This is a genomic window from Aquimarina agarilytica ZC1 (genome assembly GCF_000255455.1).
Taxonomy (GTDB): domain Bacteria; phylum Bacteroidota; class Bacteroidia; order Flavobacteriales; family Flavobacteriaceae; genus Aquimarina; species Aquimarina agarilytica.
On the sequence record NZ_JH621270.1, the window covers coordinates 1 to 50483 of the forward strand.

Consider the following 50483-nt stretch of genomic DNA (forward strand, 5'->3'; position numbering starts at 1 on the left):
TTAGAGTAGATGATTTTGGCATCCTTAAATATACGAAATATTTATATTAAAAGCGTATTACAGATATCCAAAATTCAACAAAATAAGCTTCAATAAATCCCCTGAAAACAGTGAAAAATATATTTTTTATTAAAAAAAATTCACTAAAAATTAATCCTTATAATAGATATCAATTATTTTCTGATCATTTTAAAAGCTTCCTATCTTTTTAATTTCGATTGAAACTACCTTAAAAAACACAGTCATACTTCTAGGATTTACCCAATATTTAATTCCTATTTGATTTAATTGTGACACATAATAATGAGTAACTTCCATGAACCTTAAAATTTTATCCCTTATCAATTTTTTGGTTATAAATACACCAGTAGGCATTGGCTATCCCAAAAATTTATGAGCACTTAAACACATACTATCCTCGCCATCGGAAAATTCGAAAGGAATTCGCGGTTCAAATGTGTTGTTTGTACACAGTAATTACAATCTTCCAAAGGTCTCCGGTACTATCAATTGAAAAATTTAAAAAAGAATATAATACAGAAAATACACTACCATTAAAATCCACACTCCATTTATACATTTCTATTGACTCTTCTTAATTGTAAAATATCAATCATACATAAAAAGTAACTATAGAGTTCCTTTAACTATTATTGTTCACTATTCATAATTAAAATAAAGTAAATACCAAGTGGTAGGGTAAAATTTGTGTAATGCGTATTAATTATTGAAATACAACTTAAAAACAAATCAAATGAAAACACTATTCTATTTGCCTATTACTTTTATTTCGCTCTTTTTAACTAATAAAATTAGTGCGCAAAACACCAATGCTAGTGTGCATAATGAAGCTGAGCTAGTCGGAAGTCAATCAAACAATACATTAAATACTGCCGAAATTATCCCTGGTTTTAGTCGTTCTGAAAAAAAAGTACGCTCAATTAAATTAGTGGCTAAAAATAGTAAAGTGGTTGCCAAAGAATTACCAATAACTCAACTAGGTTCTTTTGCAGAAACTCCGCTTGATATCGCTAAAAACGATCCTATAAAATTAGCATTAGATACCAGTAAGGACACAAAATTTATTCTTACCGGAAATTTAGGAGATGGCGTAAAAGATGTATTTAGTACCGAGTCTCATGATGAAGATATTTACAATGTTGATTTAAAAGTTGGTCAAACCATTAAAGTTAAAATTATCTTTAATGAACCATCCAAAAAACCTATAACTAAATTAGAGTTATTAGATAGTCGCCTATTAATACCATCATCTAATGTAATTAATCCTACAGCTCCTACCACCGGAGATCCAACTCCTATTACTATTCTTGATCCTACAGCTCCTATCTCTGGAGATCCAACGCCTATTACTATTCTTGACCCTGCAGCTCCTACCACAGCAGATCCAACTCCTATTACTATTCTTGACCCTGCAACTCCTACCACAGCAGATCCAACTCCTATTACTATTCTTGACCCCACAGCTCCTATCACTGGAGATCCAACGCCCATTACAATTATTGACCCTGTAGCTCCTATCACCGGAGATCCAACTCCAGCAGAAGTTCAAGATGAACTATCTAGTATTTTAGAGCAAGAATTGTTTGTTTTAAAGAACGGTACTTACAGTATAAAAATAGTTGATCTGAACCAATTTGTAAGATCTAAAATTATTGATATTGAATTCGTTACTAATGAAACTTTAAAAGAACTAATACGTACAGAAGGAGGAGGAGATTATACATTAGAAATTGAAATTTTTGATATTAGAGATGAAGACTTTTACGAAGTAGAATTGAAAGCAGGTGATCTTTTAGGCCTATCTGCCAGTGGTAATCTTAGAACGATATCACTAATTTCGGATACCAACGAAACCATATACAAAATACCCAACAATAATTTAGCTCAGCTTTTACCTAAATCATCCCCTTTACCAAAAAGTGGAAATAAAACATTTTATGTAACAATTAGTAAAACCGGAACCTATTTTTTAAGGTTTAACGGAATTGTTAGTGATTATGATGCAGAACTAATGGTTACCCGTTACAATTTAGAACTTAATCCGGATCAAAAACAAATTGTCTATTTAAATTTTGCTGGACATGAAACAACTTTTGGAGAATTCAAAAAAAATAAGAGAGAAGATGAAAATCCAAACAAGATAATTACCATAAAACCAATGGAAGATTTTTTAACCCAATATGGTATTGAAAAAACTACTTTTAACAGAACAAAAGTAGCTTCACAAATAACTGAGGTGGTAAGAGAAAACCTTGAAAGCTTGCTAAAATCCAATAGAAATCCTAATTCAAAATACATACTAGTAAGCAACTATGGTAGTCCCTATTTAGCAAAAAGGATACCTGCATTATTAAAACATTTTAATCTAGCGTACAGCACTTTGCATGTAGGTGGAGATATTCAAGGTATATCTGTAAGTAGAGGAATTGCGGGTAGTATCGATTTTGGAAATTTTCTTATAAATGATGATGCGATCATTGCATTTGATAGTTATACAGGTACTATTGATTTTGAAGGGGACCAACAAAGTCTACTGGGTGATAGCTTTAATTTAAATTCAATACTCTTGGCCAAAGGCACTGACTTTTTTGATCTTTTAGCTGAAGCTTTAGGTAACATTACTACTCATGAATTTGGTCATTTACTTGGTGCTCTACACACCGAACCGTTGAATAAAACCATTTCATTAATGGATAGTGGAGGTACCGGTCTTTTTCGTCGTGTAGGACTAAGCAACAAAACAGATCTATTTGATAAACATACTTCCGATGCCGATTTTGCAGATGATAATTATGACGAAAATGAAAACCTTTTTGCTAAAGATTTAATTAGTAATGTAAATGATCAACTGACCTATGCCTTGCAATTTAACCCAAAATACGGCTATGGTTATAAAAACTTAAACGAAACTAATGTTGAAGAATTGGCTTTAAAAGACCTAGAACAACGTACATTATTTGAATTAGAAAATTCCACATTAGTAAATAATGCAAGCCTAACACCTAGTTTTATTACTAACGGTAACACTGCAAATTTAGCTATTGTAGTAGCTAAAGAATCACATGTCAACATCACCATGTATGATACAAATGGGAAACTAATTAACGTTTTTTATGATGATTTACTACATGCCAATGAGCACAAAACTATTGAAATAGACACCCATAATTTAAATGTTTCTGGCAACTCAATGTATTTATTACATATTGATTATGGTTACACTAAAGAAACTTTAAAATTAATGGTGAAATAATCATCCTTTAATTTTTTAGCCATTAAACAACCCCAACCTATTTAAATTAAATAGGTTGGGGTTGTTTTTTTAAAGAATTGGCCCATTCACACATTGAATTTTTTCGTCCAAAATAACATCTTTTATAAAGGCATCAATATGTTGTTTGGTAACATTAGGCATACATATAATATGGGTAATGCCTGCTACTGTGGCTAATTGCCATTTCTTTTTCAGTTCCATTGAAACCGCCCTAAAAAACACCGTAATACCCCCAGGATTCACCCAACATTCAATTCCAATTTCATTTAATTGTTTTACACAATAATTAGTAACTTCCAAACAACCTAAATAACGATTTTTAAGGCCTTCAACACCCATTTTTTTTATAGTATACCATAAAAACAAAGGAGTATGCCCATTTCTAGAACCTGTTACCGTAGAGTCATAAGAGTCAATTACCTCCATAGGTCTTAAGGTTTTGTTTCGAATCGATTTTTTTGTAATAAATACACCAGCTGGCATTGGGGATCCCAAAAATTTGTGAGCACTTAAACAAATACTATCTATACCATCGGAAAAATCAAAAGGAATTCGGGGTTCAATAAACGCCCCATAGCTTCCCGATAAAGCGCCGTCAATATGAATATAAGTAGTTGTTACCCCACATTTTTGTATCACTTTTTTAACTTTTTCAACATTGTCCTTTGCCTCGGTCATTGTACTTCCAAAATTCAAACTAAAAATGGCTGGATAATCTTTATTTGCAGCCAATTTGATTTCCAAATCTTGATAGTCCATTTCTCCATAAAAATCAGTCGCTATCTCACTTGATTTCATATTTAGTATATCAATACTTTTGGGCACGCTATAATGTGCTGCATCGGCATAATATACTACTCCATTAGGATATAATTTTCGTGCTGTATGAAGTCCACACAAATTATTTTCGGAACCTCCATTAGTTATATACCCCCAATAATCATTAGGATCGGCATTAAAAAGTGATGCAAAAAAACCAATGACTTCCTTTTCCAAATTGGTGGTTTGTACACGGTAATTACAATCTTCGAACGGATCTCCAATATTGTTTATCGAAAATTTTAAAAAAGAATACAACTCAGAAAAATCAAAATCACTTGAAATAGGATAACCCAAAACTTTATCTCTATAATTATTTAATTGGTCATTTAAAACACGTAATTGTTGGTCGTACATTGTTAAAGTTAAGTTTTCCATAAGGATAAGTTTTAAGTTTCTTAAATTTAACCTAGAATAGAATATTATTTTGTTTATATAGCTAATTCAAAAAATAAAACTATTTAAACATCTTAAAGCAACTATATATTTTGATTTAAAATAATCTCAAACGATTTCAAAGAATAAAACAATGGATTCAATTGACTTAAAAATTATAACAGCCTTAAAAAAAAATGCGAAACAGAACACAAAAGAGATCGCTAATCAAGTTGGCCTATCCGTTTCGCCTACTTTTCAGCGCATAAAAAAGCTAGAAAAACAGAAAATTATAAGAGGATATGTTGCAATAGTTGATCAAAAAAAGTTAGGCAATGGTATTATTGCTTTTTGTCAAATTAGTATAGCCAAACATTCCAAAAAAACAATTGATCGCTTTAAAGCCGAAATTGATAAAATTAATGAGGTCTTAGAATGCAATCATGTTTCGGGTAATTTCGATTTTTTACTTAAAATAGCCGTTACCGACATGGATCATTATCATAAAATTGTTGTTGAAAAAATAACCTTAATTGCAGGCGTTTCAAATATTAAAAGCAATTTTATTATTGAAAAAAGTAAAAATGAATACCTGAAATAAAAAAGGCTCGATTCTTTATTGAATCGAGCCTTTGTATATAAAATAAACTATGTATTAGTTGTTCAAAGCTTCTGCTCCACCAACAATTTCTAAGATTTCGTTAGTAATTGCTGCTTGACGCGCTTTGTTGTATGATAATTTAAGCGAATCTCTTAATTCTGTTGCGTTATCTGTTGCCTTATGCATTGCTGTCATACGAGCTCCATGTTCAGACGCTACAGAGTCTCTTAATGCCTTAAAAAACTGAACTTTTAATGACTTAGGTATTAATTGCTCAACAATTTCTTCTTTTGATGGCTCAAAAACATAATCAGCCACACTTGCATCTTCTCCTTCAATTTCTTGAATGGGTAAAAACTGCTCTCTTGCCACATTTTGTGTTGCTGCATTTACAAATTGATTGTATACTAAAACAATTTTATCATAAGTTCCTGCAACAAATATATCCATCAAATTTTGAGAAATCACCGTAACATTATCAAATGTTAACTCATCAAAAATAGCATTGTTGTTTTCAATTACCGAAAACTCTTTTGAAAGGATATCATTGGCTTTTTTACCAATAGTTAGCACATCAACTTTTTTACCTGCGTAAGTTTCGTTAATTAGCCCCTTAGTCGCCTTAACAATATTAGAATTAAATGCACCTGCTAAACCTCTGTTTGATGAAATTGCTACAAGTAATACATTCTCAACCTCACGTTGCTCACTGTAAGGACTTCCTTGTTCTCCTTCTAACGAAGCACTTAAGCTTTGTAGTAATTCGGTTAACTTTTCCGAATAAGGACGCATCGCTTGTATCGCATCTTGTGCTTTACTCAACTTAGCAGCCGATACCATTTTCATGGCACTGGTAATTTGCATCGTTGACGATACTGACTTTATTCTATTTCTAAGTTCTTTTAAATTTGCCATTTTTATTTTAAGTACTGAGTATTGAGATATCAGCATACAGACTTCACAACACTTATCGATTTTAAAAAATACATAGTATTAAAAATCTAAATTCTTAATACTATGTACTCAATACTATTTATGCGAATTTCTTCGAAATCTCTTTAGCTGACTCAACTAACACATCAATTACTTCATCAGTTAATTTTCCTTTTTTCAAAGTATCTAATGAGTCTCTGTGCTTAGCGTTTAAGTATTCAATGTAATCTTGCTCGAATTCTTTTACTTTTTCAACAGGAACATCCCTTAATAAGTTTTTAGAACCTGCATAAACAATAGCAATTTGATCTTCTACTGTATAAGGATCATTTTGCGCTTGTTTCAAAATTTCAACGTTACGCTTTCCTTTTTCAATTACATTTAATGTAGCTGCATCAAGGTCCGAACCAAATTTAGCAAAAGCTTCTAATTCACGGAACTGAGCTTGATCAAGCTTTAATGTACCCGCTACCTTTTTCATTGATTTAATTTGAGCTGATCCTCCCACACGAGATACCGAAATACCTACGTTAATTGCTGGACGTACACCCGAGTTAAATAAATCTGAAGTTAAGAATATTTGCCCATCGGTAATCGAAATTACGTTTGTTGGAATATATGCCGAAACATCACCTGCTTGTGTTTCAATAATTGGTAAAGCAGTAAGTGACCCTCCGCCTTTTACTTTTCCTTTTAATGAATCTGGTAAGTCATTCATGTTTGCAGCAATAGCATCATCATTAATTACCTTAGCAGAACGCTCTAATAAACGAGAGTGTAAGTAAAAAACATCACCTGGATACGCCTCACGTCCTGGTGGACGACGTAATAACAAAGATACCTCACGGTAAGCTACGGCTTGCTTTGATAAATCATCAAATACAATTAAAGCTGGTCTACCAGTATCACGGAAATATTCCCCAATTGCTGCACCAGCAAACGGAGCATATACTTGCATTGGAGCAGGATCGGATGCATTAGCAGCAACAATAGTTGTATACGCTAAAGCTCCTTTATCTTCTAATACTTTTGCAATATTTGCAACCGTAGACGCTTTCTGTCCGATAGCAACATATATACAATATACAGGCTCACCTGCATCGTAAAATTCTTTTTGATTCAGAATGGTATCAATACAAACTGTTGTTTTACCAGTTTGACGGTCACCAATAACCAATTCACGTTGTCCACGACCTACGGGTACCATGGCGTCAATTGATTTAATTCCTGTTTGTAATGGTTCAGTTACCGGCTGACGAAAAACTACTCCAGGCGCTTTACGCTCTAAAGGCATTTCAAAAGTTTCCCCTTCGATAGGTCCTTTTCCATCAATTGGATTTCCTAAGGTATCAACTACACGTCCAACGATACCTTCACCAACATTAATTGATGCAATACGCTCTGTTCGTTTAACCGTATCTCCTTCTTTCACTCCTGTAGAAGGCCCTAATAATACTACACCAACGTTGTCTACCTCAAGGTTTAATACGATTCCTTCTAGTCCGCTATCAAAAGCAACTAATTCCCCGTATTGCGCGTTAGACAAACCGTATACACGAGCAATACCATCACCCACTTGTAATACGGTACCTACTTCATTAAGTGAAGCCGTAGCTTCGAAGCTTGATAATTGTTGCTTTAAAATTGCTGATACTTCAGCAGGATTTACTTCAGCCATTACTAATTTGTTTTAAACTTTCATTTCCACGAAGGTGGAAATCTTTTATTATTAATTTCCCTTTTTCAAGGAAAAAAATTAATCCTATTTATTGAGATTTCCGCAAATGCGGAAATGAATTTAATCTTATTATAATTTACTCAACGTAAGAGGTATCATTAAAAGACCTCTTTAAACCAGCCAACTGACCAGCTACACTTGCATTATATTCTAAATCACCTATACGTAGCACAAAACCACCAATAATTGTTTCGTCTACAATACTTTCAAGTGCCGCATCTTTCCCTGTTAACTCTTTTACTTTAGCTAAAGTTTCTTTTTCTAAAGCTTCAGTTAATGGGACAGCTGTAGTTACTACTGCAACTTGCGATCCTTTATCTTGCTCATATAAAGCAATAAAGCTAAGCGCTACATCTGCCAATTTTTGAACACGCTTATTATCTATTAAAACATCAAATAAACCCTGTGTTATAGTGTTTGATTTTGCAAATACTGCTTTTAAAGCAGATTTTTTAATTTCAGGTTTAACCAATGGGCTTTCTAACATATCGCGTAAGTCCTTACTTTCGGCAACAGTTTCTTTAATGGTTTGCATATCTGCAAATACAGCATCAGAAACATTTTGTTGTTTTGCTAGGTCTAAAATCGCTTTTGCGTATCGTACGGCTGCTCTACTCATGCTAAAATTAGTTTAAAGTTACCTCTTTAAGTAAAGAAGATACCAATTCTAATTGTTTATTTTTATCAGCTAATTCGTTTTTAACTACTTTTTCAGCAATTTCTACCGATATACCTGCTACTTGATTCTTTAAATCTGCTACTGCAGCTTTCTTTTCTGCCTTAATAGCTTCTTGTGCTTGTTTGATTACTTTATCAGCTTCAGCTTGTGCTTCTTCTTTTGCCGATGCAATCATAGATGCTTTTAATTCACGTGCTTCTTTTAACATTCCATCACGTTCAGCACGCGCTTCATTTAAAATACGTTCGTTATCTGCTTGTAAATTTTGCAATTCCTTTTTTGCATTTTCGGCTGCATCCAAAGCACTTTGGATACCATCTTCACGGTCATTAAGACTGTCTAAAATTGGCTTCCATGCAAATTTTCTCATTAATAAAATTAATATTAATAAGATTACCGCTTGCATTACAAACAAGCCTGGTGAAAAGTCATTTAATAAATTCATATTCTAAAAAAATAAAACTTATAATTTTGTTCAATTACTTTAAAACATTTTCCTGTAACCAACCGTTACAGGAAATATGTTTGTTCTTTTGGGTTACGCTCCTAAGATTAATGCACCGAATGCAAGACCTTCTAAAAGTGCTCCAATAATAATCATTGCAGTTTGGATTTTACCAGCTGCTTCAGGTTGGCGTGCGATAGCTTCCATTGCTGAACCACCGATTTTACCTAATCCTAATCCACCTCCGATTACGATTAATCCTGCTCCTACTAAATTTGGAATAGTCATACTAAAATAATTTATAAATAATTAAACAAATTCTTGATTCTAAACTACTGCGTTATCTTCTGCTCCGTGTCCATCTGCATCATGTGCATGATCGTGATCATGTTCCTCTACTGCCATACCAATGAACAATGACGATAACATAGTAAAAATAAATGCTTGTAAAAACGCTACTAACAATTCAATTAATGAAATGAATAATGTTAATAAAGTGGATACTCCAAAACCACCTGCAACACCAAGCGTTTCTCTAGCCGTATATGCTACAGCAATTAATCCCATTACTACAGCATGACCTGCAGTAATATTGGCAAACAAACGTATTAATAACGAGAAAGGCTTTGTGAACATTCCTAAAATCTCAATAGGCATTAATACTATTTTCATTGGAACTGGTACTCCCGGCATCCAAAAAATATGCTTCCAATAATCTTTATTTGCTGTAAATGTAGTAATCAGAAAAGTAAAAATTGCCAAACATACTGTTACTGCAATATTCCCTGTTACGTTAAACCCTAGTGGGGTTAATCCTAATAAGTTTAGAATCCAGATAAAAAAGAATACCGTTAAAAGGAATCCCATATATTTTCTGTATTTCTTTTCTCCTATATTTGGACGTGCAATTTCATCACGCACATAAATTACTAAAGGCTCTAATACTCTAGAAAAACCAGTTGGTATTGGCCCTTTTTTATAGCCTTTTGCCAAACTACTAAAGCCTAAAAGCATTAGTAAACCAGCAATTAACATACCTAACACACTTTTGGTAATTGAAAAATCCCATACTTTGTGTGCGTTAGTTGCATGGTGTTTATCATCAAACTGCACAGCACTTGCATTGGCATCTAATTCGTATATTTTACTGTGAATTTTAGCAAATTTAGCTCCTTTTTTACTCACTAAAACATGACCGTCATCATTGTGATGAAATTCAGAAGACATGAAAGTTACTAAACCTTTACTCGACCAAACAATTACAGGTAATGAAAAACCTATATGTTTACGCTCTCCATGACTATCGGTGTATGAAAACAAAGAGAAATCATGAGAATCTGCTAAGTGATGCTCTTTATAGGCATCAATTTTCGACTTGGTATCGATAAGATTACTACCTGAACCCGTTGAACTATGATGTCCATGTCCATCATTATGCTGAGCGGATGGGGCATTGTTTTCAACATTTGAAAACATTCCTGTGCTTACTAAAGAAAAAACAAGTGTAAACAAACACTTACTAAGTTGTTGTGCAATCATATACTTAATGCTAATACAATATGAGCTCTAAATTTGGCTGCAAAATTACATTTTTAATTGATAATTCACACTAAGAATGCGTTTTTTTTCGAATAAGTTAATTTTTTGCGTTTTTTATGAGAATAATTCTTTGAGAAAAGAACCACTAATGAGAATTACTAATTTTTTTTATGTTCGCTACCACACTACAGTTTTTCACAAAATTATGTTAAGTCGCTTTATTTAAAAAAAAACGATGGTCTATTCGCTAAACTATCTTGGATGAATATGATCTATTTTACAAACTATCCTTAACTATACCGCAGCATAAAACCCCAAAAATAATTGCCTTGGTTATCATTTTTTTTTAAATAAACCATTATGGACTGAAAGTACCATAGCTTCGGTTATGACTAAAAGTCACTATCTTTTTAAACATCCATTTTTGCGCTTAGCAATTAGCAATAAAAATTTGATAAATATATAAAAAGCTAACTACCAAGAGCTCTTTGTACTATTTTTAGAAGCTGAAAGCGAGATACACTAAAGTGTATAGTTTTAACTATTTTTGAGACCAATAAATAAGATTTGACATTCAAATTTAGGATGTATAATATCCCTTAATTTTTGTCTGAAGGTGTATTTTTAGTTGGCGTTATGTTAATCACTGGTATAATTTTAACCAAAAGAAACACTAAGTAGATAAGGTAAAAAGCTAATAACACATATTTGATTTTAGGTTCAGCTTTAATTTCTACACTATAGGCATTAATTAAAATGGCTAAAAAAATCATTTTTAATAGCAAAAAACCTAAAACACCAAAACCCACTACCGAAAAAAAGTGTTTTGCCACAAATTGAGTCACTAAAAAAATAACTATTGAAAAACCGCCTAATAATAAATGCTGTAAGGCCACGGGAACATTATTTGAAAGCCCCATGTAAGGAAGCAATACAAAATTATGAATAACAAATAATACTACAGTTAGTATTACAAAATGAATAACTCCTTTTGATATTTCCACTTTAAAATGTGCTATATGGTTTGCTTATTTTTGAACTGACTAACTTCAAAAATCTAAAGATTTTTTATGCTCAAGCAAATTTACTTAGAAAATTTGATTACTTGAACAATGACTCCAACTACGGCTATAAAAACTGCACCTAAGGTAACCCAAGTTTCATAAAATGGTTCTGTAAAATTGTTTTTAACGTCCAGCCAGATACCTAACTGAGAACCTCCATAAATAAGTGCCCCCATCTGAAGTCCAATACCGGTGAATACCGCAAAATTTTTAAGCGGACTTTTCGCCATTTGATTTTTTGTTCAATGACTTTACATGGCCTTTCATAGAACATGATGCATTGAATGTTGCTCCTGGTTCCACGGAAAGTTTTCCGATGATAACTTCTCCTTCAATATATGCAGTTGACTTCAACGAAAGTGTTTCTGTGATATTTAATTTTCCTGAAAATTTACCTTCAAAATCAGCATTTGTACATTCCAGTGTACCGTTAATACTTCCTGTACGTCCTACGACTACACGTCCTTCTGTTTTAACATTACCCTCAATTGTTCCTTCGATTCTAAAACCTCCTTTGGATATAACATCACCAATGATCTTTGTTCCTTCCGAAATTTTATTTTGATTTTTAGAGTAATCTATGGTCTCTTTTGATTTTTTATTATCTGAAAACATGACTTGGGGTGTATTTCAATTAATTAGTATATAGAATCTTTTACTTTTAAATAATCGCTGTATTTTTTTTGCGATTGTATCACTCGATAATTATCTGTGGTAACAAACAATCCATCACGATCAACTTCAACTCCCCCATCTTCGGTATCCCTTAAAATACTATTCATTGCACGTGCTTGGCGTTTTCCCTTTAAACCATGTACAACAACAAAAATGGTATCTTTTGAATAAAAATCTACAGAAGTTTTCAAGTAATTAAAATTACGATTTTTAATTAGAGTATCCAACTCTGTTTTAAAATTCAATGCATTTTCATTCTGTAATTGCTGATAATCATACACTAATTTATATCTTTTTATTCCCGAAGTATCTTGTGTAAATGTTAAATTCTCAAGATATGGCACAGTACTTTCTATTAATGTTTGTGCTTTTTGACCTTCTTCTGCCTGTGGGTATGTAATGGCTAAATAATTTAAAAGCTCCCTCATTTTTGAAGCTCCATGGATTTTACCTAAGGTTAGTGCTTTTAATAGTTGAAATTTGGCAACCACTGGATCGCCATCATACTGTGTTATTCGTTTTTCTAACTTGTCCAGCACACTGTAATATTCTTGCTTTTCATAAAGCTTGTATATTTTTGTGTATATATCTTCGGGCGTAGACCCATCCGTTTCTGCCTTTTTAAAAGGATCTTTTACTATAGCCGCATATCGTGATTTGGGATGGTTCTTTAAAATATCCTGACGCATTTGCTCTTCCCTAAACGTATTGCCATTTGCTTGATAAATTTTATACAAATTATATTTTGATGGCATTATGTAACGCTCCTCTGGATTATTGGCTAATAAGGCTTCAAATTTATCAACGGCCTTGTCATAAGCTTTTAATTGCTCTTTGTATACCGTTCCTAAGTTAAAATAGGCTTCGTTAATTGAAAGTCCCAAACTATCGAGCACTTTTTTGTCTGTTGGAATTTTATCGGCATATTGAATAGGATCAAAAATTGGATCCTTTTCAATATCATAATCATCATCAATTTCCTCAATGGCTTCGGCAGCTTGAGCGAATTGATTTAAACTTGAAATTTTCCAATTATCAACTAGTTCTCTTTTTCCAAAAATATCCTCGAACTGCAATTTCCCATTGGCTAATGTAATGGGGTTATAAAAATAAAATTTTTGTTCTTCCGTTGAATTTGCAACTCTGGAGCGTGCTGCTATGGTCGGATTGTTTTGTAATGAGCGTGCCTTTAATGATTTCTGGCGCTTTAATTCTCCTTTTTTTATTTCGCGTAAGCTATCGGTGTATTTTTTATAATAACTTAATTGTTCCTCTCGCGGTAATGCTGCTATTTTTAAAATACTATCATTGGTACGCACTATACCCTCGTATAAAATAACGTCATCCAAATTATCACGTTTCTTTTTAATTACACGGTATCGCTTGCTGTTTTCATCCAATAATGTAAGGGTACTATCCATATAATTCCCCGCTATTTCAAACAAACCTTTATCAAACTTCATACGTCCTAAAGTTTCATAATTTAGTGAGCGTAAGTAATTATCTTGGGTTCCTGTTGCTAAGGATTTTTTGTAATATTCTTCGGCTATATCCAAGGAGTCTGCTCCAAAAAAGTAAATGGCTTTTTCGTAATATATTTTATCTAAAAATGGTCGATTTTCCCAGTTTTTCTCAAGTTTGGTTAAAATATTTAAAAAGGCCACTTGATCATCAGATTCGATTTCTAAGTTTCTGGCTTTAGCCAAATACGCATTAATTAAATATTCTCTGGGTACTCTTCGATTGAGTTTAATTATTTTGTCAAATTCAAAATTAGCACTATCACGTTCACGCACTCTGTTGTATAGTTGACCTAAAATGTATCGGTAACGCCCTTTTTCTTCATTAATTTTGGTGTTTTCGGAAGCCACTTTCATAGGAGCAATTGCACTATCCTTATGCTTCAAATTAACATAGGCTTGAGCCAGCATGGCAGAAGCGTCGGCCAATTCCTGATCGGTCATTTCTATTTTTTCACTATACAAAAGTCTTTTTAAACTCCGTATAGCTCCTTCGTTATTATCCAAACGAATATGTGTTTTTGCCTTCCAAACGCGAGCATTATTAATGCTATTACAGGTTGGATATTTGTATAAAATATAGTTAAAGGCTTCAAGGGCTTGAATAAATCGCTGATTAAAATAGCGCGCTTTTCCCAAAAGCATAAAAGCTTCGTCAATTTGCGAATTACGTTCCCTATCCTTAATATTCATGGAATGTTTTTGAATGGCCTTAGCTGCTTTTTCTTCGGCACGATCAAAAGATGGATTGGATACCTCACTCTGAAGCGCTACTTCTTCTCTAATTTCCAAACGCTCAATAGGTAGCTGCTTCCAATAATTATCCTGATAAGATTCCACTAAAGCATTTTTCCCTTCAATAAAAGAAACATCACCATTGTAAAGGGTATTGTATTTTGTGGTAAGGGCATGCCAATTTCGGTTAATAAATTTGTCCTTTTTCCTAGAACAACTTATTACTAGCAAAATAACTAAACCGACAAGCAATAAATGAGATGGATGCTGTTTTTTCAATCTAAAAAATTTAATACTTAAATAACTAAAATAGGCATCATTTAGTATGTAATTAAAGGCGCAAAATACGTCTAAAACATAAAATTACGTTAGTTTTTTAAAAAAAGACACCAAATTATATCATAAAATTAAAAATAAGCACTTGATTTTATGGTTCGATTAATGGCATAGATTATTGCTTTTACTATTTTTGCACCACCAAATTTTCTCTCGATTAATTTCTTGAGCGATTAAAAACAACATATGTCACAATTTGTAACACTTACAATTAAAAAGGTAATTCAAGAAACACCATCAGCTGTTTCTTTGGTTTTTGAAGTTCCTGCTAAAATTAGAAGTGATTTTCATTTTATTCCTGGTCAATTTATTACACTTAAAGCTAAAGTAAATGGTCAAGAAGTTCGAAGAGCTTACTCACTAAGTAGCAGCCCCAATGATCCTGATATAAAAGTGAGTGTTAAAAAAATTGCCGACGGTACGTTTTCTATTTATGCCAATGAAAATCTAAAAGCTGGAGATCAACTTGAGGTAATGGTTCCTGAAGGGAAATTTAAATTGCAACCTCAGCCCAATAAAAATTTAAATTATATGGCTTTTGCAGCCGGAAGTGGTATCACTCCAATCATGTCTATGATTAAAACGGTACTTACTGAAGAGCGTAATAGCAAATTTGTATTAATTTATGGAAATAAGTCCTCAACCGAGACTATGTTTTTTAAAGAATTATTACAATTACAATCTATTTACCCTAATCGTTTATTTTTAGAATTTATATATAGCCGCGAAAATACAGATGGCGCACGCTTTGGACGTATTGATAAAAGCACCGTTAATTTTGCCGTAAAAAATAAGTTTAAAGACATTTCATTTAATGATTTTTACCTTTGTGGACCTGAAGCTATGATTACTACCGTTAAGGAAGTATTGGCCGAAAATAATGTATCAAATGAAGCTATTCACTTTGAACTTTTTACGGCCACTGAAACTGCTAAAGCTACCAATTCTGGTGAAACAATTATTCATGTAGTGTTGGATGATGAGCAAGCACAGATTAAGGCAGATAAATCAATAACATTATTAGACAATGTATTGAAAGCTGATATGGATGCTCCCTATTCCTGTAAAGGAGGGGTATGCTGCTCTTGTATTTGCCGTGTTGTAGAAGGAGAAGCTAATATGCCTGTCAATAATTTGTTAACTGATGCTGAAGTTGCTGAAGGTTTAGTACTTGCTTGTCAAGCCTATGCTATAAGTGATAGCGTTAAAATTGATTTTGATGATGCTTAAACGCTGAAAGTTTTTTAGTGTGCACCTAATAAATTAGTCCACTTAAATAAATATGTCTTTAAAATAGACATTTACAAGCAATTATTTTGCTAATTAAACGTTGGACTATTTCATATTAATTTCCCCCGAAATATTGAATAAATCTATTTATGATCAAAGCCATTATCATAGCTATTTTATGGAGCTTATCTCCTTTTGGAGAAGCTAAAGTTGGCATTCCTTATGGTATGCTTAACAATGTGAATATTTACATTGTTTTTGCCGTATGCTTTATAGCTAATGTATTAGTGTTTCCTATAATGATGTTTTTTTTAGAACATATTAATAGACATCTTTTAAAATGGACTCCCTATAAAAAATCGGCACTTTTTGTTGCTCGTAGAGCCAAAACAGGTTCTGGTGCGCAAATAAAAAAATACGGTTTTTGGGGACTTATCCTATTTGTTATGATTCCTTTACCCGGAACTGGAGTTTATGCTGGTAGTATTGCTTCGTATATTTTTAAAATTGAGAAAAAGAAAGCTTTTTTGGGTAATGTTATCGGTATTTTCTTTTCTTCAGTAATTGTATGGGCAGCTACTTTGGCATCCATGCAGGGCTTGGGGTAAAACAAGTCCTAACAATAAATTAACTTGTTAAAAACCATAATGATTACCCCCTATTATTCCTTAAATAAAAAGCATAGCTTTTCCAAAGCACATAGGCACTAATGCAACAAATTACTATAGCCCACATCCAATAAAAACCAAATAAATTAGTGGCTATAACTTGTGTGTCCGAAGTCATGGTTTGTCCAAATCGCTCAAAAGTACCTGTAAACAGATAGTTTAATTGCAAATAGGTACTAAAAGTACATTGGATGCCTAAAAACAACAACACCCATTTTGCTATTGCTTTGTTTTTCAAAGAAGATAATAACGTTAATACCGCAGCAATTAATGATAATACTGTGGCCCCTATTAAGGAGCGCACCCAAATTAATATAGAAGCCACCATGAGTACAATAAGTGCTCGTAAAATCCAAACTGACCAATTGGCCCTAGCTGCACCCATAATCAAAATAGCACCAAAAATACAAGGCCCTAAAAGTCCCCCTGCAGCCACCGAAGCTCTAGCAATTGCATACGGTATCCATCCATGGGTTGAAAGTGATGTAAAGGCTACTCCTCCTCCATTTTCATAAATCTCTAAATGGCTAAAATGACCTCCTAATGCTACGGCTGTTAATCCATGACCCATTTCGTGAAACCAAGTACCTAATAATATAAAAGGATATCGTATTGGACCTAATAATGGCGTTTGCCATATCATAAACACAACAAATGCAATAACGAAAATAGACCAGTTTCTTTGTTTGGTTGGCATTTTTTAACATCAGTTTATAAAAAAACCTCAACTAAAAAGTGAGGTTTTTATCCTGATCAAAAATAAGGTATTCTAGTTAAAATAGGCTTTATAGAATTTCCAAATTAGTATTTAATCTATTGATTATTTATTATGCGCAATTACTTGTTTGTGGAAACAGTTCAAAAAAGACCACTTTATTTTCGGAAAGAAAGTGAGATAGGTTGTTTTTACTTCCTAGCAAACTCAGCTTTTCTATAATATTTCGACGGTGCGCATCAATAGTACGTTTACTATTGCATAGTGTTTCGGCAATCTCATTAGTGGTTTTACCCATTATTATTAATTCAGATACTTTAAGCTCTTTAAATGTTAGTGATTTAAAACCTTTAACTACGGTATCTTTATCAAACAGTGAGCTTTTTTTGAATTCTTTATGGAATTCTTTACTTATGTATGGATCCTTTTTGTACATATTTAAAATACAGTCCACAATTTCTTGTTTTTTTGAATTTAAATATAAAAAACCACGCACGCCTTTGGCATAATAGGCATCGTAATCATCTTCGGTTATTGAACTGGATACTAAAACAATATTTGTTTCTTTTGAGTTTCTGTAAACGTAATCAACAATTTGATTTGCTAATTCTTTATCAATATTATCCAAATTAATAACTGAAAGATCTGGTCTGTATGAATCTAATAATTGAGTGCATTGTTTATAATCTTTATCGCTTCCAATTATAAAATCAATGCAACAATAGTTAGTTGCGATTTGTTCAAATCCTACTTGGGTCATTTCGCAATTGTCTAAATGTAAAATCTTGTAAGTCATTTTAATACTGTTTAAGGGGGTTCATATATAAAACGATTCAAGCCAAAAATACCCTACTCAAAATAGTTTTTTCATACAAAAAAATATTTTTACAATTTTTAACACTTTCATTTTTATTATCCTTTTTTTAAAACAAAATTTTTGTCTTTACTACAGTTTTGTTATGAATTTAAGGCTATTACATGGTATAAATTATTAATTATTGTAACATTGATTTTAAAATTATTAACCGATTTATTTTTTTCTAAATTCATTAAAAAAACGATAAATGAGTCTATTTTATAGACTAAAAAACGTTATAAAAAATAATATGTAAGTAAAAACAAGCATTTTATTAAACTTATAAACAATGCTTCTTTTTAATAAAAAAACACAAACAGAATAGCGTTAAAATATTTATTTTCAGATAATTATTTGTTTACACTTTATATTAATGCTTAGTATTCGAAATCATTGTAGTTAATTTCTCCAAAAAAAGAGCAAATCCTAATTTTAGGTTAAAAAAATGTCTAAAACTATGTAGGGTATTTAAAAATACGGGCTGTTGATACAATTTTATAGCAATAATACTTGAGTTTGAATTTTTAAAACGCTCCGTTTATGTACTGGTCAAAAATTAGTAGCCATACTAGTATATGAATAGCCTGTGAAAACCATAATAAAAAGGTTCCCTTTTGTTAACCTATGATATCAATAATACGCTCTAAAACTGTTTCTGGTAGTATACTCTGCATTACATTTTCATAGCCATCGGGCACTTTATTTCCGTAAATTGAAGTTGGTATTTTATCATACACTACCAAATCTGGTAATATATTATTTGCTTCGGGTTGCGCAAAAGGAGCAAAACCTGCATATGGATGTGTGACTCCCCAAATAGTAACTACGGGGATTCCATACATGGCAGCTAAATGACCATTTCCACTATCCATGGATAACATTACATCCAAGTTAGAAATTAAATCCAACTCTTGCCTTATTGTAAGTTCCCCAGCTACACAGGCAACGTGTTTAAATTTTTGAGCTGTATTTTGGAGTAATTGTGTTTCTTTTTTGCCTCCACCAAATAGCAAAATACGGTATTCGTTTTTTTTATTTAACTCATCTATTATTTGTAGCATTAAGTCATAGCTATATTCCTTACCTTCATGTTGTGCAAAAGGGGCTATTCCTATCCATTTTTTGGTATTAATTCCCGCTAGTTGATTGGTTGGCGTATCTAAACTTTCCCTAACTAATATGTCTTCTGCCGAAAGGCTAAAAGAAAAACCTAGGGATTCAAAAACATTCACATAACGTTGGTGTGTTGTTGTTAAGGCTTTAAAAACTTTATTTTTCCAACTAGTTAGTGCTTTTTTTTCATCACGCCCTTTATCAATTTGTTCAAAAGGGATCTTTGAAAATTTAAAAAATTGCTTGAGTATATTAGATCGCAGTACATTATGTAAATCTGCTACAGCATCAATACCTTCTTTTTTTAGCTCACTATATAATTTTCTTAAACCGAAAACTCCTTTATGTTCTCCGTTAAGGGCTATCACTTTAACCGATACGTTAGGTAATTGTGTAAAAAAAGGAGTAAAAAAAGCGCGAGTAAGCACTGTGACTTTTGTATTTGGATAAGCCTTTGTAAGTGCTTTTAATACGGGTACCGTCATTGCCACATCACCCATAGCAGATAAACGAATTACAAGGATGTGTGCTTTTGATGTTGACATTACTCGTTTAAAATTGACGCATTCGTATTAAAAAACAATTCCCTCATAAAGATTAACGAGGGATTGTTTTATTATTCAATTCATTTTGACTTATTCTATTTCCTAAAAACTGTAGAAGGCTATAAAAATTTGAATTTATTTCTGCCCTCTTAGTACAGGGTTCAATTCGTCATCATTATACATTTTCATTTGCTTGTATACTTTCATGAATTTATTACCGGATTCAATATCACCTAACAATTGTTCTATTGCAGTTGATAGGTCCACGCGCTGTTCTAATAAAACATCAAGTTTTGTTTGGCAAGCAGCTCGGTGCGCATCTGTGGCATCGGTACGCGTAGCCTCCTCGGTCATGTGGTATATTTTTAAAGCCAAAATAGATAGACGATCAAATGCCCATGCAGGACTTTCAGAATTTATAGTGGCATTATCTTTCACAGAAACGGCTTCGTATAAATCTAAAAAATACCCATCCAAATATTCTACCATATCAGTTCTATCCTGATTTGATGCATCAATTTGGCGCTTTAATGTTAATGCTGCCACTGGGTCAATTTGTGGATCGCGAATAATATCTTCATAATGCCATTGTACGGTATCAATCCAACATTTGCGATATAATAAGTGTGAAAATAGATCATCTTCACTTTTATAAGGGTTTTCAAAAGCTTGATCAACACTATCTAACACATGGTATTTAGCAATCACTTCCTGAAATATGGTATTCGCCGTTTTAGTAATCATATTCTTGATTCTTGTTATTACAACACAAAGATATTGTTTTTACCTATATGTTACTATTTTGATAGTTCTTCGACAACTTTTAAAAAAGTAAATACATTTTTACAATGGTTACTTGTTCATACGTCCAGTGTTTTATATTTTTGCTCATAAATTAGGTTAGATACCTTAATACTACTTATTATGAAAAAGTTTTTCGAAGGATTTCAATTTTTTATGGAAGAAGTTGCTTTTGCACCTTTGAATGCATTAAGAGCACTAGAACTTGAAAGTTGGTTTGGTGCTAATATTTTAAATTGGGGATTCATGCTTATTGGAATGGCTGCATTTATATATTGGATGAAACAATTAAAAGGTTTTAATGACAATAATGAAGAACGTAGATACGTAGTTTCTCATTCTTTTTTAGCCGAAGACAAACAATAATAATTTTAAATCAATAACCGGTTTTAAACTCAATTATTGATTAATTTATATCCTTTTTTATTCCTTTTTGTAAGGAATAAAAACTATTTAAAAAAAGCCTATACTTGATGTGTATAGGCTTTTTTTAAACAAATCACTATTGTTTTTTTTATAAAACAACCTACTACAAATCAATTTTTATGCTCTTTTTGTAGTCTTTTTCTTTCTTTTTAAAAGAAATATTCCCCCCATAAAGTGTTTTTGATCTGCAAATACTCTAATTGATCGAAAAGCCTAAAAAGTATTATTATAACAGCCTAAAGCACCTTAATTTGTCCTAAGCTTTTTACTCATTAATTTTATAAGCTTTGTTATGAAAAAAATCAATTTATTATTGTTGGGGCTTTTATTTACTGCAATAAACATATACAGCCAGGATGTGGCTACAACACTTAGTTCTAACACGGATGATTACATGAAATTTTTAGCAACCAGTGAAAGCGCTGAAGCTGTTGTTGAATCTGATGATATCCGTGGTTTAATCGACTTAAACGTACACAATATTACCGATGATAACTTTGAAGTAGTTTTGGATAGTGATTTAAGAGATACAGGTATTGTTCGTATTGTTAATGTGAAAACTGGAAAAAGAATACGTAGAAAAGTTTCTTTTTTTAAAGGCCAAATTAAAATTCCAGTGCAAGATGCTAAAAAAGGAATTTATGAAGTTCATGTAAAAACTTCAAAATCTTCTAATAAAATTAAAAAGCGTTTTTCTGTAAAATAAGAAATTTAAAAAAATAAGCAGTTACTCCCATATGAAGCAACTGCTTAAAAAACATAAAAAAGAATTCTTATTTATTTCTAGGTGCACCAATTTGAGTACCTATCACACTCGCCTCTGGCTGAGTTATAACTGGACAATTGATTATAGCTCCAGTTGCAGTTAGTAAACTAGATAATGAATTATCTAATGGACTAGGGTTTGCATTTCCTCTAAATGGTATTAATGTTCCATCTGCTAAAAGGGCATTCACTTGATCAAAACTTGTTAAAATTTGACGCTCTTCAACAGGAACAGTAAATTCTGTTATATGAGCATCCCACATTGGAGCATATCTGGTATCAGTTGGATCAATTGGAAACGTATTTGTAGGATCGTTTGCTTGTCTTTCACTTAAAGATGCTGTGTTTAATCCCTGAAAACCAAGTGGATTTCCTTCATCTGGTGTTATCCCATTTGCCGTTGGGCTAAAAGGCAACATTGAACCCCCAGGAAATAAACCAAAGGTTGGTAAATTTGCCAATTTTGGAGCAAATACCCCTAATTCTATAGTTGCTGGCCCTGGATCTGATGTGTCCGTTACAATATGGAAATAAAAAGGTTTACCATCTTGCCAACCATCTAGTAATTGCATTACTACGGCTGCTTGATCAATAGCTAAATTCGGGTTATTCAAATCATCTTCTTGTTCTGGACCATTCCCATCTGGGTGAGGAATTCGGTCATGTATACCTGTACTATTTGCAACCATTTGAGCATTGATTACTATTCCACTAGGTAATACAACATACGATGACCAATTTTCATCGGCAACAGCTCCCGGGTTTACCTCAGCTGGAGGAAAACCAAATAATAAACCATCTTCTGAGGATGCTCCTGCAACTAACGATCTTTTTGGTGAAAAATCTACTGAACCTTCAAAAACTAGCCTTCCTCTTTCTGTCCATGTCCCGTTTTGAACACCAGCAGAACCAACAGCTGCAGCCATTCTAGGTGCATAAATTATTCCTAACTCTTCAGCCATGTTTTGATCCGACGATTCTGTAATAATATAATAACATTTTCTTGGACCACTAGAAGTAGTTTCCCATCCACTAAACATTGGAAATCTGGCCGTTGGACCTGCAGGAACTTCGGATCTATCAATTCTAAAATCGATACCTAAAACACTTGGTAAAAAAACGTTTTGTTCTGCTGTAAATTTAAGTGCTGGCTTATTTTTATTAAAGGGTACTCCTCCATCTTCCTTAATACTCTGCAACAATAAGCTTGCTTCCGAGGCTGTTTCCGTAATTGGGCCTCCTTCTGGTCCATCAATTCCCGGCACATCATCTTGATCACAACTCATTAAAAGCAGCCCTGCTAAAACTGCACTTGCAAATAATTTATTTCTATTTTTCATCTTCAATTTTTTTTAAAATTCATATTTTAAAATGAAATAATTTAGCAGGCCTGCAGAATTTAAATCATCTAATCATCATCTATAAAATGAGTCAAATGCATTTCAAAATACTAACTAAAAAAAATAAAATAAATTTTAAATAACTGTAAATGAGTGTTTTAAATTTTAATAAAAAATTATTAAAACACAAAGTCCCCCGAACAAATGTTAGCAACATTACATATTAAGCTGTTTTTAAAATTAACTATTTGCACTTTTTTATGTATCCAATTTTATCAATCTGTTAAATAAATTCATAAAAAAAAGCCCCAATGTAATGTACTACATTGAGGCTTTTATAAATTTATCTATTTATATACTACAAATCGAAACCTAAATCGGTACGGTAATACATATCTTTAAATTGTACTTTCTTCACATTTTTATAAGATACTTCTAAGGCTTCTTTAAAATTATTGCCAAACGAAGTTATTGTCAATACACGACCTCCGTTAGTCACTACTTTCCCGTCTTTTAGTGTTGTTCCGGCTTGAAAAACGATGGAATCTTCTATAGTTTCAATTCCCGTTATTTCATCCCCTTTATTATATGCCTCTGGATACCCCCCTGCAACTGTCATTAATGTTACTGCAGTACGAGGATCTAAATCCAATGAAACTTGATCTAAAGTTTGATTCCCTACATTTACAAATAGGTCTACCAAATCATTTTTAACACGTGGTAACACGGCCTCTGTTTCAGGATCACCCATGCGTACATTATACTCAATTACTTTAGGTTCATTACCTACCTTTATTAAACCAATAAAAATAAAACCTTTATAATCTATATCCTCTTTTGCTAAACCGGCTACTGTGGGCTTAATTACCTTATTTTCAATTTTAGCCATAAATTCATCATTAGCAAAAGGAACTGGGGATATAGCACCCATTCCACCAGTATTCAAGCCTGTATCTCCTTCACCTATTCGCTTATAATCTTTAGCTGTAGGTAATGTAATGTAATTTTTACCATCGGTTAACACAAATACACTTAACTCAATTCCATCTAAAAATTCTTCAATAACTACTTTTTGACTTGCTTCACCAAATTTCTCATTGGTTAGCATATCGGTTAATTCAGCTTTAGCTTCGTCTAAATCATTTAAAATTAACACTCCTTTACCGGCAGCTAAACCATCTGCTTTTAATACATATGGGGCCTTTAATGTTTCTAAAAAAGCATGCCCTTTTTCAACGGTTTCAGCTGTAAAACTTTCATAAGCCGCTGTTGGAATGTTATAACGCATTAAAAATTCCTTCGCGTACTCTTTACTTCCTTCTAATTGTGCTCCTTCGGCAGAAGGACCAATCACTGTTACATGAGCTAATTGAGGATCTTTTTTGAAAAAGTCGGTAATTCCAGCTACCAAAGGTACTTCGGGTCCTACGACAAGCATTTCAATATTTTCAGCAAGTACCACTTCTTTAATTTTATCAAAATCGGTAACACTTATGTCTAAGTTTGTGGCCATACTTGCAGTCCCAGCATTTCCTGGTGCTACAAATAATTTTGAACATAAATCACTTTGAGCTAATTTGTATGCAAAAGTGTGCTCTCTACCACCCGATCCTACAATAAGAATATTCATTATAAATGTTTTGGAGTTCTTTTATTTTTAAAATGCAAAAGTACTCATTTGTATTCAATTGTAAAGTGCGATTACTTGATCAAATAGTTCATAAATTTTTTTGACAGGAATATCCTCATTCGGATGTATCATTAACAGAGATGTAAATGTTCTTTTTCCTTTAATTAAATCTGGGTGTGTAATATGGATACCTTTCCCTATAGCGATATATGGAAATCCTGATTTTTTATCGACCCACAAATAACAAAAAATTTGATTTTGATACATAAAGCAAGGCAGTTTATAGTACCACCTATGCTCAAATTCGGTATGGTAATTTGAAATAATTTCTTTTAAGGCTAATAAACAACTTTTAATAGGTTCATCTTTATCAAAATAAAAATTATCTATTGGCTTCATAACACTATCCAATTTTAATATCTATCAATTACCTAATACGCCTTATCATGCCCTTTTAATAATATCAAAAGCGTATCGAACATAATTTTGATATCCATAAGTATGGACCAATTTTCAATATAAAAAACATCATATTTGATACGGTTTATAATATCATCATCTGATTTAATTTCGCCTCGGTAACCTTTAATTTGTGCTAATCCAGTGATACCTGGTCGTACCGAATGCCTAAAAACAAACTGGTATTTGTCTATTTTTTTGGCGTATGCTTCCGTATATCTTGGAATATGGGGTCTAGGTCCAACCACAGACATTTCACCTCTTAAAACGTTTATAAATTGTGGTATTTCATCAATACTAGTTCTTCTTAAAAAGCGACCTACTTTTGTTACACGCTCATCGGCTTCTGATACATGTAATCGTTGTTCATTCCCTTCTATACTAAGTGATCTAAATTTATAACACATAAACTCACCATAATTTACTCCATTACGTTTATGCCTATAAAACAAAGGACCTTTACTTTCTAACTTAATGACTACATACATTAAGGGAATCAACCAAGATAGAATTCCTATAATAACAACAAGGGAAATTACAATATCAATAAAGCGCTTTACAATAACGTTTGCGGAGTCATGTAACGGCATATTTGGAATGGATAATACTGGAAGGTATTCGTAGTAATCTGTTTTTAAATTTGAAACAGGTACTTTTTCAACATCTGGAATAAATTTTAATACAATACCATTACTTTCACAGAAGTTTACAATTTCGTTAGTCTCTGTATTGGAAACCTCGTGTAGTGCACAGTACACCTCATCAATTCTATTTTCCTTTAAAAATTTAATTCCTTCAACAATTTTTTTGTCCAAACTATCGGCAAATACCCCTTGAATATAATACCCCATTTCTGGCTTAGATTCAAAGTAAGTGATTAACTCTTGTGTTTGGGCAGAACTTCCAAACACTAATATCCAACGTTTGTTTCCACCAAAATATTGCCTGTATTTTTGAAGCAAAAAATAAACGGCAAATTTTGATAATGAAATAATTAAAATAGTAATAGCTAAAAATAGCACTGTTTCTATTCCCGAAATAGTCCTGCTTTTTATAATCCCATAATACGAATACAAAACAAGCATGAGCAGAAATGCTTGCTTTACTATTAATCGAATAATTTTTAACACCGATGTAAATCGATAGACTTTATAAAAACGTACCCATATTGATGATACTAACCAACCAAAAATAAGATAGGCATAAAAGAATAAACTACCCGATTTGCCTAATAAAAAATAAGCACAAAAACACAAAGCCACCAAATCAAATAAAACAATTAGTGGTCGTATTAAAAATGAATATCCTTTTAAAGCTTTAGGCATTTAAGGCTTTTTTGTTTTTATATAATCATCAAACGACTTATGCTCTTTTTTATGCAACATTTCCGCAGATAATCCCTTAAAATAATCATATGTTTTTTGTAGGCCAATAGTTCTGTCCACTTTAGGTTCCCAACCTAGTATTTTTTTAGCTACAGAAATATCTGGTCTTCGTTGCAAAGGATCATCAACAGGTAAATCCTTGTAAATTACTTTTTGAGTAGTACCTGTTAAACTAATAATTTCATCGGCAAAATCACGTATACTTATCTCAGAAGGGTTACCAATATTTACGGGTTGAGAATAGTCTGAGAGTAATAACCTGTAAAGCCCTTCCACTTGGTCATCAATAAAACAAAAGGAACGGGTTTGTGAACCATCACCAAATACGGTCAAATCTTCGCCGCGTAGGGCTTGTCCAATAAAGGCAGGAATTACACGACCATCATTTAATCGCATACGTGGACCATAGGTATTAAATATGCGCGCAATACGCACAGGTACTTTATGAAATGTATGATAAGCCATTGTCATGGCTTCTTGAAAACGTTTTGCTTCATCATAAACTCCTCTTGGACCTACAGAATTTACATTTCCATAATAATCCTCTGTTTGAGGATGCACTAATGGATCTCCATAAATTTCACTTGTAGAAGCTATTAAAATAGTTGCTCCTTTTTCCAAAGCTAAACCTAAACAGTTATGTGTACCTAATGAACCTACTTTTAGGGTTTGAATAGGAATTTTTAAATAATCAATGGGGCTTGCTGGTGAGGCAAAATGAAGAATATAATCTAACTCTCCTTCAATAGAAATATGGTTACAAACATCATGCTCTATAAACGTAAAATCGGGATAATCTGCTAAATGTTTAATATTCTCATGACTTCCAGTAATAAAGTTATCCATGGCAATTACCTCATAACCTTCCTTTATAAAGCGATCACATAAGTGTGATCCCAAAAAACCAGCTGCACCAGTAATTAAAACTCGCTTTTTACTCTGAGACATTAACAATTATTTTTGTTTTTCCGAAAATACAAAAACTAAGTGTACTTTACAGCTGTTCAGGCTTTTTTCAAAGGATTGTTTTAGCTGTTTTTTTGACCCATTTCACCCTTTAAAGTTTTAAAAAATAATATAATATATTAATTATCAACTAGTAATAAATTTTAAAACGCTATTCCTAGAATTAGATATATTACTCAAGACGTTTCTAAAATTTGTTCGATTATTTTTTTGGTAATCGTATAAGTTGGCTTTACGCCAGAAGTTCCTAAGCCACCTGAGGCTAAAGTACTACCCGTTTCTAAAGGATTATCCGAGGCATAGTAAGCATAACGTACCTGAATATTTTCAATTATACTTTTTCTAATTTTTGAAGCCGCTTGAATCGCTTTTTGATAGTGGGCGCCTTCCATTTCTAAACCAATCACCTTCCAGGTAGAATCATGAAAAAATTGCAATAAATCACGATTTTGAAGCGAAGTCCCTAACACCGTGACCATACTCCCTTCGTAACAATCAATGTCTGTCCCTTCAAAATCTTTTAAGGATAGTTCATTTTTAAAAGGGTAATTGCCCGATGTGCCTTCTAAAATATGTGCTGTTGGTATCATTAAATCCCCTTTTCCACCTTGTAAAATACCCGCTTTTCCCATAATGGAAACCGAAACCACATTCATATAAAATAAAGTTTCATTAGGTGCTTTATAGGGTTTTAATAACTCATCCATAGCTTCAAAAGCTTGCTCCCCAAAGGCGTAATCCATTACTAAAATTACGGGGGATTTTGGATCATTGTAAGTAGGTAAATGCGCTATTTTGCTGGTATCAAAAAGTTGAACGTTAATATGGGAACTACTACTGTCGGCTAACATTACCATTCCGTGTTTTAAAGCATATGACTTTACTGTATTTCGTAAGTCCTTACTTTGATCATTACTCAGCAGCTCATAAATTTCCATGTCTGTTTTATTGGCATACTCAACTCCAAAGGCTTCTTTGGCAAACAAGCTGTTCATTACACTATGCATATTTGAACTAATAATATGCAATGGTCGCTCAAATAAATTCAAATTATGAATACGTTTTTTTATTTGATACGCCCAAAATGAAGAATGAATATGGTGCCCTATACGTTCCCTTAATACCGGACTAAACGTAATTTCTCGTTTATTTTTTTCGGTAACTTCTTCTAATGACAATTTTCCTAAACCATAAATGACATAAATAAATCGATCTGGATTTTGAGGACTAGCAAACTTATCATACACCTCAATAATTTCATTAAAACTACGGCCTAAAATATTCGCTAAATGAGCCATAGCAATATCCCGATCCTTATCAGAAAGTGTTTTTTGCACAGCAAACTTGACCAACTTATTCCAATCACGCGTAAAACATAAATCATCTTCCTGTTGAATCTGCTTCCGTATTTTTTCCGACTCCATATACATGAATGTTAAATGCGTAAGAATATCATAAATTTCGGAGCGGCCTCGCGTAATTTCAATATTCATTTGATCTTCATCAACACGGTAACAGTTACGACGTCGTTTTTTGGGTATAATTACTTCAAAATGCGCATTTTTATAACCCTCTTCGCTCGTTAAATTTACAAAACGACATTCTTCAATCCCTTCTGGTAAGCGGTCTAAAACATAAAGCAATCCATTTAACTCCACTTTATCTTCATTAATAGAACCATAAATTTCAGGACGCAAAATAAGCAACGCCTCACGTAAGGTTTCACCCGAAACTCCCATGGGCTTGTAATACCCACGATTAAATAAATGACGCATCCCAATATATAATCGCTCAATGGCATTGGTACTTTCCTGAGCTCTGGTTTGCTCATTTTTTGCTATATAGTTTTGCATTTTTTGTTACATTTTTAGTGGCTGTGAAATTCCCCTAGTGCATCAACAATAGTACGATCATTGGACAACCTAGGTAATTTATTTTGACCTCCTAATTTTCCTATGGATTTCATATAATTAGTAAATCCGCCTGTTTGGATCACCTGTATTTTTAATGGCTGAAGAATTTTCCCTGTGATCAAATCCTTGTAGTACGAGTTTTGTTCTTGTAAATTTAAATCAATTTCATGCGCTAAAGCTTTTATATCATTAGGCGTTTCCGCAAACTCAATAAACCATTCATGATAAGGCAAACCTTCGGTTGGGTTTACCTGCGGAGCCACCGTAAACTCCTGTATAACGTGACTTGTTTTTAAGCTTGCTTCCTGCAAGGCCTCTTCTACCTCCTTACCAATAACATGCTCACCAAAAGCTGAAATAAAATGTTTAATTCGGCCCGAAACTACAATACGATATGGTGCTGTTTCCGTAAATTTTACGGTATCTCCAATATTATAACACCATAGCCCTGCAGTGGTTGAAATTAACATTACATAATTCACACCAACCTTAACATCTTTAATGGTAATTCTTGTTGGATTATCATTAAAAAATTCAGCTGCTTTTACAAACTCATAAAATATTCCCGAATTGAGTTGAAGCAACATTCCTTGCTTATTTTGTTGGTCTTGATAAGCAAAAAAACCTTCGGATGCGGGATATAATTCAATACTTGGTATACGTTTACCAATGAGTTTCTCAAAAATAGCCCTATACGGCTCATAATTAACTCCGCCGTATATAAAGAGTTGAAAGTCTGGAAAAACTTCCTTAATAGGCTTCCCTGTACGTTCAACAATGCGTTCAAAATACATTTGCACCCATGGAGGTATTCCACTTATGATTCCCATTTGTTCTGGCAAAGTTTCATCAATAATAGCTTCCACTTTTTGCTCCCAATCATCAATGCAATTGGTTTCCCAACTAGGCATTCTATTTTTTTGTAAATATCTAGGAATATAATGTGCTACTATGCCCGATAATCGGCCCAAATGCACTCCATTTTTATCAGATAATTCGGGACTCCCTTGTAAAAAAATCATCTTGTTATCTACAAAATCAGCTTTACCAGTTTCATTAATATAACTCAAAATCGCATTCCTAGCCGCTTCTGTATGCGTTGGCATAGACTCGTGCGTTATTGGAATGTATTTTGCCCCACTTGTTGTTCCCGAAGTTTTAGCGTAATACAAAGGTTTTTGTGGCCATAAAATATCCGATTCCCCCGCTACCATACGATCTACATAAGGGCGTAAGGCCTCATAATCTCGAATAGGTACTTTAGCTACAAAATCCTGATGTGATTTTAACTCCGAAAATTGATGATCCTGACCAAAAACTGTGTTTTTGGCTGTCTCAATAAGGTATTGGAATACTTTATCTTGAGTTTCTATTGGGTTTTTAGCCCATTGATCAACTTTACGTTGAATTTTTTTAGCAAATAACTTAGCTGCAAATGCTTTTACTGACATAAAATTATTTTTCGAAATCAATATAATCGGCAGGATTTAATGCTTGTCCTTTGTCCCAAAGTTCAAAATGAAGATGTGGACCGGTACTTAGCTCACCCGTTGAACCGGCAACAGCAATTACCTCACCAGCTATTACTATATCCCCTTGTTTTTTAAGCAATTTTGCGTTGTGCTTATATACCGAAAGTAAGCCCGATTTGTGCTTTAATAGTAATACATAACCCGTATCGGGTGTCCATTCCGAAAACACGACTACTCCATGTCCAGCAGCCTTTACCGGTGTGTCCTTTGCTACCGCAATATCAACTGCATAATGTTTTAATTTGTAGTTAAATTTACTGGTCACAGAACCTTTAACTGGAGGAATAAATAAAAATTCCTGATCTAAATCACTGGCATTTTTAACTGCATATTTTTCTTTCCTCTCTACCTCTTTTCTCAGTTCAATATCTTGAGCTGATGGTTTTAAATTTACCGAAGAAAGTTCCTTTTTAATATCCTTATCCACAGAATCTTTATTAAAGGTTTCAGCCGAAACTTGACCTGTCAATACTTTTTTTATGGATTCATAATACTTTTCGTTGTAACGAACTTCGTCTAAAATGGAATCTGTTTCGTAAGCCAATCTATTTGCTTTTTCGGATAATTCAGAAGAAGAATATCCAGGAATATATTCACGCAACGAAGAAAAGGCAATTAAAAAAATAGTCCCTGTAATTAACAACAACGAAGTTATCATTACCAAAACAAATACATTTAGTCGTGTCAACTTAAATGAAACTTGTTCCTCAAATGTATTTTCATTCAAAATTACCAAACGATACTTGTTCAGTAATTTTGTAGCTATTTTTCCTTTTTTTTTGTTTAGTGCTTCCATTGGTTATATAGATCACAAATATACATAAGTTTGTTTTTTCATTTCGATAAGGCGTAACAGGAAACTAAAGATTTTTTAACTCTTTTAAAATTTATGAATGCACATTCCTTGTTCTACAATTTTTTTTTAAAATTCAACACCTAATTATTACAAGCTGGATTTTTTATTCATCTTGAAAAAAGACGCCTTTTTTATAAAAAAGTGACTAAAAATTAAATATAAGAATTTATTATTCTAAAATTAAATAACAATAGTTATTCCTAATTAAAAATGGCTTTCATAGGTATTTGCTGCTGCAGAAAAAAAAATCTTCAATATAATTAGACATTGTACGACTTAAAAGTCTCTTAAATCGCTTTATTTTAGTTTTTAGCTTCTAAAATGTAAATTTTTGAAGAAAACTCTCCATTTTTGATTGCTTTTAGGTTAGAAAGTACACCCACACCAAAAGCGCGCAAATAATTTACTTTTTTGTATTTATACTTTTCAGAAAGTAAGGAAACATAAAAAGCATCGAACCACATCGGTTTTGTTTGTACCAATTTAAAATGATGTTCTGCGGCTAATTTTGAGATCGCCTTTTCAGAAAAATGCCAAATATGTCTAGGAACATCAAAAGCAGCCCAAAATTTTCCATAAAAGGAAGCATCGTAACTTTTAAAATTGGGAACAGCAATAATTACTTTTCCATTTGGTTTTAACAAACGCTTAAATTCATTAAACTGAATTTCGAGATTAGGCACGTGTTCCAATACATGCCACATCGTTAGTGCATCAAATTTTTCGTTTAGTTGTTCACTATTCGAAAAACAAGTCACTCCTTTTTCCACTGCTCTAGCCCTAGCTCCTTCATTGGGCTCAATGCCTTTAGCATTCCACGAATTTGTTTTTAAATTTTGTAACAGTGATCCTGTTCCACAACCAATATCTAAAATGGATCTATTCGATCCTTCTACTATTGTTGAAAGTAAGCTTGTTTTACTTTCAATAGTAATTGTTTTTACTGCTTGATATAGTTTATCTATTAAACTTGTTTTGGAGTCGGTATGCGATATATAATCCTCGCTTTCGTAATAACTTTCTAAATTTTCAGGAATGGGTAAGGTTTTATACAAATCGTACTTCTCATTATATACTAATTCGAAGTCCTCCTGAGAAATTGAAAAATCTTTGGTTTTTATACGATTCATGTGTTGTGTTCCACGTGGAACTATTTTTGGAATTATAAAGTACGAATGTAAAATTATGGAGGAATTTTAGCAATTTTTGTTACGTGAAATTAAAATGACTTTCCATTTTCCATCCACATTAATAATAGATATTTCTGTAGAAATTATATTTGAGGTTAAATTTTCTGAAACATATCCTTCTATTCCATCTACTAAAATAACTTTAATCTATTTGAAGATACATAAGTTTTTACTGTAAAAACTAGAATTACACATTTACATCCTACTACTCATATCTAATTTTGATATTAATTTTTACATCTAATTATGGTTAGAATCTAATCCTTAGATTTTAATAAGTACGACTCATATAAACAAATTGGAAATAACTATAATAACTTTGAGGTCTTATATGCTTCTTTTTTTTTAGTATATTCTATTTCATCAATATATCTATTATTTAATAACCAACTTAACTGATCTATATACTGTTGTTCTGGTATTTCAGAGTCAATCCTAGAATACAACCAAATTATTTTTTCTTTAGATTTATACAACAAAACATCAGCAAATTTTTCTACTTCATTTCTTGATGGTACATCTAAAAAAAAATGAACATCTCGTTTCCCTCCTTCTAAAATTAATTTATCATCCATTGGTGCTTTAAAACAAACAAAACCCATAGCCAAAGAAAACAAAAAACCTAATACCCAAACAACATTATTTATTTCTCCTTCTTTTGCAAAGAAAATTCCTAAAAAAAATAAAACAGAAATAAAAACGAATATAAAACCTATAACATTTAACATTTTCCTCGAATGTATTTTTACAAATTTTCTGTTTCCTATCTCTTCAATATATAGGGACCATTCTTCAATACCTGATAGCGTTTTTTCTTTAATAAAAAGTTCGTTGTTGTTTCTTAACTCAAATACTTTTTTATTACCTCCTCTTTTTTGCTCAAGTTTCATTTAAAAGTTTTTAATTTAAACCTACCTCCCCAAATACACTAATAATACCGAAATATCACTCGGAGATACTCCACTAATTCGTGAAGCTTGTGCAATAGTTGCAGGACGTATTTTACTCATCTTCTCCCCCGCTTCGTAGGATAAGGATTTTAATTTTTTGTAATCAAAATCTGCAGGAATCTTTACGTGCTCTAAACGCGACAATTTATCTGCATTATTTTTTTCCTTATCTATATAGCCCGAATACTTCACTTGAATTTCTGCTTGATCAAGAATTTCTTGATTCAATTCATTTTCTTTTATATACTCTTTTATAATACCAACTTGACTTATATCGGATAAAGCAATCTGCGGACGCGACAGTACTTTAAATATTTTATCGCTATGCTTCATTACCGAAGATCCTTTTTCTTCTAAAATTGGATTAGCATCTTTTTCCGAAATACTTGTCTTTTTCAGAAAACTTATAAAGTCATTAGATTTATTTTGCTTTGTTTCCATAGCTCGTAATCTATCCTCGGACGCTAATCCTATTTTATGAGATAATGGCGTTAAACGGAAGTCTGCATTGTCCTGTCTAAGCAAAGTGCGATACTCTGCACGTGAGGTAAACATACGATAAGGTTCTTCGGTTCCTTTTGTAATTAAATCATCAATTAAAACACCTATATAAGCTTCGCTACGCGTTAATATAAATGGATATTGTTCTTTTACTTTTAACGCAGCATTAATCCCTGCCATTAAGCCTTGAGAAGCTGCTTCTTCATAACCTGTAGTTCCATTAATTTGACCAGCAAAAAATAGCCCCGAAATTAATTTAGTTTCTAAAGTATGTGTTAACTGTGTTGGCGGAAAATAATCATATTCGATAGCATAGCCCGGTCTAAAGAATTTTACATTTTCAAAACCAACTACCGAACGTAAGGCTTTAAATTGTACATCCTCGGGCAAAGATGTTGAAAAACCATTTACATATACCTCACAAGTATTCCAACCTTCGGGCTCAACAAATAATTGATGACGGTCCTTATCTGCAAAACGATTTATTTTATCTTCAATGGATGGACAATAACGCGGCCCTAAACTTTTAATAGCACCGTTGAACATTGGTGAACGATCAAAGCCTTCGCGTAATAAATCATGTACTAGGTTTGAAGTGTAGGTCATATGACATGAGCGTTGTTCTTTTAAAACCGCTGTGGCATTTGAATAACTAAATTTTTCAGGATTCGCATCACCTGGCTGTTCGATCATTTTAGAAAAATCCAAAGAACGACCATCCACTCGCGGAGGGGTTCCGGTTTTCATTCTACCCGATTCAAAACCTAAGTCAACTAATTGCTCAGTAATTCCTGTAGCTGCTCTTTCACCTGCTCTACCTCCGCCAAATTGCTTTTCTCCAATATGAATAAGACCATTCAAAAAAGTACCATTAGTCAATACTACGGACTTTGCTCTAACTTCAATCCCGAGTGTAGTTTTAACGCCGCACACCTTTCCATTTTCGATAATCAAACCAGAAACCATCTCTTGAAAGAAATCTAAGTTTTCGGTGGCCTCTAATTTCAATCGCCACTCCTCGGCAAAACGCATTCTGTCGGATTGCACACGTGGACTCCACATAGCAGGGCCTTTTGACTTGTTCAACATTTTGAACTGGATTGCCGATAGGTCACTAATGATTCCACTGTATCCACCAATGGCATCAATCTCTCTTACAATCTGTCCTTTTGCTATACCTCCCATAGCAGGGTTGCAACTCATTTGAGCAATGTTCTGCAGGTTCATTGTAATCAACAAAGTACTACATCCCATATTTGCTGCTGCTGCTGCTGCTTCACTCCCTGCGTGACCAGCACCAACTACTATTACATCATACTCTTGTCCAAACATAATTTATATATTGTTCCACGTGGAACGTGGCCTTGATATTCTATAAAAACGTTCCACGTGGAACGTTATATGTTGTATTAAAATTTCGATGTGTTCCACGTGGAACACATTGTATTATTAGAATGAAAATTACTATAGTTCCACGTGGAACATATGCATCTTTTCATCTTCTTTATTAGTCATTAGCTCTTGGTCTGAATCTGTCTTATCTTTATAACCACATAAATGAAGTACTCCGTGTACAAGCACACGGCTTAACTCTTCATCAAAACTAACCTTAAAATCTTTAGCATTGTCTGCAACTCTTTCGGTTGATATAAATATATCTGCTCCTAACAATGAACCTAAAGAATTATCAAAAGTGATGATATCTGTTAATGTATCATGATCCAAAAATTGTTTATTTAAATCAAGCAAATACTCATCAGTACAAAATATATAATTAATCTCTCCTTCATTTTTACCTTCAGAATTAATTACCTTTTGTAACCAAGTTCTGTGTTCATATTCACTAAAATCAAAGCCTACATCGTTAAAATTAAATACTATCATTTTGTACTGTATACTAATTACTTATCAAGAAAATATTCTTGCACTCTCTTCTTAAATTCAGGCTGCAAAGGTAGTACTTGTCTATTTAATATTTCAGTAGTATTAAAATATTGTTTTATCTGTTCTGGTGTACTTACTTTTGTAGCTTCAAATTCTTTTTTATTTGTAGTACTCTTCCGCTTATTATCCTTTCCTTGCTGAAATTGCGCTTTATCTAATTTGAATAATTGATGTTTTAAATCTATCATTCGTTTCATGGTTTCTTCGGTAAATCCTCGTTCTAATAAGTCATCTTCCACTTGCTCCATTCGATCCAAAATTCTTTTTTCATTTGGCACAATACCATCCTCTCGCATTTTATCTTCAAGCTGATTTCTTAGGTCTTGCTGTTGCTTGTATATTTCAAATAATTGTTCATAATCGGATTCATCATCTCCTTGCTCCCCTTCTTCTGCATTACCTCCTGTACCTTTACCTTTCTTTCCATCTTTTCCTTTTCCGTTTTTACCATTCTCTCCATCGCCTTTATCTCCTTTTTCACCATTCCCCTTTTGTCCATCTTCACCATTTTGACCTTCCTTACCTTCCCCAGCTTCACTTCCTTTTTTTCCATTTTTGCCTTTACCTTTACCCTGCCCATTTTCACCTTCGCCTTGGCCACCTTTACCTTCACCCTTACCTGATTTTCCATTCTCTCCTTTTTCGCCATTCTCGCCAGATTTTCCATCTTTTCCTTTATTGCCTTCTTCTCCCTTATCGCCTTCCTTTCCTTGTTTACCTTTGTCACCGGATTCTCCTTTATCACCCGGTTTTTTTTCTCCACCGGATTGTTCTTTTTTAGAATCTCCTGCTTGCTTTTGTTTAGACTCTAGCATCTGCTCTATGGCTTTATTTAAAGATTCTTGTTTTTTAATAATGTCGGGTAATTGAAATCCTTTGTTCTTTTTCTTTCCTTCGCCCTGCTTACCTGGCTTAGATTGTTGATCCATTTCTTGCAATGACTTAGATAATAATAGCGCTAAATCATTCGAATGTGTTACAGCAAATTGTAAACTTGTCACTCCTTGGCCTGTATGGTTATCTGTTATTCTGTCTAAGGCTAAGCCTATATCATAATCAATATCTGATATTAAATCATTTATTTCAATTCCCATTTTTGGATTACGGGATGATACTGCAAACAGACTATCATCAATATGTTTAAAATGTTCCCGCAACACATTTTGCCTACGTACATAGTTTGAATAATCAGGATCATTGGATGTACTCTTTTTAAATGAATTCATGGTGTCTTCTTGATTTAAAGAAAACAATACCAAATTATCCAATATCTGCCTTAGCATTTCTAAATCTTCTTCAAGCTGTTCCATTCCACCTCCGCCTCCACCAGCTTCAGAAGACATTTTATCTGCTAAATTTTTAAGCATAGTTGCTGCCGTTTTCTGCTTTTTAGTGGCTTCTGAATTATTATTTTTATCCAATTCATTAAGCGCTCCTTTTAATTCTTTTTTAATCGCTTCTTCATAAGCAGGATCATCATCTAACTTCATTGGCTTTTTTAACTCCAGATTATGTCTTCTTAAATCATTTAATTCATCTTGAATAATGTTCCATTCATTATTAATCTGTTCTTGCTTTTCTTTCTTTAAAGGATCTGCACTATCAGCTAGTTTTGATTCTTTTTCCGAAAGTAATTCCAGCATTTGAACAATACGTTGATGCTTATCAATTACATAATGGCGTTTAGTTAATTCTAATATTTGACTTAAATTCTTTTTAAGTTTTTTATTATCCTTTTGTAATTCATCTACTTTTTCTTGAAGTTCTTTAGGGGTTAATTTTTCTAAGGCTTTTTTAATTTCATCAATTAATTTTTTATTCTTTTCTAGCTCCTTTTTAGTACGTTCAAGCTGTTCTTTAATGGCTTCAGAATTTTTATTCTCATCTAATTTATCCAGTGTTTTCTTTAATTTTTCTGAAAGCTTATCTAAGGATTTTTGTTGTTTGGATTGTTTTTCTAACACATCAGACAACTTCTGTTTTTCTTTAAACGAAAGTGAATTCTTTTGCTTTTGTAGTTTGGAAAAAGATTCTAAATCTAAATCAGACTTTTGAAATTGATCTAATGATTTTGAAAACTGATCTAGTTGTTGTTGTTCATTTTTAAACTCCGATTGTTCTGCTTCTACCTTTGATAATTTTCTGTAATTAAAGGTTTGGCTTTTACTAGATTTTGATCCATTGAAGCTATCATTATCAAAAACTTCAAAATAAAAAGAATAACTTGTAGCATCCTCTAAGTTTAACTGGTTTGGAAATTGATACGTAAAATCAGAAAATATGCCTTTTTGAATAGCCAACCCAAAACGCTTTATTTGCTCGGGATCATCTTGTTTAAAATATACCACTTCTAATTTACGTAACCCATAATCATCTGATAATTGCCCATAAAATAATTGCGTATTTATTTTAGTAGTATCAATAGCTGACTCTACAGTTATACTTGGATTTTTATCCTTAATCACGTCAATTGAAAATGCTAATTTTTCATATTCATCGACATGCTTATTTGAAGTGGTGATTTGATAATCCAACACATTCGAAATTTGTTTTTCAAAATTAAAATCGGCTGAATTCTTATTAAAACGCTCCTGCTTTTCTTCTGCTGTAAAGCGAACATTATTAGCATTAACCGAACGTATATACCAACTTATTTTTGAACCCTCCGCAACTATAGCATTACCAGTATTGTCATAGGTTTTTTGTTTTTGCTTTACATGTAAAGGAGGTTTAACAATCATTTTAAATTTATTAATACTCGGTGCAGCATTAACTAATAAATTATACGCTCTACTACTTTGGTCCCCCGAAGTTAACTTAAAAGGAATATCACTAATAGGGTTTTTAAACGTATATGAAAATTGGTTATGGGCGTTTTTCTTTAAAAAATAGGTTTCGTTTTGATAATTAATAGCTACTTGATTTGGCACTATGCTTCCTTGAGTAGTTACATTTAAGGTAAAATCCTGTTGCTGTATTACAGAAATGGATTCATTTAAAATTTTAAAATGAAACGGCGCTGGCGGTTCATATGCCGTATTGTAATTCACTACGCGTGTTAAACTTTTCCCAAACCAATCTTTACCATTCACTAAAGTGAAAAGTAAAAAAGCTACCACTGGAATTAAAGCATATTTGGCATATGAAAAACTCTTTTTAAAATTGATCGCCAAATTAAATGGTATGGGTGATAATTGTGCAGACTTTTGTTCAATACTAGCTTCGAGCAATTCCGATTTTTGATCATTGGAACTTAACTGAAGTAGGTTGACTAACTGGTCCTTTATTTCCGGGAAATGATTTCCTATAATTTTAGAGGCTTCAATACTTGAAATACGCTTTCCAAATTTTGCTAATTTGGCTAATGATATCCCAATAAATTTGACAAACAAAAGCGCTTCTATTCCAATAAAAGTCCAAAACAAAATTCTTCTACCTTGAGTGGACAACCAAAGGAAATTTTCCAACAATAACACTACTAAAAAGTAGACCAAACCAATGGCTAAAAAAAGGAGTGTTCCCTTGATTAATTCGTTAATATAATAACGCTTAATAAAGCTAGTAAGCTTTTTAAGAATGATATTTAAATTATCTGACATACAAAATTCTTAGAACTATAAATTTACACAAATAAGCTTAGAACATGGAAAAAATGAAAACTCACTTTAAAGACACCTTAAAACCCTTAAATATGTCATAAAATAAAGCCTTAAAAAGGCTTTAATTGTTTCATTTCAAATCCTATCAATTAACACAACTATAGTATATTTGCCAAAAAACTTTTATTATGTCTACACCCGTTAGAGTTCGCTTTGCTCCTAGTCCAACTGGACCTTTACATATTGGAGGCTTACGTACTGCTTTATATAATTATCTATTTGCTAAAAAACACAACGGAACTTTTGTTTTGCGTATTGAAGATACCGATCAGACTCGTTTTGTTGAAGGCGCGGAAAATTATATAAGAGAAGCTTTGGATTGGTGTGGTATATCATATGATGAAGGCCCTGGGAAAAATGAAAAATTTGGTCCCTATAAACAAAGCGAGCGCAAAAGTTTGTACAAGCAATATGCCGATAAGTTAATTGCTAAGGGTAATGCCTATTATGCTTTTGATACTTCCGATAAATTAGATTCCCACAGAAAAGATCATGAAGCTAAGGGTAAAACATTTATTTATAATTGGCATAATCGTTTAAAGCTTAAAAATTCATTAAGCCTTTCGGCAGAAGAAACTCAGGCGAAAATTGAAGCTGGTGACCCTTATGTGATTCGTTTTAAAACACCCGAAGGAAAAACTTTAGAAATGCACGATGAAATACGTGGAACAATTACCATTGACACCAATGTATTAGACGATAAAGTATTGTTTAAAAGTGATGGGATGCCTACCTATCACCTAGCCAATATTGTAGACGATCATTTAATGGAAATTACTCATGTAATCCGTGGTGAAGAATGGTTACCCTCCATGGCATTACACATTTTATTGTACAAAGCATTTGAATGGCAAGCTCCAAAATTTGCACATTTATCCTTATTACTTAAACCTGTAGGAAAAGGAAAATTAAGTAAACGTGATGGAGACAAATTAGGTTTTCCAGTATTTCCATTAAACTGGACAGATCCTAAAACTAACGAGGTATCCTCTGGTTATAGAGAAGCTGGTTTTTATCCAGAAACAGTAGTCAACTTTTTAGCGCTACTGGGTTGGAACCCTGGTACAGAACAAGAAATTTTTAGCTTATCGGAATTAATTGAAGCTTTTGATTTAAAACGTGTGAATAAATCTGGGGCTAAATTTGATCCAGAAAAAAACAAGTGGTTCCAACAACAGTATTTACAACAACAAAATGATGTTGATTTAGCCAAAGCTTTTGAATCTATTTTAACTAATAAAGGAATTACCACATCGCTTCCACTAGAAAAAATAGTGAGCATGCTAAAAGAGCGTGCCATTTTCCCTGCTGATTTATATGATTTAGGAAAGTTCTTTTTTGAAGCACCTACCACATATGATCCAAAAGCAGCCAAAAAAACTTGGAAAGAAGGTACTGCCGAATTAATGCAAGAACTTGTTGAAAAGATTAAAACTATTACTGATTTTTCTGCAGCAAATGCTACTACAGAAATTAAAGCTTGGATTACAAGCAAGGAGATTGGTTTTGGAAAAGTAATGATGCCATTACGTTTGGCTTTAGTAGGTTCACTTATGGGACCTGATGTGTATGAAATTGCTGCTATGCTTGGTCAAAATGAGACTATTAATAGACTTGAAAATGCTATAAAAAACTTATAATTATGATTTTATTAGCCGTACTCCTCCCCTGATTATCTTTTATGTTACGCGGTAAAATACTTACTGGGATTTTATGCTTATTACTACAAATAACACTTATAGGCTGGATTCCAGCTTCTATTTGGGCAGTGGCATCACTTGTGGATAAACGGAATAAAAATCGAGTAAAAGATTTGGAAAAAAAGATACAATCTAAATCATGATAATTAAAAAGAGGCAATGCCTCTTTTTTTGTATCTTAATGGCACTAATTATAAACTAAAATCAATCCACTATGTTTGGCATTCCATTTTTACCCATTGTCATTTTTTTACTTGTAGTACTTATTGCTGCAGGAGTGTTCACCGTGAAACAACAAACCGCTGCCATTATTGAACGCTTTGGTAAATTTCATAGCATTCGACAGTCTGGTTTACATTTTAAGATCCCTTTAATTGATAAAATTTCTGGACGCTTAAGTTTAAAAATTCAGCAATTGGATGTAATTGTTGAAACTAAAACAAAAGATGATGTTTTTGTTAAACTTAAAGTATCTGTACAATTTAAGGTTATTAAAGAAAAAGTATATGAAGCTTTTTATAAACTAGATTACCCACACGATCAAATCACCTCCTATGTTTTTGATGTAGTTCGTGCTGAAGTTCCAAAAATGAAATTAGATGATGTATTTGAACGTAAGGACGATATTGCCATTGCCGTTAAAGGCGAACTTAATGATGCCATGATGGATTATGGTTATGATATTATTAAAACCTTAGTTACCGATATTGACCCGGATGAACAAGTAAAAGAAGCTATGAACCGTATAAACGCTTCTGAGCGTGAAAAAATTGCGGCACAATACGAAGGTGATGCGCAACGTATTTTAATTGTAGAAAAAGCTAAGGCTGAAGCTGAGAGTAAGCGTTTACAAGGACAAGGTATAGCCGATCAACGTAGAGAAATTGCGCGTGGATTAGAAGAATCTGTTGATGTATTGAACAATGTTGGTATTAATAGCCAGGAAGCCTCTGCCCTAATTGTAGTTACTCAACATTATGATACCTTACAATCTATTGGTGAACATACTGGAAGCAATTTAATTTTATTACCCAACTCACCACAAGCTGGTAGCGATATGTTAAATAATATGATTGCTTCATTTACGGCTTCCAATCAAATTGGAGAAGCTATGAAGGAACAAAATGCTGCCAAAGGCATCACAAACAAAAAATCAACCACAAAACGTAAACCAAAAAATGATGATTTTGGTTCACCAGATACTGGAATTTAACACCTAATTATAAAAAAACCAAAAAACCCGTTTAAACACTAATTTAAGCGGGTTTCATTTTATGATAATATGTTTTATTCACTTTTAAAAAATCATTAAATATAATGGATTTATCGAAGTCTTTTTTAATAAGATTATCTTATCAATTATAAATTTTCATCATTTTTAATTATTTAAATTAATTTGATATTTCCATTTTTTTGAAGCCTTATATCCCTTTAATATATTTGGGGGCTTCATTGCTATATATCCTAGTATTGCACCTGTAGGAATTGTAAAAAACAATATAGGAGCTAAAAATGGTGTTTGAGCAACCAAAATTAATCCACCAACACCACTATAAATGGCATGAGTGCCAAAAAATGTACTCATTGGAACTGTCATTAGTAGAGGATTCTTTTTTATTTTTTTTATTTGAGTCAATGGAATTTTAGTCTTCTTTATCATAATGGTATGTGCATCAACAAACTTTAAACGTCCTGATATTTTTTTTCCATCGAATGTTTTAACACGGATACGCTTACCCTCCTTTATTTCAATGGTTTTATTCTTAATTTCATTAGTAACCGATAATACCCGTTCCTGAGCACTCATAATAAAGCTTATAAATAAAAAGCTAAAAACTAATACTCTTTCCATTTTGATTAATAATTTAAATAAAATATCTATAATTTCTTCTGAAAATGATAGCCTATTATTTTATAATCTTGATTAAAATAAAATTTATGAGAACGAGAATTAAATACATAGGAATTTAATTCAATAGTATCATAGCCCCTTTCAAAACACCAAGCTTTTATTTCCGACTCAAAAATACGACCATATCCTTTTGATTGATGTTTGGCATCAATCACTACATTATCAATTTCGAGCTGTTTACCACAATAGAACCTAGTAGTGGTCCAGCCACTTGTTAATCCAATAAGTTCATTGGATACAAAAAAACCAAAACATACATAATTTCCATAGGCAAACATTTCATTAATATAAGTACGTATTTGTTCCTCATTATAATCACCCAATTGTAATGCTAAAGGGATCATTTTATCAATATCGGTTATAGCTAATAATCTAACATTTGGTGTTTTGCTACTCATTGGTAATTTTTATTTTATAATCAACACTTTTATATCCTTTTAATGGATTTAATGGGGCATAAAAAGCAAACATTGAACCTGCAGATAATAATCCTACATAGGGAAGAATATCAGAATCTAGACTATTAGCACCAAACAAAAAACCTGCTCCTATTGCCGAAAATGAAATAATACTTGAGGGTACCGTCACTAACAAAGGATTTTTCTTAATTTTTTCTATGTCTTTAATTTCAATTACTTTTCCTTTTAGGGATATGGATGTATTATCAATAAATAAAATTCTACCAACAAATTTTTTTCCTGAACTAGATTTTACTCTTACCCGATCTCCTTCTTCGAAAATAATTTCCCTAACAGCATTATGACTAGTTAATTTTAAAATTTGCTTCTGACAAAATACATCAGTACTAAAAAAAGCCATTAAAAATGTTAATATTAGTATGTACTTTCCCATAGTAAACAAATTTTATGAATCCAATTTACAAGAATAATCTATTTAAATACAAATATAAAAATACTTAACTCCTTACTGCTTTAACTTCTGTAACTAATAATTAATTATTAACGTCTAAAGATTCATCAATAAACTATTTAATAACATCAATTATTAAATTATTTGCTAAATATTAAACAAATATTAACATTATTGCAATACGCATACTTACTTTATATTTAATAGCAAATAAAGGCTCAAGTTCGTCATAAGCTACATCCTTTGCTAATTCTTTAATTTTAAATTTAATAACTGGTTGTTTTTCTCTTGATTGATCATAAATAGACTAATAAATTTTAAAAATTAAGGAACAAAAGGGGTAGGGTAAACTTAAATACGAACGTTTAAAACATGTATACATTAACCACTAGCGCTAGAACTTAATTAATTTTTAAAATATAAAAATGAAGAAACAATTTAATTTATTAGGAACATTAATACTTACTATTGGACTCCTATTTAGTTGTGAAAAAGAAGATCTATCAAATATTGAATTAAGTAATAAAGAACTTATAAATCAATCCAGTTTAAATGAATCTGAAAGTACTTTAAATGATATCAGTAAACTTGCTAGAACAGGACCAGGAAAAAGTGATAGACGAACTTCGTCTGGACATGTATTTAGAGGATTTGTTCATAAGAAAGGAACACACATTATTGGTAGCTACAATAGAGATATGAAAAACTTAATTAGTGATTTTCGATATCCTAAAAATAAATATATGTATTCTATTTTTCGTCTACCTCATAGGCAAAATTACCAGGTTTTAAATGATTCTGAAGCTCTATTCAATAGAGCAAGTACTATTAATGGAAGATATATACCTGGCCATTTTTTTTGGACTGTGAATATGGCTTGGCTAAACCAAGCAGCATTTGGAATAGGAGGAAGTCCTAGAGAAATTGCTGTAGCATCAAGTTTTAGACATTTATATCAGTCAAATGGAAAATTAACAGGTTTTGGTAAAGAAGTATGGGTATTAGAACATATTCATGGATACCGAGCTAGTAGAAATAATGATAGATGGATGATACCAAGATTTGGTAATGGAAGAAGAAGTTATACTGTGACCAAAGGTAATGATTGGAAACGTACTACTGGAAAATGGTTCGGAGAGGACTACCAACATCATTTAAGACTAGAAAAAAGAAAATTATGGAAAGATCGAATAAAAAGAAATTATAATTCCGCTACTGGAACACTTTATTAAGAATTAAAAGTTAATCTAACCTCATTTTGATACAAAATGAGGTTAGATTAACTAACAAATAAAATTATAATATGAATATGACCATAGTATTCCTGCAAGATATTCAAAATGCATTTATGGAAGACACCCAAGCTTCATACCAATGGGCCGAAAATAGAATTAAAGAAATTAAACATCACCTTAAACTAGGAAAAAAAATAAATATCATTAATAAAAGTAGTATAATAAACATAACCTCTTTAAAACAATTTCAACAATGGATAGAAGAGAATAATTTTACTATACCACTTAATGTTGAAATAAATATTAATCAAGAAATTGAAAAATTTAATCAAATATTTAAAAATGGCCCTTTTGAATCCTTAAAAATTAATAAAGAAGCAAATACATACAGTAATAAAAATAATATAAGTTTAATCACTTTTGATAATGAAAATAGATCCATTTATGCATGTTTTAAACAAGTAGAATTATCTAGTATAGATTTTAAAGAAATCCGATGCTTAAATAAAATGGAACTAAAATTACTAGAAAATAACGATCAATTTTATAATTTAATACTAATAATAGAGCAAGATAACAAAGTTACCAAACATCAAATTATATGTACTGATATTGAAGTATAGTATTTAGTATCATTTTAAGACACTACCACATTATCTACTACAACTCTTTTCAACCATATAATTTAGTAGTAGTGTCTATCTCTAGTGAATCCAACTAGTTCCTCTCCTATCTTAATACCAAAATAAGTATAGACATTTCTTCTTAATAACCCAATAAATCTTTTTAAGCTGTAAAACAAAATACTTTTAAATCAAATTCTCTAACAATCTCGCTTCACTAACTAACAAATCATTTTTGTCCTCTAAGGCTTCTTTAATAAAGTTTTTAGCATTGTCATTAATCTTATTTTCCTTGGCATAAATACCCAAGATAAGCATAGCAGCAATACGCGTACCTACTTTCTTTTTAGCTGTTCCAAACAATGGAGCAAAATCATCATAGGCTACTTCCTTTGCTAATTCTTTAATTTTAGCTTTAGTTACTTGTTGTTTTTCTACCGGAAGGTTGGTATACTTTTTACCTAATTTTTGAATTTCACTCATTGGGTTTTTTGCCTGACCTCCTTTATTCTGTTGCGCATTTTGAACTTGGTTTTGTGGCTGTTTTGGCTTTTGTTTTGCCCAACTATCCTTTAAACCAACTGTTTTATTAAATACTAATGCTGCTGCAGAAGTATCTAAGTCTAAAGTAAAATATCCTAAACGCTGAAACTGAAAATGTGATCCCAACTCAGCATTTTTTAAATACGGTTCCACAAAAGCATTTACTGTTTTCAAAGAAGCTTTGTTTACAAATTCCATAAAGCTTTTATCTTTATGTGAATCTGGTGCTTCATCGGTAAATAAACGATCATAAACACGTATTTCGGCAGGAATAGCATGGGCTATAGATACCCAATGTAAGGTTCCTTTCACTTTACGTAATGAAGCCTCACTCCCACTACCCGATTTACTTTCGGGATCATAAGTACAATGAATTTCGATAATATTCCCTTGAGCATCTTTTAGTACTGATTCTCCTTTAATGATATAAGCACTTTTTAAACGTACCTCTTTACCTAAACTTAAACGGAAATATTTACTATTTGCTGCTTCTTTAAAATCTTCACGTTCAATATATAATTCTCTTGAAAAAGGAACTTGATGTGTACCTGAATTGGAATCCTCGGGATTGTTTTCTGCTACTAATAGTTCTTCTTTTCCTTCAGGATAATTAGTTATGATTAACTTTACGGGATCTAAAACTCCCATAACACGGGTGGCGGTTTTATTTAAATCTTCTCTAATACAAAATTCTAAAAGTGATAATTCAATAACATTTTCACGTTTAGCTACCCCAACTGTTTCTACAAAGTTTCTAATAGCTCTTGGCGTATAACCTCGTCTACGTAAACCCGAAATGGTAGGCATACGAGGATCATCCCAACCAGATACTATATTTTCTTCAACAAGCTGTAATAATTTACGCTTGCTCATTACCGTATAGTTTAAATTAAGCCTTGCAAATTCACGTTGTTTAGGTAAACGATGCTTGGTGTCAATTTGTTCTAAAAACCAATTGTAAAGCTCTCTATGTGGCTTAAATTCTAATGAACATAATGAATGTGTAATTTCTTCAATATAATCACTCTCGCCATGCGTCCAGTCATACATTGGGTAAATACACCAATCATTACCCGTACGGTGATGTTCTTTTTTTAAAATACGATACATTAATGGATCACGCATTAACATATTCGGTGATTCCATATCAATTTTTGCTCTTAAAATATGTTCTCCCTCATTATATTTACCGGCTTTCATTTTTTCAAAAAGCTGTAAATTTTCTGCTACCGAACGATTTCTGTAAGGTCCAGCAACTCCAGGTTGCGTTGGTGTTCCTTTTTGCTCCGCCATGGCTTCACTTGACTGCGAATCCACATAGGCTTTTCCGTTTTTAATTAATTGAACAGCCCAATCATATAATTGCTGAAAATAATCAGAAGAATAACATATTTTATCCCACTTGTATCCCATCCAACTTACATCTTTTTTAATAGCATCCACATACTCTTGCTCTTCTTTGGCAGGATTAGTATCATCAAAACGAAGGTTTACAGGAGCATTATATTTTTCACCCATACCAAAACTAATTCCTAAAGCTTTGGTGTGACCAATATGTAAATAACCATTAGGCTCTGGCGGAAAACGAAAACGCAATTCATCCTGAGAATAGCCATTTTTTAAATCCTCTTCGATAATCTGTTCTATAAAATTTAATGATTTATGCTCTGACATATGCGATATAATTTAAAGCGTAAAGTTATTAAAATTTGAACGCTCACATTACTCCATTTTTATCAAAAATTCACCCTTTTATAAAGTATCAAATTTTAATGTGTTCCTACGGTGAATTATTGTATTTTTGCCGCTTGTTTTTTTAGGTTTAAAATACCATAACATCTTTTAAATGAATAAATTATCGATAAAATTAATAGTTAATTGTAGTTTACTATTGTTTACTGTAAATAGTTTCTCTCAAAATATTCCCCTTAAAAATGAAAATACTCGCAAAGGGAAATTGTATTTCTATTGGGGGTGGAATGGTGCCTCCTATTCAAAATCAACTATTAAATTTGAAGGTGACGAGTATAACTTTGAATTAAAGGATGTTGTAGGTAAGGATAGACAAACAAAATTTAGTGTAGGTAAGTATTTTAATCCAGGATCTATAACCATACCACAGTACAATTTTAGAATTGGATATTATTTTAAAGATAACTGGGATATTTCATTTGGTATTGATCATATGAAATATGTGGTTCAACAAAATCAACGTGTAAAAATTGCTGGAGCTATCAATGGTACAGAAACTATTTATGATGGTGTTTATAGCAACGATGACATTACTATTCAAGAAGGCTTTTTAGAATTTGAACACACCGATGGTTTAAATTTTGTGAATTTTGAAATTCGTAGATCCGATCAAATTTTAAATTTAAATAAAGTAAGCTTAAATTTAACAGGTGGTTTAGGAGCTGGTATTTTATATCCAAAAACCAATGCTACCCTTATTAATAAACCCAGGTATGATGATTTTCATGTTTCTGGTTTTGGTATTGATGCTATTGTTGGATTAAATGTTACTTTTTTTAAACGCTTTTTTGTTCAAACCGAATTTAAAAGTGGTTATATTAACATGCCTAGTATTAGAACAACACTTTCAAGCGCTGATAAGGCTAGTCAAAGTTTCTTTTTCTTTCAAAGAAATATTGTTTTTGGTGGGATCTTTAATTTAACGAAAGCATCAAAAATTAAAAAGAAATAATTGGTTGTTGGTTGACAAACTATCATTTTTTGTAATAGAACACTTTTTAACAAAATATAATTGTGATTCAATTACTTAACAGTAATTATTAGTATAAAACTTTGTATTTGTGGCTAACACACTATAATTTTAATTTTTATAATATTTATTAGATGGGAATAATAAAACTTCATAACATAAAAATACATACCAATCATGGTTGTTTGGTTGAAGAATCTAAAATAGGTTCTGATTACCGTGTTGATTTAACTGTTACTGCCAATTTAAATGCATCGGCACAAAGTGATGAATTGACTGATACTGTTGATTACGTACACCTTAATTTAATTATTAAAGAAGAAATGGCTATACGCTCCAAATTATTAGAACATGTGGCAGAACGTATTCTAAATCGTATTTTTAATGAGCTTATTTTAGTTACTCAAGCTACTGTAGCTGTTTCTAAAATAAATCCTCCTATTGGTGGCGATGTGCAAATGGTTACTATAGAGCGATCTAAAACTAGATAAGTATCTTTTATTTTTATAAAAAATTAAAACGAAACAGTTTATAAAAGTAATTTTACAAAGACTTATTTTAAATTAATTAAATATTTAACATAATTTATATAATAATGATTATTTAGTTTTTGCTAAATACTGCAAAATTATATTATATTTGCCCTCCTGTTAAAGGGTGTCGTGGCCGAGTGGCTAAGC

At 32.3% G+C, this 50483-nt stretch carries 44 protein-coding genes; 12 read left to right on the forward strand and 32 right to left on the reverse strand.

Features of this window, described 5'->3' with window-relative positions; genetic code table 11:
* Positions 1–754 precede the first annotated feature (754 nt).
* On the forward strand, positions 755–3274 hold the full coding sequence (locus KQA_RS0212755; RefSeq protein ID WP_010181747.1) for a T9SS type A sorting domain-containing protein: 2520 nt from the start codon (positions 755–757) through the stop codon (positions 3272–3274).
* Between the two features lie 69 nt (positions 3275–3343).
* Here the strand turns inward: KQA_RS0212755 and KQA_RS0212760 are convergent, their stop codons facing one another.
* Complete coding sequence (locus KQA_RS0212760) at positions 3344–4492, reverse strand: histidine decarboxylase (protein WP_010181748.1); 1149 nt, start codon at positions 4490–4492, stop codon at positions 3344–3346.
* A 151-nt stretch (positions 4493–4643) separates the two neighbouring features.
* Here KQA_RS0212760 and KQA_RS0212765 point away from each other — a divergent pair, with 151 nt between their 5' ends.
* On the forward strand, positions 4644–5090 hold the full coding sequence (locus KQA_RS0212765) for an Lrp/AsnC family transcriptional regulator (protein WP_010181750.1): 447 nt from the start codon (positions 4644–4646) through the stop codon (positions 5088–5090).
* Between the two features lie 54 nt (positions 5091–5144).
* Here the strand turns inward: KQA_RS0212765 and atpG are convergent, their stop codons facing one another.
* The 10 genes from atpG to porW all read right to left on the reverse strand — a co-directional run bounded on the left by atpG (position 5145) and on the right by porW (position 14697).
* Positions 5145–6005: an ATP synthase F1 subunit gamma gene (gene atpG, locus KQA_RS0212770; protein WP_010181752.1), complete on the reverse strand. Its 861-nt coding sequence runs from the start codon at positions 6003–6005 to the stop codon at positions 5145–5147.
* 118 nt (positions 6006–6123) lie between these two features.
* Positions 6124–7701 carry a F0F1 ATP synthase subunit alpha gene (gene atpA, locus KQA_RS0212775; RefSeq protein ID WP_010181754.1) on the reverse strand — a complete coding sequence of 526 codons (1578 nt, stop codon included), beginning with the start codon at positions 7699–7701 and terminating at the stop codon, positions 6124–6126.
* A 136-nt stretch (positions 7702–7837) separates the two neighbouring features.
* Positions 7838–8380, reverse strand: coding sequence for an ATP synthase F1 subunit delta (gene atpH / locus KQA_RS0212780; protein ID WP_010181756.1), 543 nt, complete (start codon positions 8378–8380; stop codon positions 7838–7840).
* Between the two features lie 7 nt (positions 8381–8387).
* On the reverse strand, positions 8388–8885 hold the full coding sequence (locus KQA_RS0212785) for a F0F1 ATP synthase subunit B (protein WP_010181758.1): 498 nt from the start codon (positions 8883–8885) through the stop codon (positions 8388–8390).
* Positions 8886–8978: 93 nt separating this feature from the next.
* A complete protein-coding gene (locus KQA_RS0212790) occupies positions 8979–9173 on the reverse strand; it encodes an ATP synthase subunit C (protein ID WP_010181760.1) in 195 nt (64 codons plus the stop codon).
* 39 nt (positions 9174–9212) lie between these two features.
* Positions 9213–10424 carry a F0F1 ATP synthase subunit A gene (atpB, locus tag KQA_RS18970; RefSeq protein WP_010181762.1) on the reverse strand — a complete coding sequence of 404 codons (1212 nt, stop codon included), beginning with the start codon at positions 10422–10424 and terminating at the stop codon, positions 9213–9215.
* Positions 10425–11023: 599 nt separating this feature from the next.
* On the reverse strand, positions 11024–11428 hold the full coding sequence (locus tag KQA_RS0212800; protein WP_010181763.1) for a hypothetical protein: 405 nt from the start codon (positions 11426–11428) through the stop codon (positions 11024–11026).
* An 80-nt stretch (positions 11429–11508) separates the two neighbouring features.
* Entirely contained in the window at positions 11509–11718 is a 210-nt protein-coding gene (locus tag KQA_RS0212805; RefSeq protein ID WP_010181765.1) for an AtpZ/AtpI family protein, read from the reverse strand.
* Positions 11699–12103 carry a bactofilin family protein gene (locus KQA_RS0212810; RefSeq protein ID WP_010181768.1) on the reverse strand — a complete coding sequence of 135 codons (405 nt, stop codon included), beginning with the start codon at positions 12101–12103 and terminating at the stop codon, positions 11699–11701. Before KQA_RS0212810 ends, KQA_RS0212805 begins: the two co-directional genes overlap by 20 nt.
* 23 nt (positions 12104–12126) lie before the next feature.
* Positions 12127–14697 (reverse strand): type IX secretion system periplasmic lipoprotein PorW/SprE, encoded by a 2571-nt coding sequence (porW, locus tag KQA_RS0212815; RefSeq protein WP_029209590.1) that lies wholly within the window; start codon positions 14695–14697, stop codon positions 12127–12129.
* Between the two features lie 243 nt (positions 14698–14940).
* Between porW and KQA_RS0212820 the strand changes: the two genes are divergently transcribed.
* Both KQA_RS0212820 and KQA_RS0212825 read left to right on the forward strand, forming a co-directional pair.
* On the forward strand, positions 14941–15984 hold the full coding sequence (locus KQA_RS0212820; protein ID WP_010181771.1) for a ferredoxin--NADP reductase: 1044 nt from the start codon (positions 14941–14943) through the stop codon (positions 15982–15984).
* Between the two features lie 149 nt (positions 15985–16133).
* The gene (locus tag KQA_RS0212825) at positions 16134–16592 is read left to right on the forward strand and encodes a COG2426 family protein (RefSeq protein ID WP_010181772.1); all 459 of its coding nucleotides are present in this window, start codon (positions 16134–16136) and stop codon (positions 16590–16592) included.
* A gap of 43 nt (positions 16593–16635) precedes the next feature.
* Here KQA_RS0212825 and KQA_RS0212830 read toward each other — a convergent pair whose 3' ends face one another.
* The 4 genes from KQA_RS0212830 to KQA_RS0212845 form a co-directional block, all read right to left on the reverse strand.
* The gene (locus KQA_RS0212830; protein WP_010181773.1) at positions 16636–17349 is read right to left on the reverse strand and encodes a M50 family metallopeptidase; all 714 of its coding nucleotides are present in this window, start codon (positions 17347–17349) and stop codon (positions 16636–16638) included.
* A 130-nt stretch (positions 17350–17479) separates the two neighbouring features.
* Positions 17480–18163, reverse strand: a complete 684-nt coding sequence (locus KQA_RS0212835; protein WP_010181775.1) for a response regulator transcription factor — start codon at positions 18161–18163, stop codon at positions 17480–17482.
* A gap of 677 nt (positions 18164–18840) precedes the next feature.
* Positions 18841–19881, reverse strand: coding sequence for a glycosyltransferase family 9 protein (locus tag KQA_RS0212840; RefSeq protein ID WP_010181777.1), 1041 nt, complete (start codon positions 19879–19881; stop codon positions 18841–18843).
* A gap of 135 nt (positions 19882–20016) precedes the next feature.
* Positions 20017–20625, reverse strand: coding sequence for a DUF4254 domain-containing protein (locus tag KQA_RS0212845; RefSeq protein ID WP_010181779.1), 609 nt, complete (start codon positions 20623–20625; stop codon positions 20017–20019).
* Between the two features lie 180 nt (positions 20626–20805).
* Here KQA_RS0212845 and KQA_RS0212850 point away from each other — a divergent pair, with 180 nt between their 5' ends.
* Both KQA_RS0212850 and KQA_RS0212855 read left to right on the forward strand, forming a co-directional pair.
* Positions 20806–21048 (forward strand): DUF6341 family protein, encoded by a 243-nt coding sequence (locus tag KQA_RS0212850; protein WP_010181781.1) that lies wholly within the window; start codon positions 20806–20808, stop codon positions 21046–21048.
* Between the two features lie 352 nt (positions 21049–21400).
* The gene (locus KQA_RS0212855; protein ID WP_010181782.1) at positions 21401–21814 is read left to right on the forward strand and encodes a hypothetical protein; all 414 of its coding nucleotides are present in this window, start codon (positions 21401–21403) and stop codon (positions 21812–21814) included.
* A gap of 67 nt (positions 21815–21881) precedes the next feature.
* Here KQA_RS0212855 and KQA_RS0212860 read toward each other — a convergent pair whose 3' ends face one another.
* From KQA_RS0212860 to KQA_RS0212920, 13 genes are all read right to left on the reverse strand, one after another.
* Positions 21882–23213, reverse strand: a complete 1332-nt coding sequence (locus tag KQA_RS0212860) for a hypothetical protein (protein ID WP_010181784.1) — start codon at positions 23211–23213, stop codon at positions 21882–21884.
* 358 nt (positions 23214–23571) lie between these two features.
* Positions 23572–24843 (reverse strand): phosphoribosylamine--glycine ligase, encoded by a 1272-nt coding sequence (purD, locus tag KQA_RS0212865; RefSeq protein WP_010181787.1) that lies wholly within the window; start codon positions 24841–24843, stop codon positions 23572–23574.
* Positions 24844–24897: 54 nt separating this feature from the next.
* A complete protein-coding gene (locus tag KQA_RS0212870) occupies positions 24898–25242 on the reverse strand; it encodes a DUF1801 domain-containing protein (protein ID WP_010181789.1) in 345 nt (114 codons plus the stop codon).
* A gap of 32 nt (positions 25243–25274) precedes the next feature.
* Entirely contained in the window at positions 25275–26627 is a 1353-nt protein-coding gene (locus KQA_RS0212875; RefSeq protein ID WP_010181791.1) for an exopolysaccharide biosynthesis polyprenyl glycosylphosphotransferase, read from the reverse strand.
* The gene (locus KQA_RS0212880; RefSeq protein ID WP_010181793.1) at positions 26628–27635 is read right to left on the reverse strand and encodes a UDP-glucuronic acid decarboxylase family protein; all 1008 of its coding nucleotides are present in this window, start codon (positions 27633–27635) and stop codon (positions 26628–26630) included.
* Positions 27636–27829: 194 nt separating this feature from the next.
* Complete coding sequence (locus KQA_RS0212885; RefSeq protein ID WP_010181795.1) at positions 27830–29506, reverse strand: DUF6909 family protein; 1677 nt, start codon at positions 29504–29506, stop codon at positions 27830–27832.
* Between the two features lie 14 nt (positions 29507–29520).
* Entirely contained in the window at positions 29521–31017 is a 1497-nt protein-coding gene (locus tag KQA_RS0212890; protein WP_010181797.1) for a GH3 auxin-responsive promoter family protein, read from the reverse strand.
* 4 nt (positions 31018–31021) lie between these two features.
* Entirely contained in the window at positions 31022–31894 is an 873-nt protein-coding gene (locus KQA_RS0212895) for a M23 family metallopeptidase (protein ID WP_010181799.1), read from the reverse strand.
* 362 nt (positions 31895–32256) lie between these two features.
* On the reverse strand, positions 32257–33084 hold the full coding sequence (locus tag KQA_RS0212900) for a class I SAM-dependent methyltransferase (RefSeq protein ID WP_010181801.1): 828 nt from the start codon (positions 33082–33084) through the stop codon (positions 32257–32259).
* Between the two features lie 368 nt (positions 33085–33452).
* On the reverse strand, positions 33453–34034 hold the full coding sequence (locus KQA_RS0212905) for a hypothetical protein (protein ID WP_010181802.1): 582 nt from the start codon (positions 34032–34034) through the stop codon (positions 33453–33455).
* A 21-nt stretch (positions 34035–34055) separates the two neighbouring features.
* Positions 34056–35927, reverse strand: a complete 1872-nt coding sequence (gene mnmG / locus KQA_RS0212910) for a tRNA uridine-5-carboxymethylaminomethyl(34) synthesis enzyme MnmG (protein ID WP_010181804.1) — start codon at positions 35925–35927, stop codon at positions 34056–34058.
* 132 nt (positions 35928–36059) lie between these two features.
* On the reverse strand, positions 36060–36479 hold the full coding sequence (gene ybeY, locus KQA_RS0212915) for an rRNA maturation RNase YbeY (RefSeq protein WP_010181806.1): 420 nt from the start codon (positions 36477–36479) through the stop codon (positions 36060–36062).
* Positions 36480–36496: 17 nt separating this feature from the next.
* Positions 36497–40138 (reverse strand): DUF4175 family protein, encoded by a 3642-nt coding sequence (locus KQA_RS0212920; RefSeq protein WP_010181808.1) that lies wholly within the window; start codon positions 40136–40138, stop codon positions 36497–36499.
* 188 nt (positions 40139–40326) lie between these two features.
* On the opposite strand from KQA_RS0212920, the gene gltX reads away from it, so the two are divergent.
* A complete protein-coding gene (gene gltX / locus KQA_RS0212925; protein ID WP_010181809.1) occupies positions 40327–41838 on the forward strand; it encodes a glutamate--tRNA ligase in 1512 nt (503 codons plus the stop codon).
* A gap of 274 nt (positions 41839–42112) precedes the next feature.
* The gene (locus KQA_RS0212935; protein WP_010181811.1) at positions 42113–43111 is read left to right on the forward strand and encodes an SPFH domain-containing protein; all 999 of its coding nucleotides are present in this window, start codon (positions 42113–42115) and stop codon (positions 43109–43111) included.
* A gap of 165 nt (positions 43112–43276) precedes the next feature.
* Here KQA_RS0212935 and KQA_RS0212940 read toward each other — a convergent pair whose 3' ends face one another.
* Genes KQA_RS0212940 through KQA_RS0212950 form a run of 3 tightly spaced genes read right to left on the reverse strand, consistent with a single transcriptional unit; the run spans position 43277 to position 44662 of the window.
* A complete protein-coding gene (locus tag KQA_RS0212940) occupies positions 43277–43750 on the reverse strand; it encodes an LSm family protein (protein ID WP_010181812.1) in 474 nt (157 codons plus the stop codon).
* A gap of 26 nt (positions 43751–43776) precedes the next feature.
* Positions 43777–44208: a GNAT family N-acetyltransferase gene (locus tag KQA_RS0212945; RefSeq protein WP_010181813.1), complete on the reverse strand. Its 432-nt coding sequence runs from the start codon at positions 44206–44208 to the stop codon at positions 43777–43779.
* On the reverse strand, positions 44201–44662 hold the full coding sequence (locus tag KQA_RS0212950) for a hypothetical protein (RefSeq protein ID WP_010181814.1): 462 nt from the start codon (positions 44660–44662) through the stop codon (positions 44201–44203). The genes KQA_RS0212945 and KQA_RS0212950 overlap by 8 nt, the downstream gene beginning before the upstream one ends.
* A 443-nt stretch (positions 44663–45105) precedes the next feature.
* Between KQA_RS0212950 and KQA_RS0212955 the strand changes: the two genes are divergently transcribed.
* A complete protein-coding gene (locus KQA_RS0212955; protein WP_010181815.1) occupies positions 45106–45912 on the forward strand; it encodes a hypothetical protein in 807 nt (268 codons plus the stop codon).
* 71 nt (positions 45913–45983) lie between these two features.
* Positions 45984–46538, forward strand: a complete 555-nt coding sequence (locus tag KQA_RS0212960) for a hypothetical protein (RefSeq protein WP_029209591.1) — start codon at positions 45984–45986, stop codon at positions 46536–46538.
* Positions 46539–46724: 186 nt separating this feature from the next.
* Here the strand turns inward: KQA_RS0212960 and KQA_RS0212965 are convergent, their stop codons facing one another.
* Positions 46725–48755, reverse strand: a complete 2031-nt coding sequence (locus KQA_RS0212965) for a glutamine--tRNA ligase/YqeY domain fusion protein (RefSeq protein ID WP_010181818.1) — start codon at positions 48753–48755, stop codon at positions 46725–46727.
* 172 nt (positions 48756–48927) lie between these two features.
* On the opposite strand from KQA_RS0212965, the gene KQA_RS0212970 reads away from it, so the two are divergent.
* Positions 48928–49785 carry a hypothetical protein gene (locus KQA_RS0212970; RefSeq protein ID WP_010181821.1) on the forward strand — a complete coding sequence of 286 codons (858 nt, stop codon included), beginning with the start codon at positions 48928–48930 and terminating at the stop codon, positions 49783–49785.
* 152 nt (positions 49786–49937) lie between these two features.
* Positions 49938–50294 carry a dihydroneopterin aldolase gene (folB, locus tag KQA_RS0212975; protein WP_010181822.1) on the forward strand — a complete coding sequence of 119 codons (357 nt, stop codon included), beginning with the start codon at positions 49938–49940 and terminating at the stop codon, positions 50292–50294.
* The last annotated feature ends 189 nt before the right edge of the window (positions 50295–50483 follow it).

Coding starts and splice junctions, on each gene's coding strand:
- atpA (WP_010181754.1), bottom strand. CDS start 7,701: ATGGCTGAAGTAAATCCTGCTGAAGTATCAGCAATTTTAAAGCAACAA.
- KQA_RS0212765 (WP_010181750.1), top strand. CDS start 4,644: ATGGATTCAATTGACTTAAAAATTATAACAGCCTTAAAAAAAAATGCG.
- KQA_RS0212845 (WP_010181779.1), bottom strand. CDS start 20,625: ATGATTACTAAAACGGCGAATACCATATTTCAGGAAGTGATTGCTAAA.
- KQA_RS0212840 (WP_010181777.1), bottom strand. CDS start 19,881: ATGTCAACATCAAAAGCACACATCCTTGTAATTCGTTTATCTGCTATG.
- KQA_RS0212855 (WP_010181782.1), top strand. CDS start 21,401: ATGAAAAAAATCAATTTATTATTGTTGGGGCTTTTATTTACTGCAATA.
- KQA_RS0212965 (WP_010181818.1), bottom strand. CDS start 48,755: ATGTCAGAGCATAAATCATTAAATTTTATAGAACAGATTATCGAAGAG.
- atpB (WP_010181762.1), bottom strand. CDS start 10,424: ATGATTGCACAACAACTTAGTAAGTGTTTGTTTACACTTGTTTTTTCT.
- KQA_RS0212850 (WP_010181781.1), top strand. CDS start 20,806: ATGAAAAAGTTTTTCGAAGGATTTCAATTTTTTATGGAAGAAGTTGCT.
- KQA_RS0212805 (WP_010181765.1), bottom strand. CDS start 11,718: ATGGCGAAAAGTCCGCTTAAAAATTTTGCGGTATTCACCGGTATTGGA.
- KQA_RS0212875 (WP_010181791.1), bottom strand. CDS start 26,627: ATGCCTAAAGCTTTAAAAGGATATTCATTTTTAATACGACCACTAATT.
- atpH (WP_010181756.1), bottom strand. CDS start 8,380: ATGAGTAGAGCAGCCGTACGATACGCAAAAGCGATTTTAGACCTAGCA.
- gltX (WP_010181809.1), top strand. CDS start 40,327: ATGTCTACACCCGTTAGAGTTCGCTTTGCTCCTAGTCCAACTGGACCT.
- KQA_RS0212905 (WP_010181802.1), bottom strand. CDS start 34,034: ATGAAACTTGAGCAAAAAAGAGGAGGTAATAAAAAAGTATTTGAGTTA.
- atpG (WP_010181752.1), bottom strand. CDS start 6,005: ATGGCAAATTTAAAAGAACTTAGAAATAGAATAAAGTCAGTATCGTCA.
- KQA_RS0212825 (WP_010181772.1), top strand. CDS start 16,134: ATGATCAAAGCCATTATCATAGCTATTTTATGGAGCTTATCTCCTTTT.
- KQA_RS0212810 (WP_010181768.1), bottom strand. CDS start 12,103: ATGTTTTCAGATAATAAAAAATCAAAAGAGACCATAGATTACTCTAAA.
- KQA_RS0212755 (WP_010181747.1), top strand. CDS start 755: ATGAAAACACTATTCTATTTGCCTATTACTTTTATTTCGCTCTTTTTA.
- KQA_RS0212970 (WP_010181821.1), top strand. CDS start 48,928: ATGAATAAATTATCGATAAAATTAATAGTTAATTGTAGTTTACTATTG.
- KQA_RS0212880 (WP_010181793.1), bottom strand. CDS start 27,635: ATGTCTCAGAGTAAAAAGCGAGTTTTAATTACTGGTGCAGCTGGTTTT.
- KQA_RS0212900 (WP_010181801.1), bottom strand. CDS start 33,084: ATGAATCGTATAAAAACCAAAGATTTTTCAATTTCTCAGGAGGACTTC.
- mnmG (WP_010181804.1), bottom strand. CDS start 35,927: ATGTTTGGACAAGAGTATGATGTAATAGTAGTTGGTGCTGGTCACGCA.
- KQA_RS0212920 (WP_010181808.1), bottom strand. CDS start 40,138: ATGTCAGATAATTTAAATATCATTCTTAAAAAGCTTACTAGCTTTATT.
- KQA_RS0212950 (WP_010181814.1), bottom strand. CDS start 44,662: ATGGGAAAGTACATACTAATATTAACATTTTTAATGGCTTTTTTTAGT.
- KQA_RS0212785 (WP_010181758.1), bottom strand. CDS start 8,885: ATGAATTTATTAAATGACTTTTCACCAGGCTTGTTTGTAATGCAAGCG.
- folB (WP_010181822.1), top strand. CDS start 49,938: ATGGGAATAATAAAACTTCATAACATAAAAATACATACCAATCATGGT.
- KQA_RS0212935 (WP_010181811.1), top strand. CDS start 42,113: ATGTTTGGCATTCCATTTTTACCCATTGTCATTTTTTTACTTGTAGTA.
- KQA_RS0212960 (WP_029209591.1), top strand. CDS start 45,984: ATGAATATGACCATAGTATTCCTGCAAGATATTCAAAATGCATTTATG.
- KQA_RS0212820 (WP_010181771.1), top strand. CDS start 14,941: ATGTCACAATTTGTAACACTTACAATTAAAAAGGTAATTCAAGAAACA.
- KQA_RS0212945 (WP_010181813.1), bottom strand. CDS start 44,208: ATGAGTAGCAAAACACCAAATGTTAGATTATTAGCTATAACCGATATT.
- KQA_RS0212885 (WP_010181795.1), bottom strand. CDS start 29,506: ATGCAAAACTATATAGCAAAAAATGAGCAAACCAGAGCTCAGGAAAGT.
- KQA_RS0212790 (WP_010181760.1), bottom strand. CDS start 9,173: ATGACTATTCCAAATTTAGTAGGAGCAGGATTAATCGTAATCGGAGGT.
- KQA_RS0212835 (WP_010181775.1), bottom strand. CDS start 18,163: ATGACTTACAAGATTTTACATTTAGACAATTGCGAAATGACCCAAGTA.
- KQA_RS0212760 (WP_010181748.1), bottom strand. CDS start 4,492: ATGGAAAACTTAACTTTAACAATGTACGACCAACAATTACGTGTTTTA.
- purD (WP_010181787.1), bottom strand. CDS start 24,843: ATGAATATTCTTATTGTAGGATCGGGTGGTAGAGAGCACACTTTTGCA.
- KQA_RS0212830 (WP_010181773.1), bottom strand. CDS start 17,349: ATGCCAACCAAACAAAGAAACTGGTCTATTTTCGTTATTGCATTTGTT.
- KQA_RS0212860 (WP_010181784.1), bottom strand. CDS start 23,213: ATGAAAAATAGAAATAAATTATTTGCAAGTGCAGTTTTAGCAGGGCTG.
- KQA_RS0212890 (WP_010181797.1), bottom strand. CDS start 31,017: ATGTCAGTAAAAGCATTTGCAGCTAAGTTATTTGCTAAAAAAATTCAA.
- KQA_RS0212955 (WP_010181815.1), top strand. CDS start 45,106: ATGAAGAAACAATTTAATTTATTAGGAACATTAATACTTACTATTGGA.
- KQA_RS0212870 (WP_010181789.1), bottom strand. CDS start 25,242: ATGAAGCCAATAGATAATTTTTATTTTGATAAAGATGAACCTATTAAA.
- KQA_RS0212940 (WP_010181812.1), bottom strand. CDS start 43,750: ATGGAAAGAGTATTAGTTTTTAGCTTTTTATTTATAAGCTTTATTATG.
- ybeY (WP_010181806.1), bottom strand. CDS start 36,479: ATGATAGTATTTAATTTTAACGATGTAGGCTTTGATTTTAGTGAATAT.
- KQA_RS0212895 (WP_010181799.1), bottom strand. CDS start 31,894: ATGGAAGCACTAAACAAAAAAAAAGGAAAAATAGCTACAAAATTACTG.